This is a genomic window from Clostridium aromativorans (genome assembly GCF_020908015.1).
Lineage (GTDB): Bacteria > Bacillota > Clostridia > Clostridiales > Clostridiaceae > Clostridium_B > Clostridium_B aromativorans.
In genome coordinates, this window is record NZ_JAJJPB010000027.1 from 1 (window position 1) to 41228 (window position 41228).

39 protein-coding genes and 2 riboswitches are annotated in these 41228 nt (G+C 32.2%); of the genes, 23 read left to right on the forward strand and 16 right to left on the reverse strand.

Going from position 1 to position 41228, the window contains the following annotated elements:
• From LN736_RS15580 to LN736_RS15590, 3 genes are all read left to right on the forward strand, one after another.
• A partial coding sequence (locus LN736_RS15580) for a CoA transferase (protein WP_229981937.1) occupies positions 1 to 291 on the forward strand: 291 nt, incomplete at its 5' end.
• A 56-nt stretch (positions 292 to 347) separates the two neighbouring features.
• Positions 348 to 1964, forward strand: coding sequence for a sigma-54 interaction domain-containing protein (locus tag LN736_RS15585; protein WP_162920278.1), 1617 nt, complete (start codon positions 348 to 350; stop codon positions 1962 to 1964).
• 161 nt (positions 1965 to 2125) lie between these two features.
• Positions 2126 to 2899, forward strand: a complete 774-nt coding sequence (locus LN736_RS15590; protein ID WP_119972295.1) for an SDR family NAD(P)-dependent oxidoreductase — start codon at positions 2126 to 2128, stop codon at positions 2897 to 2899.
• A 331-nt stretch (positions 2900 to 3230) separates the two neighbouring features.
• Here the strand turns inward: LN736_RS15590 and LN736_RS15595 are convergent, their stop codons facing one another.
• Positions 3231 to 4175, reverse strand: a complete 945-nt coding sequence (locus tag LN736_RS15595) for a permease prefix domain 1-containing protein (protein ID WP_229981938.1) — start codon at positions 4173 to 4175, stop codon at positions 3231 to 3233.
• Positions 4176 to 4181: 6 nt separating this feature from the next.
• Positions 4182 to 4502: a PadR family transcriptional regulator gene (locus LN736_RS15600; RefSeq protein WP_119972289.1), complete on the reverse strand. Its 321-nt coding sequence runs from the start codon at positions 4500 to 4502 to the stop codon at positions 4182 to 4184.
• Between the two features lie 590 nt (positions 4503 to 5092).
• Between LN736_RS15600 and LN736_RS15605 the strand changes: the two genes are divergently transcribed.
• From LN736_RS15605 to LN736_RS15625, 5 genes are all read left to right on the forward strand, one after another.
• Positions 5093 to 5581 carry a prolyl-tRNA synthetase associated domain-containing protein gene (locus LN736_RS15605; protein WP_229981939.1) on the forward strand — a complete coding sequence of 163 codons (489 nt, stop codon included), beginning with the start codon at positions 5093 to 5095 and terminating at the stop codon, positions 5579 to 5581.
• 265 nt (positions 5582 to 5846) lie between these two features.
• Positions 5847 to 6596 carry a hypothetical protein gene (locus LN736_RS15610; protein ID WP_229981940.1) on the forward strand — a complete coding sequence of 250 codons (750 nt, stop codon included), beginning with the start codon at positions 5847 to 5849 and terminating at the stop codon, positions 6594 to 6596.
• Positions 6589 to 7110: a QueT transporter family protein gene (locus LN736_RS15615; RefSeq protein ID WP_229981941.1), complete on the forward strand. Its 522-nt coding sequence runs from the start codon at positions 6589 to 6591 to the stop codon at positions 7108 to 7110. Before LN736_RS15610 ends, LN736_RS15615 begins: the two co-directional genes overlap by 8 nt.
• A gap of 121 nt (positions 7111 to 7231) precedes the next feature.
• The gene (locus LN736_RS15620) at positions 7232 to 7930 is read left to right on the forward strand and encodes an arginase (protein ID WP_150358393.1); all 699 of its coding nucleotides are present in this window, start codon (positions 7232 to 7234) and stop codon (positions 7928 to 7930) included.
• Between the two features lie 27 nt (positions 7931 to 7957).
• Complete coding sequence (locus LN736_RS15625; protein ID WP_179977648.1) at positions 7958 to 8728, forward strand: alpha/beta hydrolase family protein; 771 nt, start codon at positions 7958 to 7960, stop codon at positions 8726 to 8728.
• Positions 8729 to 8796: 68 nt separating this feature from the next.
• Here the strand turns inward: LN736_RS15625 and LN736_RS15630 are convergent, their stop codons facing one another.
• The 5 genes from LN736_RS15630 to LN736_RS15655 form a co-directional block, all read right to left on the reverse strand.
• On the reverse strand, positions 8797 to 9921 hold the full coding sequence (locus tag LN736_RS15630; protein WP_150358550.1) for a DegT/DnrJ/EryC1/StrS family aminotransferase: 1125 nt from the start codon (positions 9919 to 9921) through the stop codon (positions 8797 to 8799).
• A gap of 6 nt (positions 9922 to 9927) precedes the next feature.
• A complete protein-coding gene (locus LN736_RS15635) occupies positions 9928 to 11103 on the reverse strand; it encodes a DegT/DnrJ/EryC1/StrS family aminotransferase (RefSeq protein WP_150358551.1) in 1176 nt (391 codons plus the stop codon).
• A gap of 81 nt (positions 11104 to 11184) precedes the next feature.
• Entirely contained in the window at positions 11185 to 12390 is a 1206-nt protein-coding gene (locus LN736_RS15640) for a MerR family transcriptional regulator (protein ID WP_179977647.1), read from the reverse strand.
• 338 nt (positions 12391 to 12728) lie between these two features.
• A complete protein-coding gene (locus LN736_RS15650) occupies positions 12729 to 14129 on the reverse strand; it encodes a hypothetical protein (protein WP_150358553.1) in 1401 nt (466 codons plus the stop codon).
• On the reverse strand, positions 14126 to 14689 hold the full coding sequence (locus LN736_RS15655) for a sigma-70 family RNA polymerase sigma factor (RefSeq protein WP_150358554.1): 564 nt from the start codon (positions 14687 to 14689) through the stop codon (positions 14126 to 14128). Before LN736_RS15655 ends, LN736_RS15650 begins: the two co-directional genes overlap by 4 nt.
• 238 nt (positions 14690 to 14927) lie before the next feature.
• On the opposite strand from LN736_RS15655, the gene LN736_RS15660 reads away from it, so the two are divergent.
• The 9 genes from LN736_RS15660 (at position 14928) to asnB (ending at position 26702) form a co-directional block, all read left to right on the forward strand.
• A complete protein-coding gene (locus LN736_RS15660) occupies positions 14928 to 16562 on the forward strand; it encodes a PucR family transcriptional regulator (RefSeq protein ID WP_179977646.1) in 1635 nt (544 codons plus the stop codon).
• 183 nt (positions 16563 to 16745) lie between these two features.
• Complete coding sequence (locus LN736_RS15665; RefSeq protein WP_150358556.1) at positions 16746 to 18329, forward strand: OPT/YSL family transporter; 1584 nt, start codon at positions 16746 to 16748, stop codon at positions 18327 to 18329.
• 32 nt (positions 18330 to 18361) lie between these two features.
• The gene (locus tag LN736_RS15670) at positions 18362 to 19423 is read left to right on the forward strand and encodes a DUF917 domain-containing protein (RefSeq protein ID WP_229981942.1); all 1062 of its coding nucleotides are present in this window, start codon (positions 18362 to 18364) and stop codon (positions 19421 to 19423) included.
• Between the two features lie 35 nt (positions 19424 to 19458).
• The gene (locus LN736_RS15675) at positions 19459 to 20391 is read left to right on the forward strand and encodes a DUF1177 domain-containing protein (RefSeq protein WP_150358235.1); all 933 of its coding nucleotides are present in this window, start codon (positions 19459 to 19461) and stop codon (positions 20389 to 20391) included.
• Between the two features lie 17 nt (positions 20392 to 20408).
• A complete protein-coding gene (locus LN736_RS15680; protein WP_150358236.1) occupies positions 20409 to 21080 on the forward strand; it encodes an AroM family protein in 672 nt (223 codons plus the stop codon).
• An 18-nt stretch (positions 21081 to 21098) separates the two neighbouring features.
• Positions 21099 to 22040: an aminopeptidase gene (locus LN736_RS15685; RefSeq protein ID WP_229981943.1), complete on the forward strand. Its 942-nt coding sequence runs from the start codon at positions 21099 to 21101 to the stop codon at positions 22038 to 22040.
• 26 nt (positions 22041 to 22066) lie between these two features.
• A complete protein-coding gene (locus LN736_RS15690) occupies positions 22067 to 22729 on the forward strand; it encodes an aspartate/glutamate racemase family protein (protein ID WP_229981944.1) in 663 nt (220 codons plus the stop codon).
• A 337-nt stretch (positions 22730 to 23066) separates the two neighbouring features.
• Positions 23067 to 24722 carry a glutamine--tRNA ligase/YqeY domain fusion protein gene (locus tag LN736_RS15695; protein ID WP_150358238.1) on the forward strand — a complete coding sequence of 552 codons (1656 nt, stop codon included), beginning with the start codon at positions 23067 to 23069 and terminating at the stop codon, positions 24720 to 24722.
• A gap of 138 nt (positions 24723 to 24860) precedes the next feature.
• Entirely contained in the window at positions 24861 to 26702 is a 1842-nt protein-coding gene (gene asnB / locus LN736_RS15700; RefSeq protein ID WP_229981945.1) for an asparagine synthase (glutamine-hydrolyzing), read from the forward strand.
• Positions 26703 to 26740: 38 nt separating this feature from the next.
• Here the strand turns inward: asnB and LN736_RS15705 are convergent, their stop codons facing one another.
• From LN736_RS15705 to LN736_RS15720, 4 genes are all read right to left on the reverse strand, one after another.
• Positions 26741 to 27556 carry a sensor histidine kinase gene (locus LN736_RS15705; RefSeq protein WP_229981946.1) on the reverse strand — a complete coding sequence of 272 codons (816 nt, stop codon included), beginning with the start codon at positions 27554 to 27556 and terminating at the stop codon, positions 26741 to 26743.
• Between the two features lie 108 nt (positions 27557 to 27664).
• Positions 27665 to 28459, reverse strand: a complete 795-nt coding sequence (locus tag LN736_RS15710) for an ABC transporter permease (protein ID WP_229981947.1) — start codon at positions 28457 to 28459, stop codon at positions 27665 to 27667.
• On the reverse strand, positions 28459 to 29376 hold the full coding sequence (locus LN736_RS15715; protein ID WP_229981948.1) for an ATP-binding cassette domain-containing protein: 918 nt from the start codon (positions 29374 to 29376) through the stop codon (positions 28459 to 28461). Before LN736_RS15715 ends, LN736_RS15710 begins: the two co-directional genes overlap by 1 nt.
• Before the next feature lie 87 nt (positions 29377 to 29463).
• A complete protein-coding gene (locus LN736_RS15720; RefSeq protein WP_150358242.1) occupies positions 29464 to 30153 on the reverse strand; it encodes a response regulator transcription factor in 690 nt (229 codons plus the stop codon).
• A gap of 174 nt (positions 30154 to 30327) precedes the next feature.
• Here LN736_RS15720 and LN736_RS15725 point away from each other — a divergent pair, with 174 nt between their 5' ends.
• Positions 30328 to 30927, forward strand: coding sequence for a nitroreductase family protein (locus LN736_RS15725; RefSeq protein ID WP_150358243.1), 600 nt, complete (start codon positions 30328 to 30330; stop codon positions 30925 to 30927).
• 67 nt (positions 30928 to 30994) lie between these two features.
• On the opposite strand, the gene larE is transcribed toward LN736_RS15725, so the two are convergent.
• Entirely contained in the window at positions 30995 to 31813 is an 819-nt protein-coding gene (larE, locus tag LN736_RS15730) for an ATP-dependent sacrificial sulfur transferase LarE (RefSeq protein WP_150358244.1), read from the reverse strand.
• A 162-nt stretch (positions 31814 to 31975) separates the two neighbouring features.
• Here larE and LN736_RS15735 point away from each other — a divergent pair, with 162 nt between their 5' ends.
• Complete coding sequence (locus LN736_RS15735; RefSeq protein WP_229981949.1) at positions 31976 to 33361, forward strand: ATP-binding protein; 1386 nt, start codon at positions 31976 to 31978, stop codon at positions 33359 to 33361.
• A gap of 159 nt (positions 33362 to 33520) precedes the next feature.
• Here the strand turns inward: LN736_RS15735 and LN736_RS15740 are convergent, their stop codons facing one another.
• Together LN736_RS15740 and LN736_RS15745 are read right to left on the reverse strand one after the other, a co-directional pair.
• Complete coding sequence (locus LN736_RS15740; protein WP_150358246.1) at positions 33521 to 34435, reverse strand: DUF2156 domain-containing protein; 915 nt, start codon at positions 34433 to 34435, stop codon at positions 33521 to 33523.
• Between the two features lie 52 nt (positions 34436 to 34487).
• Complete coding sequence (locus LN736_RS15745; RefSeq protein ID WP_268253928.1) at positions 34488 to 35117, reverse strand: GNAT family N-acetyltransferase; 630 nt, start codon at positions 35115 to 35117, stop codon at positions 34488 to 34490.
• 211 nt (positions 35118 to 35328) lie between these two features.
• Between LN736_RS15745 and LN736_RS15750 the strand changes: the two genes are divergently transcribed.
• Positions 35329 to 36339, forward strand: coding sequence for an asparaginase (locus LN736_RS15750; RefSeq protein ID WP_150358803.1), 1011 nt, complete (start codon positions 35329 to 35331; stop codon positions 36337 to 36339).
• Positions 36340 to 36511: 172 nt separating this feature from the next.
• Here the strand turns inward: LN736_RS15750 and LN736_RS15755 are convergent, their stop codons facing one another.
• Together LN736_RS15755 and LN736_RS15760 are read right to left on the reverse strand one after the other, a co-directional pair.
• Complete coding sequence (locus tag LN736_RS15755; protein WP_150358802.1) at positions 36512 to 37339, reverse strand: methyl-accepting chemotaxis protein; 828 nt, start codon at positions 37337 to 37339, stop codon at positions 36512 to 36514.
• A 642-nt stretch (positions 37340 to 37981) separates the two neighbouring features.
• Positions 37982 to 38659 (reverse strand): Crp/Fnr family transcriptional regulator, encoded by a 678-nt coding sequence (locus LN736_RS15760; RefSeq protein ID WP_150358800.1) that lies wholly within the window; start codon positions 38657 to 38659, stop codon positions 37982 to 37984.
• Between the two features lie 110 nt (positions 38660 to 38769).
• Between LN736_RS15760 and LN736_RS15765 the strand changes: the two genes are divergently transcribed.
• From LN736_RS15765 to LN736_RS15775, 3 genes are all read left to right on the forward strand, one after another.
• Positions 38770 to 39495: an ATP-binding protein gene (locus LN736_RS15765; protein WP_179977635.1), complete on the forward strand. Its 726-nt coding sequence runs from the start codon at positions 38770 to 38772 to the stop codon at positions 39493 to 39495.
• A gap of 269 nt (positions 39496 to 39764) precedes the next feature.
• Positions 39765 to 39865, forward strand: a riboswitch (glycine riboswitch).
• A gap of 2 nt (positions 39866 to 39867) precedes the next feature.
• Positions 39868 to 39924: riboswitch (glycine riboswitch) on the forward strand.
• Between the two features lie 72 nt (positions 39925 to 39996).
• Positions 39997 to 40371 (forward strand): GrdX family protein, encoded by a 375-nt coding sequence (locus LN736_RS15770; protein WP_150358798.1) that lies wholly within the window; start codon positions 39997 to 39999, stop codon positions 40369 to 40371.
• 107 nt (positions 40372 to 40478) lie between these two features.
• Positions 40479 to 41228: NAD(P)/FAD-dependent oxidoreductase (locus LN736_RS15775; RefSeq protein ID WP_229981950.1), on the forward strand; the 750-nt coding region annotated here is incomplete at its 3' end.

Genomic DNA, 41228 nt, shown 5'->3' on the forward strand with positions numbered 1-41228 from the left:
AAAAAGAGAAAATATATAGAAGAGCTTTTTGATAGTGCAGGACTTCCCTGTGGACCTGTACTTGATATGAGAGAAGCTATTGAGCAGCCCCAGATAAAGGCGAGAAATATGATGGTTGAAATTGAACATCCAACTATGGGTAAAACAAAATTTCAAGGAGTAACAATTAAGCTGTCAGGAACCCCTGGAAACGTTGATTTTCCAGCTCCGTTACTAGGACAGCACAATAAAGAAATATTTAATTTAAGTGAAGACGAATATGAAAATATGAAGAAAAAAGGTATATTTTAATTTGGAATGTTAAATTGTTTTTGAAATTATATATATTTGCGAAGGAGTGATATTTGTTGGTATTGAATATTTATTCTTCAGGACTGATCATAACAGATTTAAATGGAGTAATTCGAGATTTTAATACTTTAGCTGAAAGCATTTTAAAGAATTCGCAGCTTAAAGGAAAAAACATTAAAGATTATCTTGGAATTATAGATCAAGGAAAATTATATGTAACTGAATGTTCAGACTGTAAGGTTTATATTATTAGATTGGATGGAAAAACAAATGGATTTCTTGAATATGTACTGGAAAACTCCTTTGATGAAATTTTTGTCACGGATGGAAAAGGAATTGCAATTTATTGCAATAGGGCTTTTGAAGAACACTATGGTGTTGATAGAAAAGATATATTAGGGAAAGATGCAAGTTTTCTTGAAAAGCAAGGATTAGTTGACAGGGTTATGGTCCACAGAGTCATTGAATCAAAGGAGACTATAAGTTTTGAACAGCATACTGCAACTGAAAAGACCATATTAAATACTCTTAAGCCCATATTAAATGAAAACCATGAGGTTATATATGTAGTTGAAAATTGCAGGGATATAAGTGAAGCCACCCAACTTAAAAATTCAATTCAGTCAATAAACCGTAAAGTTAGAAAATTTAAAAAGAAGAATGAATATTTCAATACCACAAACTCAGTAAATTCAATGGAATTTAGAAGCGAAAAAATAAAAGAGCTGCTGGTTAGTATAGATAAACTATCTATTAGAGATGTAAATTTGCTGCTGCTTGGAGAATCAGGCACAGGAAAAACATTCCTGGCAAATAGGATACATGACTTAAGCTTAAGGAAGAATAGGCCTTTCGTGACTATAAATTGTACTACCATACCGGAGGAATTAATAGAATCAGAACTATTTGGGTATGAAAAAGGAAGTTTTACAGGGGCGTCTTCAAGTGGGAAAGAAGGTCTTGTAGAACAGGCTAATTCAGGTACACTTTTTTTAGATGAAATTGGAGAACTTCCTTTTACAGTACAGGCAAAATTGCTGCAGCTGGTTCAAGAAAAAACATATATTCCTGTAGGAGCAATCCATCCAAAAAAAATAGATATCAGAATAATTGCAGCTACAAATAAGGATTTGCTCCAATTAGTAAAGAAAGGGAGGTTCAGGGAAGATCTGTATTACAGATTGGCTCTTGGAGTAGTGAGAATTCCACCTCTTAGGGAGAGAAGAGAAGACATAGATGTGCTTCTTAACTACTATTTAAATTTATTTAATAATAAATATGATACTAGAATCAAATTATCTGAGTATTCTAAAGCAGTGCTAAGTAATTATTACTGGCCCGGAAATATAAGGGAACTTGAGCATTTTTTGGAGATATCAGTAATAGGCGCGCCTTTTCCTGATTATATAATTTCTAAAAAAGATTTAGAAAATTTATCTGGTAATGTTATAGAATTGCCTAAAATTGATGGGGAGAATACAAAGATAGATATTATAGAACAAACTGATTCTATGCTATATGAAGTATATGATTTGAATGAAACTATGGACAATTATAAAGCGGAAATTATAAAAAAAGCAAGAAAAATATATAAGAGTTCTTATAAAGTAGCTAGATATTTAAATATCTCACAAAGTACCGCTTCTAGATTAATATTAAAATATTGCAAATAAACTCCAACTAAGCTTAAGTTGGAGTTTTTTTAATACAAATAGATAAGAGGAGTATAATAATATATAAAGTCATAGAAAAGTGTTTATAGGGTTTATAAATGAAAGCTTAAGTTATACGTAAGCCTGGAATTACAAACCCATAAATCATGAGGAGGATTAAAATGGGAATTGCTATAGTAACTGGTGCTTCAAGTGGGCTTGGTAAAGAGTTTGTTTGTCAGATTGCTTCTAAAGAAGAAAATATCAGTGAAATTTGGGTTATTGCTAGAAGAGAAGAACGTCTTAAAGAATTGGCTGACAGAGTTAGTATTCCAATTCAGATTTTATCTCTTGATCTTACTAAAAAAGAAAGTATTGATTATTTAATTGAATGTTTGGAAACTCGAAAACCGCAGGTAGATATGCTGGTAAATTCAGCAGGTTTCGGTAAAATAGGGAGTTATAAGGATATAAGCCGCCAGGACAGTGATAATATGATAGATTTAAATTGTCGTGCTGCTGTTGATGTCACTATAGCGGTATTACCATACATGAAAAAGAAAAGCCGTATTATGGAAATCTGTTCTACAGCTGCCTTCCAGCCTTTTCAATATTTAAACATATATGCAGCTACCAAGGCATTTCTTTACAGGTACAGCAGAGCACTCAGAATAGAATTGCTTCCGAGAGGTATACATGTAACAGCAGTTTGTCCTTACTGGATTAAGGATACTGAATTTATTCCTAAGGCAAAACATAGTGAGGGTGAAGGAAAGATAAGAAATTTCATATTTTCAAGTAAAGTAAAAAGTGTGGCAGCTATGGCACTTAATGACAGTAGAATAGGACTTCCGGTATCAACTCCAGGACCAGTATGTTTCATTCATAGAATAGCAGCTAAATTTATTCCACATGAGATCATGATATGGATATGGGAATTGATAAGAAGATTATAAACTACTAGTATCAATTCTAGTGTCCAATTTGGAGTACATCCTAAATACTTGTATGAATATTTGCTTTGGAATCCATGGGCTCAGATTTCTTGCAAAAAGAACAAATATAAGAAATAAGACCACTCGAAAAAATGAATGGTCTTTATTTTCACCTAATAAATCTAAAATTTCACCTTCATCTATACTCAGGTTTACATTTTTTATTATTTGATTTCCTCCAATACTTTTTTTGAGATTTTTAATTTCTAATATGCTTATTTACAGTGCACTTCGTAATATTTATACTTAAAAACATTTATATTTTAATAATATTTACAATAAGTTAGTCAAATTAAAATATGCTTTTAATACCTTTTTTATAAATTAACATAAAAAGCTTGATTAGTAAAAATAATAAGAAGATTAAACCAATATTAGGAATTAATATATTTTCATTAACAACCAAATATAATATATTTTTATGAAATTGTATGATTTTTGAGTTTGTTAAATTCATTAATATTCCTTTTAGTATTAAATTACTATTTGGAAGCATGTAAAAACTTATTAATAATACTATTGATAAGAAAAAAAACAAAACGGAAGTAAGTTTAGTTTCATATATGTTCCTAATTTTAGAAAAAATAATCTTATTAGATAATTTTGTAAATATTATTGAAGATATAGTAAATGTAACAAATGGCATAAATGAAATAAATATATGAATAATTAAATACGAAAATAATGACCATAAAAGTGATCTATTAAATGGACTACCAAATAATACTACCGCAATAAATAAAATAAAAGTTGAAAGTAATTTTATGATTATAAATGAAGATATATTACATATGATAATGCTTTTTATAGCACTTTTAGTATTATTTATTTTTATGTTTATATATAAAAAAGAAAAAATAGTTAGTATAAAAGGAATTACTATTGAGAAATATTTAGAATTTATATTTTTACTTATAATGCATGCAAAAAAGAATACAAGAATTAAATAAAGTAAAATCATATTACAAATAAGCTTAATCATATTCTTAAAGTTAAATTTATAATATTTATTTTTAGAAGGAAGATTTGATTTCAGATTATTACCTATCAAATTAGAATTACCAAAATTTTTAATTGACAATTTAATGGCTTCCTCTTCGTTATAGCCTTTTTCTAAATATTCATCTTTTAGTAATGAAAGATGTGATAGGATTTCATCTTTTAATTCTAAACTATCATTCTCATTAATACCTCTTTTATCAATAATGTCTTCTACAAATTGTTTAAAATCCAACATGATTAGTTAATCCTCCATACAATTATTTATTAATTTGGTTATTTTGTTCCACTCATTTAGACTCTCTTGTAGAATTTTTTTACCTAATGGTGTGATTGAATAATATTTTCGCTTATAAGTTGAATTGTTATTCTGCCAATAGGATTTAATTAGATTTTTACCCTCTAATCTTTTTAAAGCAGGATATAATGTCCCTTCACCCATAGAGTAAGTCATATTACTTTTTTCTTTAATAATTTTTGAAATTTTATATCCATATAAATCCTTTTTGTTTATTAAAATAAGAATAAGTATATCGATACTTCCTTTCATAATTTGTTTATTCATAATTAAAGTACCTCGTATTACGATGATATCATAACACAATATTACCATTTGAATAATTAAATGTCAATCAATATAATATAAGGAAGATTAATATAAACGAATATTTTATAAAAAATCTAAATTTACAATAATTATTGTAGTATAAAGGAAATCATCAACAGCTAATCAAAGATTCGTAACTATATAAAAGACCATATAAGAAACAATAGGATGATTACATCAGAAGTGTTACTAATAAAATTAATACTATTACCTGTATTTATTCTTATTGAGTAATTTGTTTTGTGATTAGTATGAATTTTGCTGCTGGTTATTAATGAAAAGCTACTGGCTAGAAATAATAAATATAATTAAAGAAGGTCTTTTTTTATAAGTGTCGAATATGTATATAAAATGGATATCTAATCAAGGTATTGTAAAACCTATAAATAGGTATAGGGTTATAAATGAAAGCTTACGTATAACCTAAGCTTGGAATTACAAACCCTATATTTTATACGGAAATATATACATAAAATTTGAATATAAGATGACAAATTTACATTATCGATTAATTTAAATATAATTTTAAATAATAGGAGGAAATATTAATGAGTGAGCAAGAAAAAGTTTTTGAGAAATTAAATGAATTAAATATTAAATATGAAGTTACAAACCATCCGGCTGTTTTTACAATAGAGGAAATGGATGATTTGGGGATTACTGACAAAGGAGATGTATGTAAAAATTTATTTCTTAGAGATGAAAAAGGTAAAAGACATTTTCTTGTAGTTTTAGATAAAGATAAGAAAGCTGATTTAAAAAGTCTTCAAAAGCAATTGGGTTCCACAAGGCTTAGTTTTGCATCAGCTGAAAGACTTGATAAATATTTGAAGCTTAAGAAAGGGGAAGTAACACCACTTGGAGTAATAAATGATATAAATGCCTCCGTAGAAGTAGTATTTGATAAGATTCTTATAGGTAAAGATAAGCTTGGAGTTCATCCTAATGATAATACTGCAACGGTTTGGATTTCTTTTGAAGACTTGAAAAAGCTAATAGAGCAAAATCAAAATAATATTAAATATGTAACTATTTAAATTAGATAGTGTAAAATGAGTTACTACGTGGTTCTATAATATATAAAATTACATAAATGACAGTTCGGAACCATCCTGTCTATAAACAAAACTATGGATTGATGCTATTGACAGTTCAATTACAATAGTCTATTTGTGATATATAAGGTGGGGAAATTTCTTCACCTTTTTATATTGTCTCTGTTATTTTAGATATAGATTGTGTGAGGGTGGCATTTAACGTTTCTTATACTTTTAAATTTTTAAACAGGCTAGGAGAGATAATATGAGTGCTTTACCGAAATTGGAAAGATATGGACAAATTACTGAGAGGCTTCCCAGGGAAATTGTGCTTTTAAGGGGAAGCGGGTGTTTTTGGGGAAAGTGTATTTTCTGCGATTACCATCTGGATCAGGACAGCAGTGCCTTTAGAAATTATAAGCTGAATTCTGAAGTGCTCAGGAGAGTTACGGGAAAATATGGAGTACTTCAGGTAATTAATTCCGGAAGTACGAGTGAACTGGATGTCTGTACTGTGTTTGAGCTCATCAGGTTGTGCAGGGAGAAGAACATAAAACAGGTTATTTTTGAGGGACATGTGAAATATGAGGAGAATATAGAGCTTTTTAAAGAACGGTTTTCTCCTGTTGAGCTGAAGTTCATAGTAGGTGCGGAGACCTTTGATGTGGATTACAGGGAAAATGTACTCCACAAGGGAATTGGACCGAGAAAAGCATGTGATTTCAAAAATTTTGACTGGGTGAATCTTCTCTTTGGAATGAGGGGACAGACACTTGAAGCTCTTAAAAAAGATGTAAAGCTTGCACTTGAATACTTTGAAAGGGTAACGGTGAATGTATTTTGTGAAAACAGCACTGAGGTAAAGAGAGACAATAAGCTTGTAGATGAATTTTATAACAGTGAACTGTTCAGAACCTTACAGACAACCTATTATAGTAGAGTAGAGGTGCTGGATGATATAGATGCCAGATGTAATGCAGATCTGGACGGAGTTGGAGGTAAGATAAATGAGTAGAACTGGTAAACTGGTAAAATTGGCTGTAGTGGCTGCAATATATATAGTGGTAACTATTGCATTGGGGCAGCTTTCCTATTGGGGTCCCATAGGGTTTAGAATCAGTGAAGTGCTTAACTTTCTTGCCTTTATAGATCCTTTTTATATAATATCTCTTACTTTAGGATGTGCAATATCGAATTTTTACAGCTTCAGTATAGTGGACGTTTTCGTGGGCAGCTTTGCAACTTTTGTTGCCACCTATGCTATGTGGAAAACCAAGAATATGGCGGTTTCGATTATATGGCCTGTTTTAGGAAGTGCGGCTATAGCGGAGGAACTTCATGTATTGTACAAGGTGCCTTTTTTCTATACATTTTTTACCCAGGCGGTGGGAGAACTGGCAGTTATGATTTTGGGATATTTTTTATTCAAAAAGATATTTAAAAATTCCGCATTCTTGGATAGAATAAAGATAAAGCTTGATAATAAAAAATTGGAGAGCATAAAATTACAAAACATAAAAAAGGGCTAGTTATTCAAATGTCAGAGTTCAATATCAAATCTTGTTGGTTTTCGAACTTATCCGAAAATCCTCATTAATTGTGCATTGTGAACTGTGAATTGTGAGCTGAATAAAAGGGGGAACCTGTATTATGGGGAAGAATCTTCTGAGTATTGATTGGGATTATTTCATTCCTATAAAGAGGAAATGGTGTGGTTCCTATATTGAAAACAGAAGAAATAATATTAATATATGGTATAAGAGATATTTTGAAGATATGAAAAATGGAGAAAATGTAGAAAAATCAGTTAGAACGGGTAGAGAACTCATAGGATTTTGGAATAGAATCAAGAGATACTTTATTATAAAAAAGGAGATGAAGATGTATGTATCTGATTCCCATAAAATTTCCTATTATATAGCAAAAGACAACAAATGTGATAAAGTGATAAATTTTGATGCTCATTCAGATCTAGGATATGGAGGACTGAAGTCCCTTAATTTTGAACTGAATTGCGGTAATTGGCTCGGAAAATTATTAAAAAATAAAATAGTTCAGAAGGTAAGCATAATTTACAGTCCATATACCTACGAGAGCAAGAAGGAATTTAAGGAAATAAACGAAAAATTTCATGTAAGTTATCATGAAACGGAGGACTTTAAGGACAAAATAGCTGTGGACTATATTCACATATGCAGATCGGGAAGCTGGACACCTCCTTGGTTGGATGCAGAATTTTATGGATTCATAAAGAGTTTGAATAGACCCTATAAGATATTTAAATGCCCAAAAAGAGAATGGGATCCAAAAGGACTTACTCTTTCCGATAAAATATATATAACACTCTAATATTCTATTTTTAGGGGGATTGATAATGTGGTTGAAAATTTTGAAGTAAAGAACAAGGCCGGGAAAGTCCTGAGGGGGATTATAAATAGACCTGAAATAGAGTATAAAATGCCGTGCATAATTTTCTGCCATGGATTTATGGGGAACAAGCTGGGCCATGATTTTATGTTTGTGAAAATAGCCAGGATTTTAGAAAGTATGGGAGTAGTTTCTGTAAGATTTGATTTTGCCGGTAGTGGTGAGAGTGATGGTGATTTTTTGGATTTGACGATATCTGGAGAGATTGAAGACTGCAGTTCAGTTATTGATTATGTAAATTCAATTTATTATGTAGACAAAAATAAAATAAATATCTTGGGATTCAGTATGGGCGGTGCAGTTGCAGCAGTAATTGCCTGTAATTATTCAAATTTAATTAAAAATACTGTTCTTATAAGTCCTGCATTCAATATGTATGATGTATTTATAAATGAAGTGAGAGGGAGCAAACTGGAAAAATTTCTGCACACTGGATATATAGAATTTGAAAATAACCGGCTTTATAAGAGTGCTGTAGAAGATGCATTTAACTATAATTTTTTTGATTATTTGAAAGGAATAATGGGAAAGGTACTAATAGTTCAGGGAACGGAGGATCAATCAGTGCCGCCTCTTTATTCCAAGCGGATTAAAGAAATGCTGGAAGATAAAGCTTTTTTAAAGTTTGTTTCCGGAGCTGATCACTGCTATTCAAGTGTGGCCTATTTTAAGCAGCTGGCAGACAACATAGTGGATTTTACAAAAAAATATATAATATAAATTATTTATATATTTTGGACTTCCCATTTCAGAGAAATCAGAAATGGGAAGTCCCAGTAAATAATGGCCTATTTTTTATAAAATCTCTTTATGGTAGAGCATACAAAGTCCACTTCATTTTCTGTTATCTCAGGATATATTGGAAGTGCCAGTATTTCCTTTGATACTTTTTCAGCTACCGGAAAATCACCTTCTTTATATTTTAAATAATTAAAGCATTTTTGAAGGTGAAGTGGGATTGGATAATATATGCTCGTGCCTATATTATTTTGTTTTAAATATGCAGCCAGTTTATCACGACTTTGTGCCAATATGTTAAATACATAATATACGGGTCTTTGTTCTCCTTTTACACTAGGTATTTTTATATAGTCACAGTTATCAAGTCTCTCTTTATACCAAGTTGAGACTTTTTCCCTTTTTTCAATAGCTTCATCTACATATTTTAATTTAACTGACAGTACAGCGGCCTGTATTGTATCAAGTCTTGAATTATAACCCAAATAGTCATAGTGATATTTCTTGGAAGCTCCATGAACCCGGAACATCTTTGCCATTTCAGCCAGTTTGGCGTCATTTGTAACTATCATTCCTCCATCACCGTATCCACCTAAAGTTTTAGTTGGGAAAAAAGAAAATATACCCATGTCACCTATGGTACCCGAATGTCTATATACATCATTGTTCTTGCCCTTCCATTTCATACCAAAGGCTTCTGCAGCATCTTCAAGTACGACTAAATTGTTCTTAGAAGCCAGATCGGTTACCTTATCCATATCCGACATCTGAGAAAATAGATGTATGGGAAGTATACCCACAGTGTTGGGGCTTATTTTTTCTTCAATTTTATTGGCATCTATATTAAATGTGTCTTCATCTATATCTACAAAGACAGGTTTTGCACCGCCTTTAGCTATACAGGAAGTAGAAGCAAGAAAAGTAAAGGGAGAAGTTATTACTTCCTTTCCATTTTTGAATCCCAGTATGTCTGAAGATATAACCAATGCATCCGTTCCTGAAGCTACGGAAACTGCATATTTAGCACCGGTGTATTTTTTTATGGCATCTTCAAAATCAGTAACTTCTCTGCCCATTATGAAATTTCCGCTGTTTAATACAGAATGTATTGCTCTGTTGAATTCATCCTTTTTTTCAGTATATTCTCTTGTAGGTGTAAAAAATTTAACTTCCATATATATTTACCTCACTTTCTCTACTACTTTAATGAGTTCCTGTGCTACATATTCAGCATCTTCTGGTAAAAGTGTTGAATAGAGGGGAAGAGTTATTTCATTTGCATATTGTGAATAGGTATTTGGATAATTGTCTATAGAATATCCAAGATTTCTATAAGCTGTGAACATTGGCAGAGGTGTAAAATGTACATTTGTAGCAATGCCTTTTTCTGCAAGAATCTGTATTACACTATTTCTATTTTCTTCAGTAAAATCTCTCAGTCTAAGTGGATATAGATGATAGGATGTAACCTTATCATCATTTTTTTCAAAAGGAATGATTGCCCAATCTTTATCTTTCAATGCATTGGTATAAATATCGAATATGTTTTTACGCTTTTTTAAAATATTTTCGTATCTGGAAAGCTGAACGAGACCTATTGAAGCGTTTATATCAGCCATATTGCATTTTGATCCGACAAACAACACATCATATTGCCATGCTCCTGCTTTGGTCTTTGAAAGAGCGTCCTTGGATTGACCGTTTAAAGACATCAGTTTAAGTTCCCTGAGAAGATCTTTTTTGCCAAACAGATGATTGTCATTAAAAGTTACTGCTCCACCTTCGGCAGTGGTAAGGTTTTTTACTGCATGAAAGGAAAAAACATGGGCATCTACCTGGTCTCCAACTTTTTTCCCTTTGTAGGATGCACCAAAAGCATGAGCAGAATCGGATACCAGGAGTATATCTTCACGTCCCTTATCCTTTAAAACCTGTTTTATGGCATCATAATCCACTGGTACTCCTGCAAAGTCTACAGAATATATGGCCTTTGTATTTGGTTTTATAGCGTCATACAATTTTTCAGGGTCAATTAAAAAATCGTCTTTTTTTACATCTACAAAGGTGGGAAGTATCCCGCAGTGAATAGCTGCACTGGCGGTTGAAGTATAAGTATAGGGAGTGGTTATTACGTCATCACCTTTTTTTATATCAAATACCTTGAGTAGAATTTCAAGGCCTGCAGTGGCATTTGCCAGTGCGAGAGCATGATTTGAACCACAGTATTCAGATATCTTTTTTTCAAATTCAGCAGTTTTAGGTCCCGTAGTTATCCATCCGGATTTTAAAACATCTACTACTGCGTCTATTTCAGCTTGTGTAATATCTGGAGGAGAAAAGGGAATTTTTTTATTCATAAATATCAAGTCCTTTCTACTTTTAATTTTTAGTCTGATAGTTAACATTGCTAACACGTAGTGGGTGAACTCCACATGAATTTAAGGCTCACTTGATTTAATACCTTGAAAAAAACCAGTGTCCTTTGTTATATAAATATATCCATTTTTGTCTATCTCAGACTGTAAAAAGTTTTTGAGATTGTGGAGTTCGGTTTCATCAAGTATATTTTTTGTATTACCTGGCATTGAAAATATATAATCTGCAAGAGGGCCGGAGGAAGTTACCTTCAGGTTGTCCTTGTATCTTTTTAAAGTTACATTTTTAAACCATTTTGAAACTTCTGCAAGACCATTTTCAAGTTGAAATTTTTCTGTAAGATTCCAACTGTCTGTAGTTATTTCCTGTGAATTAAATCTTTTGACAATATCCCTCATTTCTTTCATATGATTTTTACCAACTGTAGAGGCATAAAAATATCCATTGGGTTTTAAAACCCTGTAAATCTCTGAAAAAGCCTTGCCTATATCGGTTACGTGGTAAAGCATATGGTTGGCGATTACTACGTCAAAACTGTTTTTACTATAGGGGATGTCCTGTGCATCTACTAATTTAAATTTAAATCTCTTTGAATTCAAATTTTTTTTTGCATCTTCCAGCATACCCGCAGAAAAATCAGTGAGAGTTATATCCCATGCTTTTGGAATTTTACACAAATTTTTTGCCCATAATTCGCCGTTGCCACAGCCAAGTTCCAATACAGTGGCTTTATCCGGTAGATTTAATTGTTCGAAAAACCAGTTCATCCAACCCTGTTTGTTAGTGCTGAAAAGTTCATGTATTCTAATTCTGGCATTTAAATTGGAGGCATTTTCATATTGTTCTATCCATTTTTGATCTATATTTATTACATTTATTATGTTTATGAATTTATTCCAATTCAATTCTTTATTTTGGTCCAGCATACAGACAGCCTCGTCTATGGATTTTATTACAGTCTTAATGTGATATATTTTTTCTTTCATTATCTCTTTTTGTATTTCCAAAGATTTTTTTAAATCGTTGTGATTTATATCGTAATTCATTATCCTGGAAATATCTTCGAGAGAAAGCCCTATAAACTTAAGAGTCATTATCTTTTGCAGTTTGCTAAAATCCTCAAAACTGTACAATCTATGTCCATATTCATTATAAGAACATGGTTTTAAAAGGCCAATTTTATCATAATATCTTAAAGTTCTCAAAGTGACACCAGATTTTTTGGCAAATTGACCTATACTAACTAAGTCAGATTTTGGAACAGACACAGTAAATCACCTCTACTTAAACTATTGTACCACATTACGTAAGGTAAGGTGCAATACCCTATTTTATGATTGTATTTGGATATCAATTTCAAGTTATGGATATATTAAAAGTCCAAGATATGACGGTATTTTCACATATACATGATTTAAATATATAGCTGCATGCTACTGTGACAAAATATTTGCTATGGATAACGTAGTCTATGTGCCATAGACAAAGTTAGGCCGTATCGAGATTTTTGCAAATCAAATCTGGATACGGCTGCTATTTTTAATTAACGTTACTTTTTTATATAGGCATTTTCTGGATGAATGTCATATAGAAATAAAATAGAAAATTATTTAATTGTTGACGGCAGATTTATTTCAAAAGGACCAATTGAAGAAAAAGATCCGTTGATTTCATTTAATTGTAAATTATCGCCTATATCTTTTTCCTTTTGAAGAATATGTTTAATTGTACTATTATGTGATCTACAGTGATTGTTTCCATTTTGTCCTATGGTAACACTTCCCAAGTACATATCCCAAGTTTGCAATTTTGAACTGCTGTCATTTATATAACTGTAAATTAGTTCTACAGTGTTATCTGATAGGCGTTCAATACTGACGATTTTATACTTGATTCCCTTATATTCACCAGTTTTATTTAAAATGCTTTTTCCTGATTTGGGAACATCCAAGTCTATCTTAAAATCATTATTTTTACCCATGTAATCATTTTGAACATGATATACTACCTTTGGAACAGTTAATTTTAGCTTTTTACCGGTAAGCTTGCTCAAATCAAATAAAGATTCATTTCCCTGGTCTAAATAGTTGGTATTGTTATGTCCGTATACTGCGTTATTATATTCATCAGAAATTATAATGAGGGAATCCTGTATGGAATTATTATTTATTAATTTTGTACTAGTTGGTTCCTTGAATCCCCATTGCTTGCCTTCTTCAAAGGTTCCACAATTAACTTTATCTATTCTTTTAGATTTAAAATCTGGTAAGGTATCTGTAAAATAGTAATCTACTTTTAAAATATTTCCCTCCTTTTTTAATGAAGTCACATTTAATGTAGTTATTCCATTAGTTGCAGTATATAAGATTTTTGATTCAGGAGCTTCTTTAAAATCAGAATTTTTTAGCTTGAAAGCTGCTTTAGTAAATTTCCTATCATTATCTAGAATACTTAAAGTATAATTATTGGAGTTTTTTACTTTGCCATTGTACTCTAGCCTATATGAGCCTATATGATTATCTGGCATCATGGCAAGATTATCACTCCTGTGAAGTTCATAGGAATTGCCCTGTTTGTCTCTAATAATGTAATAAGAGGGTTTAAGTTCTTCTGGTTCAATGGTTAAAGTAACTACGATTTTGTTTTTGTCTACATACATATTAGCTAAAGTTATATTACCCTGTTTAAGACTGTTTTTAAGAATTTTCGGGGTATCTGAAGAGATCTTTACTTCTCCAATGCCGGATATAACAGTGAATTTTTCTATCATGTTAGCTAAGACATCTTTCTGGGATATAATTATAGGACTAGCTATCAAGAGGATAATAGCTGCCGCAACAAAATTTCTTTTAACTTTGGATTCTTTAGGATTTACTTTGTCAATAATATTTTTGCAGATTCTTTTCTTTTCAATTTTATTAAGTTCTATATTGCTAAATTCATTTTCCCTTATATTAACATCATTTAAAAGCATTAATACATCATCTTTATTTAAATTTAATTTCATTTTGATACCTCCATTTCACCTGAAATATTTAATTTTTTTATGAGTGAGTTTTTAGTGCGCCATAATCTATTGTAAACAGCACCTTTTGATAAATTAAAATTTTTACATAGACTTTCCATATCTTGATCTAAAATATATTTTCGTATAAATAGTTCTCTGTCCAATTTATGCTCATATTGTAAAAGCTTTATTAATTCTTCTTTTTTTTCCTTTGATATATACTCGCTTTCAATATCAGTCTTGGAGATTAAGGTTTGTTCTTCTATTTGAAGGTTATTCTGCTTATATAAGGTTCTTTTATAATCTATAGCCTTATATTTACTTACAGCTAAAAGCCAATTTTTAAATGAAGATTTTTTAGAATTATATAAGTGGCTTTTATTCCATATTAAAAGATATATATCATTAATACATTCTTTTGCATTTTCATAATTATCATTTCCAAGTACATCTAGTACAATTTTAAAAACTAAATTGCAGTAAGTATTAATTATGTATTCCAGGGCTGCAGGATTTTTTTTCTTAAGTTCTAATAAAAAGTTTTTATCATTGATTTTCATCTTTAACTCCTTCCGTCTTATTATCTCACTAATTAATACGAATAATATGGTTAGTATTTCACTTGATGTTGGAAAAAAATATTACTTTTCATGCGTTTATACTGAAGAAATGAAATATTATTTATAAAATGATGTGTTTTTGTGCTTTGTGTTGTATAATACTTAGATAAATCCAAGTATAAAAAAAGTTAAACATTAGATGAAAAGTGGGAGATCTGTTGTGAAGAGGTGAGAAAAAATGGACATAAATTCAAAGAACTCTAATAAATTAGATTTAAAAAACAGTTTACTTGTAAGAGAAGTTTTAAGTATACCTGCCTTTGAATCCGGCAGAGTTATAGCTGGAAAAAATGGACTTGACAATGAGTGCAGGAATATAACGATAATTGAGACTCCAGATGGAATAGAATGGCTGGAAGGTGATGAATTTTTACTGAGTGCTGGATATGCATTTAAAGATAAAAAAGATGAATTGGACAATGCTGTATACAGGGCATATAAAAAAGGGGCTGCTGCACTTGCAATTAAGGAGAAAAGATATATAGATGTTATACCGCAAAAGATGATAGATCAATCAAATGAATACAATATTCCACTTATAGTATTACCTTGTAATTTTATATATACTAAAGCTTTAAGCAGTTTCTATAATTCACTTTTATATAAAAAAAACAAGCATATATATGAATCAAAAAAAATGCATGATAGATTGCTTAGACTTATGTTAGAAGATAAAAATGCTGAAGATACGATTAAAGCATTATCGGAACTTACTGGTTTAAGTATAATAATTTTGGATTCTGTTTTTAATTTAGTATACAAAAATATAGTTGAAAAACTTTTCGATACGGTCAATGACATGGTCAAAAGTAAAGTAAAAGAATTTGCTGCAAATAAAATGCATGACCATGCTAAAATAAAATGCTATGGTTATGATGTCTATATATATAGATTGTCTTATAATAATAAACTTTTAGGGTATATGTATGTTATTAATAGATTATCTAAAAATAGTATTTATATGGATGTAATTGAAAATGGGAAAAGAATGCTTGAATTGAAACTGGCAAAGGAAAAGAACAAGCCCTTGAATATAGTTAATGTAAATATGATGATAACAAATATGATTTTAAACAGCAGAAATTTACCAGATAAATTTTATTCTAATATAAAAAATGACTATGGATGGAATGATAAGAGTAGATTTATTGGAATTTGTATAAATGTAAATCGTGGTTTAAAAAACGATTCAAAAATCTTAGGCAATCAATTAAATGAAGAAATATGTAATTTGATTGCAAGGATTTTTAATGGTCATGGTTTTTTTATTACGGAAGAAAATAGCAGGATAATTTTGTTTTTTTGTCTGGAGGATGTTGTATCTCTGGATTATGTAGTAAAAAAAATAAACAACTACATAAATAATTATAATAATAGTATGAGAGTGTTTTTCTCAGTATCAAGATCGTATGACGATATAGTAGATATACCGAAGATGTACAATGAATGCTATATAGCATCGTTGTTTAATACCAAAAAGAATATAGTACTATATTATGACTCTTTGGATACAATAAAATTACTTTATCCATTAAAAGAGAATATGCAAACTTTTGAATACTGTAGTAAAACACTAGGTGGAATTAAGGAATATGACAGTAAAAATAAAAGTGAACTACTTAGAACATTGGAATGCTTTTTTAAATACAACATGAAAAAAAAGCTGGTGGCTAATAAATTACATATACATCCTGAAACTTTAAGATATAGATTGAATAAGATAGAAGATTTAACCGGATATTCACTTCACAGTTCAGAGGGAATATTTGCACTTCAAATTGGAATTAAGCTCTATCGCATGATAAAAGACTAAAATTTTTAAATTAATAAATATATAAAATAAAAAATCAAAACATATTAATAAAATCCACATATTTATGACAATGCGTAAATATGTGGATTTTATTTTATGAAATTACAGTATGTTATATTTTCTGAAAAATGATTATAATTCTAATATATTGTTCATAGATAAAGAGGAAAGGGGAAAGACTACATGACAAATAATTTAGAAAACCATCCATCCGTATTTGAACCTGTTGCATTTATAGTAAATGTACTTTGCGCTATACTTGGTGCAGTAATAGGGATGCAGCTAGTAACTACACTTGGAGTAACGCCAAATACTTCTATAATAGGTGCACTTATTGCCATGCTTATAGCAAGAATTCCTTTAAATGTACTTAGAAAATTTAGATCAATACACAGGCAAAATATTGTACAGACATCGATATCATCAGCTACATTTGGGGCTGCTAATAGCTTGATGATACCTATAGGCATTCCGTTTCTGATTGGAAGAAGTGATCTTGTAATTCCACTTCTGATAGGTGTTAGTTTTGCCATGATTGTGGATTCTGCCATTTTGTATAATGTATTTGATTCTGAAGTGTTTCCAGCGTCAGGTGCATGGCCGCCGGGAGTTGCCACTGCAGAATCTATACTTGCAGGTGACAAAGGTGGTAAAAGAGCAGGCATACTTGGTATTGGAACTATAGTTGGGGTAATTGGATCTTTCCTGCACATACCGATGTCGGCTTTTGGTATATCATTTATAGGAAATATATGGGCATTATCTATGTTTGGAATAGGTCTTCTAATAAATCAGTATTCCAAGCCCTTATTTAATATAGATGTAAATGCGCTTTACATACCACATGGAATTATGATAGGTGCAGGATTTATAGCCATATGCCAAATTTTCAAGATTATATTTGTTAAACAGAAAGAAGTGAAGAATAAATCAGAAAATGTAAGCTATACTCGTTCGGCTTCAAGAGTTAAAAAGTCTTTACTGTTTGGGTATATAGCCTATGCGTTGATTGCTTCTGGAATTGCTATAACTTGTGGACTTGCTTCTAAAATGACTACAAAAATGATAATAGGGTTTGTGATTTATGCTGCTGCAGCTGCTTTTGTTCACGAACTTTTAGTAGGAATTGCAGCAATGCATTCAGGGTGGTTTCCTGCATTTGCCATAGCATTTATTACACTTATAATCGGCATGCTTATAGGATTTCCGCCCATAGGTCTGGCACTGCTTGCTGGATTTAGTGCTGCAACGGGGCCTGCTTTTGCAGATATGGGATATGATTTAAAGTCCGGCTATGTACTCCGTGGAAATGGAAATAATTCAAAATTTGAGCTGTTAGGAAGAAAGCATCAGTATATAGCTGCTATTGTAGCATTTGTAATAGCTATGATAATTGTATTCCTGGCTCATAACAGTTTTTTTTCCAAGGATCTTGTGCCTCCAATAGATAAGGTGTATATATCCACAATTAAGGCTGGTGCGTCAGCTGAGGTCGCAAAACAACTTCTTATCTGGATGATTCCTGGGATAATACTTCAATTTATAGGTGGATCCAGCAGACAACTTGGTGTTTTGTTTGCTACAGGGCTTCTTATAACATCTAAGAACGCCTGTTGGGCCGTGCTTGTTGGTATATTGATAAGGGTGATATTTATAAAACTAAAGGGAAAAGAATCGGAGACACCTCTCAGTATCTTTGCAGGGGGCGTAATAGCAGGAGATGCTTTGTTTAGTTTCTTTAGTCCTATTGTTAAACTGAGAAAATGAAAATTTTTAATTTTTTTAAAAGGAGAATTTTTATGGGGAAAATAAAAATTGATAATGAAGTTTTAAATTATGCCGTTTTCGGCGGGAATATACTTGGAGGTGGTGGCGGCGGCTCCCGGAAGGTTGGAATGGAGCTTGGAAAAGCGGCTCTTGGATATGGAAACATTCAAATGCTTGATATAGATGACATTCCAGAAGATAGACTCATAATTACATGTTCTGCAGTAGGGGCTCCTGCAGCTAATTTACAGCGTATGTCACCGGAAGATGCCATAGACGCTATAAAAATATTTGAACAGAATGTGGATAAGAAAATAGGAGGAATAATAACAAATGAAAATGGCGGAGGTTCCTCCATAAACGGATGGATACAGTCTGCAGCATTGGATCTGCCGCTTGTAGATGCTCCTTGTAATGGGAGAGCCCATCCTACAGGTGTCATGGGAAGTATGGGACTCAACAATATTAAGGATTATGTTTCCTGCCAGACAGCAGTTGGCGGTAATCCTGAAATAAACAAACATATTGAGATATTTGTTAAGGGTTCTATAGAAAACACTTCCAATATGGTAAGGAAAGCCTCTGTATGTGCAGGTGGACTTGTTGCAGTTGTAAGGAATCCCGTTACTGTGAAGTATGTAAAGAAAAATGCTGCTTTGCATGGTGTGAAACATGCGATTGAACTTGGAAAAGTGTTTTTGAAAGCTTTAGGAAAAAATCCATGTACTGCACCTGAAAAAACGGCAGAGTATTTAAATGGTGAGATAATTGCAGATGGCAGAGTTGACAGAATAGATTTGAAAACAAGTGGTGGATTTGATACAGGCAAGGTGCGAGTAGGAAGTTTTGAAATAACATTTTGGAATGAATACATGACTCTTGAGAAAAATGGAGAGAGGCTGGCGTCTTTTCCCGATCTGATAATGACTTTTGACAGTAATACGGGTTTGCCAGTGACGAGTGCGGAAATAAAAAAAGATCAAAATGTCAAGATATTGAAAACTTCCAGGGAAAATCTGAGGCTTGGAAGCGGAATGAGAGATGTAAATTTAATTACCCAGGCTGGGGAAATTGTAAATAAAAAAATTTTATAATTATTTAAATATATATGTAAAGAAGGATGAAATCAATGGTATTAAAACAAATTATAGAAATAAATGACATTATAGACAGAGCTGATGCCAGTGGAAATATGGTGAAAGAATACCTGGAATCATATGGAGGAAAAGATATACAGGTTAAAAAAGTAAAGGGAAACAAAGGCTCAACTGATTTTGTCAAGGTAAAAATCCCTGGATTAAAGGGAAAATCAAAAGGAAAGGATGCCCCTACAATAGGCATACTTGGAAGACTGGGAGGAATAGGGGCAAGGCCTGAAATTACTGGAATGGTTTCAGATGCAGATGGTGCTGTGACTGCTATGGCGGCAGCTGCCAGAATTTTGGATATGCAAAATAAAGGTGATTATCTTGATGGTGATGTGATTTTATGTACTCATATTTGTCCTGATGCCCCTACACAGCCGCATGAACCGGTGCCATTCATGGATTCCCCTGTGGAGATGTCTGTAATTAATAAAATGGAAGTTGATGACGAAATGGATGCAATATTATCTGTAGATACGACCAAGGGAAACAGTATAATAAATACAAGGGGTTTTGCCGTTTCGCCTACTGTGAAGGATGGCTATATATTGAAGGTGAGCAGTGATATTTTAAATATAATGCAGATCACTACAGGAAGGCTTCCCTATGTTTTTGCATTGTCACTGCAGGATATTACACCCTATGGAAATGGACTTTACCATATGAACAGCATACTTCAGCCTGCCACTGCAACAAGTGCACCTGTAGTTGGTGTTGCAATAACTACGGAGTCATCTGTACCTGGTTGTGCAACTGGAGCAATTCATTTTGGTGATGTAGAAGAAACAGCCAGGTTTGTAATTGAAGTTGCCAAAGCTTATGGCAAGGGACAGTGCAGCTTTTTTGATGAAAGTGAATTAAACATTATGGAAAGTAAATATGGATTTATGAAACATTTTCAAACTTTGGGAAAATAGGGAAGGAGCACATTGTTTTGAAAAAGAAAATAGGTGCTATAACTATAGGACAATCCCCCAGGAACGATGTTATTCCGGAGATAAAGGCTGTAGTCGGGAATAACATAGAGATACTGGAAGCTGGAGCCCTTGACGGACTTACCAAGGATGAAATAGACAGATTTATTATAGAAAAAGACGATTATATACTTGTGTCCAAACTTAGAGATGGCAGTTCCGTAAAATTTGCGGAGAGAAATATATTGAAGAGATTACAGAAATGCATATATGAACTAGAAGACAACGGAGCAGAAATTATTGTGTTTATATGTACGGGATGCTTCCCTGATGTATTCAAATCCAGCAAGCTTCTTATATACCCCCAGAAAATACTGCATTCTGTGGTACCTAAGATTTCAAATAATAAGATAGGTGTTTTTACTCCAGTTAAGGATCAAATAAAGCAGTGTTATGAAAAGTGGTCGGAAAGCGGAAAACATATCGAGGTGGTGTCCGCATCACCCTATAGTGACATTGATAAAATTAGAGAAGCTGCATTTTCCATGAAGGAAAAGGATGTGGATATAATTGTCATGGATTGTATAGGATATAACATGAAAATGAAAGTTATGGTGAGGGAGATAACAGGAAAACCTGTTATATTGCCCAGAACTTTGGTTGGCAGAATTGTAGCGGAAATGTTTGATTGATTGTGGGAGGATGGTATTTTGAATTTAAAAAAAGGTAGTAAAATAGTTCTTGATAATTGCCTTGGAATTAAAAGAGATGAAGATGTTCTCATTGTAACAGATGAAATTGAACTAAATATAGGTAAGGCTCTCTATGAAGAAACAAAAAATATAGGAGCAGAAGCAGTGCTGGCAATTATGAAGGAAAGAGATGTAAGTGGAGAGGAGCCGCCTAGAAATATTGCAGAAGCCATGAGAAATTCCGATGTGGTAATATGTGTTACGGATAAATCTCTGACTCATACAAATGCAAAGATAAATGCAGTTAAAAATGGTGCAAGGGTTGCCACCATGCCTGGAATAAGTGAAAGAATGTTTTCACAAGGTCCTATAATGGCAGATTATACTGAAGTGGAAAAACTTACGTTAAAAATAACAAAATTATTGACAAAAGCAAAAACTGCCAGGATATGTAAAGACGGCTACACTCTTACCATGAGCCTCGAAAATAGAGATGGAATACCTAGTACGGGGGTTTATAGAAAGAGTGGAATGTCTGGAAACCTTCCTTCTGGAGAGGCCTATATAGCTCCAGTAGAAGGAACTGCAGAAGGTGAAATTGTCATTGATGGGAGTATGGTTGGAGCTGGAAAACTATCAGAGCTGCTTTACTTGAAAATAAGTAATGGAAAACTTGAAAAAATGAAGGGAAAGGACTCGGATAAATTTAAATTCCTGTTTGATAATGAAAGAAATTCAAATGTAGGAGAGCTTGGAATAGGTACAAATCCTATGGCGAAGGTAACTGGGATAATACTTGAAGATGAAAAAGTATATGGTACAGTTCACATTGCTTTTGGAACCAATATTTCTTTTGGAGGTACTATAAAAGCAGATTGTCATATAGATGGTGTAATTTTGAATCCGGATCTCTATTTGGATGACAATTTGATAATAAGTAAAGGAAAATTTGTAATCTGATTTTAATATAGGGGAGGGCTTAAACTGTGGATAGTAAAATTAAAATAGGTATAATAAGAGTACTTACCTTGAAGGATAAGTATGCTCTTGAAAATCATGCTAGAATTATAGATGAAGATGGCAAGTTTGGAGAAAGCATTGAATTTGTGAGCAGATGTATAAAAGATCAACCGTTTGGAATACATGATGATGAAACTCTAAATACAGCTGTTCCTAAAATAGTAGAACTTGCAAAGCAGATGGAGAAGGAAAATTCGGATGGAATAGTTATCAGCTGCAGTGCCGATCCGGGATTAAAAGAAGTTGAGAAAGAAGTTAAAATACCTGTAATAAGTGCAGGCCGGGAGTGTTCAGAAAAAGCACTTAAACTTGGGAAAAAGATAATTGCAATTGGAATAACTGCGGAAGCTACTGAACATCTTAAAGAATTACTTGGAAATAATCTTTTTGATTATTATAATCCTGAGAATATAAACAGCACTTTAGATTTAAATTCTAAAAGAGGAAGAAAATCTGTGGTAGATTCTGCAAAAAAAGCTTATAGATGCGGCAGTGATTGTATAATGATATGCTGTACGGGAATGTCTAATATAAAGATTGCAGAAGAAATAAGGAGCAGCGTGGATATTAAAGTTGCTGATCCACTTGAGGCAATTGCATCAAAGATAAAAAAAGTATATGATCTTTAAGTCGAGTAAAAAAAGGATTTCAAAGGTGTTCTTTAGTATAAAGTCGTTGTGTATAAAGAGGAGCTGCTGCTAATTATGAGCGGCTCCTCTTTTAGTGCACCATGTATGGTGGACTAAATTTCTCAGATTATATGATATCTTGTATAATAATTGCATAAAATATAACACAACAAGTTGCAATGCGGGATAAATAAAGGCTTATTATTGAATATACATGAGATGTATGGTAATATCAAGTAAAGTATTATAAAATTTTAAATGTATATAAAATGGAAAATTCGATAAGAATAGGAATTTTTGTAAAATATCAATAAGTTTTAGAAAAGGAAGGGTACGTATGGAAGATAACAACAGCTCATCAAATTTTATTAGGAATATAATTGAAGAAGATTTAAAGTCAGGTAAATATAAGGAAGTAATAACTAGATTTCCTCCTGAGCCAAATGGATATTTGCATATAGGTCATGCCAAGTCCATAGTTCTAAATTTTGGTTTAGCAGATGAATTTAATGGAAGAACCAATTTGAGATTTGATGATACTAATCCTTCAAAAGAGGATACGGAATATGTGAAATCAATAAAAGAAGATGTAAAATGGCTGGGATACAATTGGGAGGAACTGCATTTTGCATCCAGTTATTTTGATCAAATGTATGAATATGCCATTTTTCTGATAAAAAAGGGGAAGGCCTATGTATGTGATTTGACTTCAGATGAAATAAGGCAATACAGGGGAACACTGACAAAACCAGGAAAGGAAAGTCCTTATAGAAACAGAACAGTGGAGGAGAATCTTGAATTATTTGAGAAAATGAAAAATGGGGAATTTAAAGATGGCGAGAGGGTCCTGAGAGCTAAAATTGATATGTTGTCTCCCAATATAAATATGAGAGATCCTGTATTATATCGTATAGTTCATGCATCACATCACAATACCGGGGACAAATGGTGCATATACCCTATGTATGATTTTGCACACCCTCTAGAAGATGCCATTGAAGGAATTACCCATTCCATATGTACCCTTGAATTTGAAGATCATCGTCCTCTTTATGAATGGATAATAAGGGAATGCGAAACGAAAAGTAAACCTAAACAGATAGAATTTGCCAGGTTGAATATGACAAATACTGTCATGAGTAAAAGAAAACTTAAAAAACTTGTAGATGAAAATTTTGTGGATGGGTGGGATGATCCACGTATGCCAACTATTGCGGGTCTCAGAAGAAGGGGCTTTACTTCAGGATCCATTCGCAGATTTTGCAGGGAAATTGGAGTGGCAAAGGCCAGCAGTGTAGTTGATTCACAAATGTTAGACTATTTTTTAAGGGATGAACTTGAAAAAAAAGCACTCAGAACTATGGCTGTTTTAAATCCTTTGAAGGTTATAATAACTAATTATCCTGAAGGCAAAAGTGAAAATTTTGAAATTGAAAATAATCCAGATGATCCTTCTGCAGGGGTTAGAAAAGTTCCTTTCTCCAGGGAACTGTATATTGAACAGGAAGATTTTATGGAAGATCCACCTAAAAAATACTACAGATTATTTCCTGGAAATGAAGTCAGATTGAAAGGTGCCTATTTTGTAAAGTGCAGTGAAGTGATAAAGGATAAAGATGGCAGCATAACTGAACTCCACTGTACCTATGATCCCAGGTCAAAGGGAGGAAACAGCCCTGATGGTAGAAAAGTAAGAGGAACAATTCATTGGGTAAATGCAGATACTGCGATTTCAGCGGAGATAAGGCTGTATGAACCCCTGATTTTGAATAATTCAGAAGAGGAAAATGACTCATTTTTAGACAATGTAAATCCTAATTCACTTGAAATTGTAAAAGGATTTTTGGAACCTGATATGAAAAATGCAAAGCCCGGGGAAAAATTTCAATTTTTTAGGCATGGGTACTTTAATGTAGATCCTAAATGTACTAGAGATGGTAAATTGGTATTTAACAGGATAGTATCTCTTAAAAGCTCTTTTAGAATCAAGTAGTTTTTGTTATTAGAGGAAAGTTGGCTATAATGTTTAAAATAGATATATGTATAAATTTATAGATTTATGCACATATCTATTTTTAAATCATAAATTATAAGTAGCTTTAAACTAATAATTTATTCGGAGGGGACTTCTATGTGTGGAATTGCAGGATGGATTAACTTAAAGAGAGATATCTCCAAAAATAGAGATGTGATTTTAAATATGGCCAATACGTTAAAAAACAGGGGACCTGACAGTGAAGGATATTATTATTCAAAAAACGCCCTGTTAGGACACAGAAGATTGATAGTTGTAGATCCTACTGGCGGCGTTCAGCCCATGTTAAAAAAAGTAAATGACAAAAAATATATAATTGTGTATAATGGAGAGCTTTATAATACGGAGGATTTGAGAAAACTGCTTGTAGAACAAGGGTATTCTTTTGATTCCTATTCTGACACAGAGGTACTTATAACAAGCTATATCCACTGGGGGATAGATTGTTTAAAATATATAAATGGTATATATGCTTTTGCCATATGGGATGAAAAGGAAAAAAGTTTGTTTATGGCAAGAGATCCACTTGGAGTAAAACCACTGTTTTATACCATAAAAGATGATTCATTTATATTTGGTTCAGAAATAAAAGCTATTTTAGCTCATCCTTTTATTGAACCCGTAGTTGACAGGGAGGGGTTAACTGAAATATTTGCTCTGGGTCCTGCAAGATCCCTGGGTGGAGGAATATTTAAGAATATACATGAGATACCTCCAGCTAATTATCTTATATATGACAGAGACGGACTAAAATTGAAGGAATATTGGAAGCTGCAGTGTAAAGCCCATGAAGAAGACGTGGAGGCTACAGCGGAACACGTGAGGACACTTTTAGTGGATGCCATAAAGAGGCAGTTGGTAGCAGATGTTCCTGTCTGCACTTTTCTTTCAGGAGGACTTGATTCCAGCGCCATATCTGCTGTGGCAGCATCGGAATTTAAAAAACAGGGAAAGGTGCTAAATACCTATTCTATTGATTATGAAGACAATGACAAATATTTTAAAGCAAATGCTTTTGAGCCAACTTCAGATAAAGTATGGGCGTTGAAAATGTCCGAATATATAGAGAGTAATCATCATGGAGTTATAAATACCAGCAGGGATTTGGCAGAGACGCTGTATAATTCCGTGATGGCGGGTGATCTTCCCGGAATGGCGGATATAGATTCCTCTTTATATCTTTTTTGCAGAAAAATAAGAGAGAACAATACAGTGGCGTTGTCCGGCGAATGTGCCGATGAAATTTTTGGCGGATATCCCTGGTACAGAAGAGAAGAAGATATAAATGCTAATACTTTTCCCTGGTCGAAATCTGTGAGTGCGAGGAAAAAGATTTTGTCACAGGATTTGAAATCACTTAAGCTGGATGAATATCTGAACGCACAGTATGAAGACAGTATAAAACAAGTGCCTCATTTGGATGGAGAATCGAAAATTGACCGACGTATGAGAGAACTTTTTTATCTCAATATCAAGTGGTTTATGATCACTTTGTTGAACAGAAAAGACAGAATGAGTATGTCCAATAGTCTTGAGGTGAGAGTTCCCTTTGCAGATTACAGGCTAGTGGAATATGCTTTTAATATACCTTCTGATATAAAATTTTATAAAGGAAGGGAGAAGGGACTTCTCAGGGAGGCATTGAAGGGAATTTTGCCGGAAGATATTATTACCAGGAAAAAGAGTCCTTATCCAAAAACTCATAACCCGGAATATACAAAGAGAGTTCAGAAGTGGATGAAATTAATAATAAATGACAAGAGTTCACCTATACTTCCGCTGATAGATGAAAAAGAAGTCAGGACATTGATAGAAACTGGAGGAGATTCTTTTAAGGAGCCCTGGTTCGGACAGCTGATGAGAGGTCCTCAGCTGCTGGCATATCTGATTCAGGTAAATGTGTGGCTCAAATCCTATAATATAAGGATAGAATTTTAAAAAGATTACTGGTTGAATGCCAGTAATCTCTTTTTACATCAGCTTTTTGAAAGCTTCCAAACACAGGATATGCAGAGCATGTCTTTATTTAATCTTGCATGGATATTCCCTCCCATTTTATTCATGAGGCTTTTGGCTATGTACAGTCCCAGGCCAGTACTTCTTGAGCTTCTTGAATTGTCAGCTTTATAAAATCTGTTGAATATAAGTTCCACATTATCTTTATTGATTTTATCAACTCTGTTGGTTATATTAAGTGCAGCTAAATTTTCATCTTTGGATAAATTTATATAAACACAATTTTGGGAGTGCTTTACTACATTATTTAATAGATTGTCGAGGACTCTTCTTATAGCAGAACTGTCTCCCATGACAGATATGTTTTTCTGGCATATTTTTATATGTGGCGTAATGGCATTTGAGGTAAAATTGTAATAGAAGTCAGCCAGTGATTCATATAAAATGCTGTTTATGTTCACCGGCTGCAGTTCTAATTTGTATTCGGGAGATTCTACAATGGAAATCTGGAAAAAGTCACTTACCAGAACTTCCAGTGAGTTTGATTTCCTAAGTACTATTTCAAGATACTCTCTTTGCCTTTGCTCAAGTGTTTTTGAAGAAAGCAGCATTTGAACATAGCCTTTTATGGAAGTAAGTGGTGTACGGAGATCATGCGATATATCTGCTATGGATTTTTTGAGTTCCTCCTGGGAGTTTCTCTGGAAAGATTTTGCTTTTTCACTTATATCTATATGTTCATTTATGGTGAAGGCAAGATCTTCAAAATCTTTATCCAGAAGAGGTATATCCAGTTTTTTATGAACTCTGTTGTCATTGTAATTTCTGAGCTGCACTGTAATATTTCTTATCTGCAATTTTATAAAGAACAGGTATACTAATAAAAATAAGATGCAAAATATTAATACATATATTATCCAGATTGTATACAGCACCTTCTTTCTCTATTTGATATCCTGATTTTTAAATGTTATAATTCCAAGCCCCAGGGATACTAAAATAATAATAGTGCAAATTGATATTACATTGCAAATATCCGATGGAGAGGAATTCAAACTTCCAAGTTTCATAAGCATGATGATGGGAGTGTATATGTCAAATTTTAAGTTGATTAAAAATCCACCTGCATTTACAAATAAAAGTATCATTCCCAGGGCAATAATTATGGATTTACTTTTTATTATAGTTGCAAGACAGGTATAGGCGCTGGCCAAAGTTATAAGAATCAAGTATGTAAGCAGGGTATATTTAAAAATTTTTACTGCAGTGTAAGCGGAAATGGATTTTACCCAGCCTAAAATAAGCGCCGCTGCCAGTGGCAGAAACAACAATAAAATGAGAAGTATAAAAATTGATAGATAGATTATTATGATTTTGGATAGATATATTTTAGATCTGCTGTGTCCATAGGACAAGGTGTTTTTTACCGTGCCATAGCTGTATTCGTTTATAATATAGGAGCCTACGAGAAATAATGATAATATTATAAGTATTACGCTGAATCCAAAAGAGGATTTAAAAAATTCTAGAGCAGTGGGAGTGAATATATTGTGAAATTTATTTATGAAAAATCCAAAGGTTTCATGGCCGTGTATAAAGGAAAATATCACAATTATGTCCAAGTGGGAGTAAAATAGTTTTAAGACGAGGAAGGTCAAAAACAGCGTAATTATCGTCGATATTTTAAAAACTGTATTGTATTTTAATTTATATAGTTCAAATTTTAATAGATTGTACATTACTTGAGCCCTCCTACTAAATTTATAAAATAGTTCTCCAGATTTTCACCTGTAGCTAATATCTGTTCAATGGTGATATTTTCTTTTGAAAGAATAGAGGACACCTTTCCGGGATTGTCTATATAATCGTATAGAGCTATGGTTTTATCAGGAAGTACAGTGAAATTGGTTGTATTGAGTTTTCTTTCTAGGATTACTGCAGTTTTTTGGATATTATCTACTTTTATATTCAAGCTTCTTCTGCATTTTTTGTTCAAAGCTTTAAGGGTCAGCTCCTCCACAAGCTTTCCTCTGTGAATTATTCCAAAACAGCTGGCAAGCTGATATAATTCTCCCAGAATATGACTGGAAATAATAATGGTCATATTTTTGTCTTTATTTAATTTTTTCAGCTTTTCCCTCATCTGTACAATACCAATAGGATCAAGACCATTTACGGGTTCGTCAAGTATCAGGAGTTCAGGATTTCCAATCAAGGCTATGGCAAGGCCGAGTTTTTGTTTCATGCCCATTGAAAAGTTTTTAAGTTTCTTTTTACCACAGTTTGAGAGATCTACAAATTCCAAAACTTTTTTGGTACATTTTTTACCAGGTATGCCCTTTTGTATTCTGCAGGCCTCCAGGTTTTCATAGGCGGACATATTGGGATAAAATGCAGGGGACTCAATCAGAGCTCCAATTCTCTTTCTTATATTGCTGATTTTATTTTCAGAATCAAATCCAAATAGATTTATTTTCCCTGAAGTGGGTTTTGAAAGCCCTGTAAGCATCCGCAAGGTTGTACTTTTACCAGCTCCATTTTCTCCTATGAATCCATAGATTTTACCTCTTTTAATATTTAAGTTTAAATTGTTAACCACTAAATTATTTTTGTATTTTTTACTGAGATCAGTGGTTTTTACTACATAATCGGTCATAACTATGCTCCCTTCTCTATAGAATATATCAATTGTAAAATTTTATGGATAATCAAGGGTAAAGGAAAGGTAAATTAAGTGTAAAGATTATACCTGAAGCTTGTATCCAATGCTCCATACAGTTTGTATGTATTCATGGAGAGGTTTTGCACTGTGAATTTTATTCCTTAAATTGCTTATATGGACCTTTATTGTATTGTCATCACACAGATAATTTTCTCCCCAGACCGTTTCAAATATATTTGTTTTTGTAAATACTTTTCTGGGGTATGATATTAAAAGCTCCAAAATGTCAAATTCTCGTGTAGTCAGGTTTATGGGAACTTGATTTACAAACACTTCTCTTGTATCTTTATTTAAAGAAATTTCTCCGTAAGTTAATATAGAATTGTCTTCTTTAGAAAATTTTTTATATCTCCTGAGATTGGCGTCAATTCTAGCAGAGACTTCATCTATGTCAAAGGGTTTTGTTATATAATCATCTGCGCCTGTTCTAAGTGCCTGAATTTTAGTTTCTGTGTCCCCTTTGGCCGAAATTATGATTACAGGCATTTCTCTAGCTGTTCTTATTTTCTCCAGAATTTTTTCACCAGCTAATCCAGGAAGCATTAAATCTAGAATTACCATATCCCAATTTTCATCTTTTAAATTCAGCAGGGCTTCTGTTCCGGAATATGCGGACACTGTATTGTATCCTGAATTTTGCAGCATATGACAGAGAAGTTTATTAATATCAGCATCATCCTCTACCACTAATATTTTTATAGGGTTTCCCATGGTAATCACCTTTCTGAAAATTATATTTACAAATTACATTATAGTAGAATAAATATATTTTTTAAATCAATTATGCAAATAAAGAAAAATTTTACTTATATGTATTGAATTTTTAGACAGATAGTGTATAATTTATATCAACAGATAATAATTATTAAATTGGAGGTATATAATATGAGTAAGAATTTTTATGAGGCAGTTAAAGATAGAAGAACCATATATGGTATAGATAAGAAAAAAATTGTGCCTGAGGATAGAATAATAGAAGTAGTTCAAGAAGCGGTAAAAAATTCACCCTCTGCTTTTAATTCACAGAGTGCAAGAGTAGTGGTGCTATTTGGAGAAAATCATGATAAATTGTGGGATATTACGGAAGCTGAGCTTAGAAAGATAGTTCCTGATGAGAATTTCTCAAAGACAGGAGAAAAGATCAATTCTTTTAGAAAAGGTTATGGGTCTGTTTTATTCTTTGAAGATCAAGACGTCATATCAGAACTTCAAAAGAATTTCCCACTTTATAAGGATAATTTCCCTATTTGGTCCCAGCAGGGTTCTGGAATTCTTCAGTTTATAATATGGACTTCTTTGGAGATAGAAGGTCTGGGTGTTTCACTTCAACACTATAATCCACTTATTGACGAAGAGGTGAAGAAAACATATGGGATACCTAATAATTGGAAATTAATTGCACAGCTTCCTTTTGGAAAACCAGTTTCAGGAGCCGGAGAAAAAGAAATTAAGCCATTAAAGGATAGAATAAAGGTGTTTAAGTAAACTAAAAAGTGACTGCTTCAAAAAATTCTGAGGCAGTCACTTTTACTTTTACAATAGATTTCAACAGTTATTTAAGTTGTGCAGCTCTTTTTAGTACTGCATTCATACTTCCCGTTTTATAGCCTAAAATGTCCAGAGTAACATAAGTGAATCCTAGTTCTTTTAATCTATTTCCAACTTTGTCCATTGTATCCAAATTGAAAAATTTAGTTCTCTCTTCTGGAGCAACTTCAATTCTTGCAATTTCACCGTGATGTCTTACTCTAACTTGCCTAAAACCTAAATCCAGTAGAAATTGTTCTGCATCTTCCACCATTTTTAACTTCTTGCTGTTGATTTCGTTTCCATAGGGAAACCTAGAAGATAAACATGCAAAAGAAGGTTTATTCCATGTTGGTAAACCCATTTCTTTAGAATATATTCTAATATCTTGTTTGGTCAATTTGGCTTCTTTTAATGGACTTATAACTCCAAGCTCCCTGGCTGCTTTCATTCCTGGCCTGTAATCACCTATGTCATCAAAATTAGAACCATCTAAAATATATTTTATACCATTTTCATCTGCAACCTTTTTAAGTTTTGAATACAGTTCCTTTTTACAATAATAACATCTATTCACTGGATTTTGTGAATATCCCTTAATATCAAGTTCTTCTGATTCTATAATTATGTGTCTTACTCCTATGGATTTTGCATATTTTTTGGCTTCATTTAATTCTCTTTTAGGATAGGTAGAGGAAGTTGCAGTTACGGCAATAACTTTATCCTTGAGGACGTCCTGTGCAACTTTCAATAAAAATGTGCTGTCAACTCCACCGGAGAATGCTATTAATACACTTTCAAGTGATTTAAGTTTTTCTTCTAATATTGTTAATTTTGTACTCATAATCAACCTCTACTTTATTATGATTTTTATTTATATTTATTATAACATAATTTTTCATTTTTTGAGCTTATAAATTGCAAATTTTAATTTATATACGTGTGGTTTTGATGGCCAATGTGTTAAAATGAAAGATAAATAATGTTTTATAGGAGGGGGCTATTTATGAAAAGCATAAATTACGAAGCAGATTTCGACATAAAATATGAAAAATTAACTTTGGATTCCATTTCTATTTATAGAAATTTGCTTAAAGATAATGTAATAGACAGCTTAAAAAAACTTGTAGAATATATTGATAAGGGGAAAATCAATATGGAATCTACGGCCAATTTATACAATGAATTTTTCTTTAATCTAGTAGAAAGTGGATATTTTTCTTTAAAGGATTATATTATTGACAAGATAATTTTTAGTGAAAATTTTTTTTCACTTGAAGCTGAGAAGGGAAATTTTAAAGGGAATAGAAACATAATCAAGAATGCAGCAGCTGAGGATCTTGAAAAACTTCAAAACACTGCTGAGTTAACTTCTTCTGATATAAAGAGACAATTGCTGAAGCATTTTGATAAAGATGTGTATAAAGAAATGATTTTAAAATTTCCTCAATGGGAGGCGGAAGATGAATTTAAAGAAGAAAATTATCCTGAACACATAAAATCAATAGAAAAAAGTTTTCACTGTAGTAGCAAGTGGAGCAAGTGTATTGATGATCTTGAAAAGTTTCACAATGTTTATGGATGCGGCATGTTTGCAAAATATAGGGTTTTTGTATGGGAACATATTAATGGAATGGGACATTTCAGAGGAATTGAAGATCCAGATTCTATTGAACTTTCAGATCTTATTGGCTATGAAAAAGAGCATCAGATTGTAGAGGAAAATACAGTACAGTTTTTAAGTGGATTCCCTGCCAATAACGTGCTGATTCATGGGGATAGAGGTACTGGCAAATCCTCAACGGTTAAGGCCATCCTTAATAAATATTATAATAAAGGGCTGCGTATGGTTGAACTTCCTAAAGCATATCTGGAGGACTTTCCGGAGATAATAAGAAGATTAAAAAACAAACCTCAGAAATTTATTATATTTATAGATGATTTAGCTTTTTCAGACAATGAAGAGAACTATACTGCACTTAAATCAATGCTGGAGGGTGGATTTGAAAATAGATCTTCAAATATATTGATATATGCTACCTCCAATAGGAGACATCTTGTAAAAGAATATTTTAGTGACAGAAAGGGAGCGGCATCTTTTGATATTGATGATGAAGTTCATGGAGAGGATAGTGTACAGGAGAAACTCTCATTGGCAGATAGATTTGGAATAAATGTGCTATTTACGTCTCCAGATAAAACTGGTTATTTGCAGATTGTAGACGGTATTGCCCAAAAAAGAAAATTAGGCTTTGATAGAGAAAAACTTCATAGAGAAGCACTTAAATGGGAACGCTGGTATAATGGACGATCTGCAAGAACTGCAAGACAATTTGTAGATTGGATGGAAGGATGTCAAAAAAATTTGATAGTAAATAAAGATTTGAAATAACACCGAGATTAAGGGACAAGGAATAGGGTTCAAAATTATCAAACTTTATCTGAACTTAAGAATAACTTGATTTGGAAATCTGCTATATTTGAACCCTAAACTTTGTCCTTTTATATAAAGATCAGATTAAATTTTAAGTTCATAAGCATAGTTATGCACTCAGCTGTAAATAATAGCGCCAGAAAAATTCACACAATATTTTTCTGACATTTTTACGGGATGATATGATTTTTTGGCTTTTCTGAGACCGGGAATGCCTAAATCCTGTTCTCTGTTAATGTATTTAACATTGGATAGATAATTTTCCACAAAAGTTTTGTTGACAAAAGTGTATACTCCCCTTACGGAAGAGGAGCCCTTTTCTATGTGTATAATTCCCATATTGTCATTCAGACGTTCACCTATTGTAAAGGCAGCTATATTGTCAGCAACATATACTGCTATAGCATTTAAATTTAGAAAATCCATATTTTCCACAATTTCTTTGATACCTTTTAGCTCATAAAATAAATGTCTGTCGCCTTTATTGTTTTTCTCATACCAATTTTCAGCGGCTTTTTTAATGTCGTCTTTTACACCTGGTTCAGAGAAGTCTTTAACTTTGTAATCATAGGTTTTCACAAAATAGTTGTAGTGATTTTTTTTAGAATGAAGTTTTTTACCTGATAAACTTATGAGTTTGCTGGAGTCATAAATATAATCAAAATTATCTATGTCGGCCCTTATCTGAATGTTGTCACCGTAAATTTTCTTCAATTCATCTAGAAATGGTTGCTCGAGATCTTTGAACAAGTAAGGCATAGAATGTTCTTCCTTGTATTTCAGCAGTTCTCTTACTATATTTTTTAAGTTTGATGCAGTGTATCCGAGAGGCTGCATAAAATAGTAATTTTCATTGAAATCTTTTTTCTTTATGATAAGTGCATTGTCATAAATGGTGTATTGAACATCACAGCCTTCTTTCCATATGATCAGGCTGGTAAAGGAATATTCGCAAGTATTGAAATTGTATTTATTTAAGTATTTGTCAAAGATTATTTTGTCATCTATAGTAATAGGTTTAAATGTAAGCATAAAATTTCTACAGTTTAATAGATGGTACACATTATAGTGTAATACTATTATTTTACTGATGATACCTCCTCTTATTTTTTATGGTTGATTCCCATTCAGATCTTAATATTCCATAAAGATACATGTCATATCTAGTTCCATCTCTATAGATAAATTGTCTGTAAGTTCCCTCTTTTTTAAAACCCAATTTTTCATAAAGCTTTATGGCGGGTTTATTATAGGATATAACAGTGAGCTGTATTCTGTGAAGATTTAATTCTTCAAAGCCAAATTCCATAGTTAGATATAAAGCTTCCATTCCTATTCCACAGCCTCTATAATTTTTTTCGCCGATTCCTATATATATTGTAGCAGCACCATTATTCCATAATATATTTTCAAAACCTGTGATTCCAATTATTTTTTTATCTTCTATGGAATTTATTGCAAACATAAATTTATCCTGGGATTCTCTTAAGTTATTTAGTGTAGAATTTAATTCTTGAGCACTTCTTGGGAAAGCAGGTATCATGTCAAAATTTCTTAGAAAATATATATCATTATACCATGTTTCTAAAGAAGCTAAGTGAAAATCTTTGAAAGAAGTAAGTGTTACTTTAGAGCCCTTCAGCAGATCTTTAATCAAAATGTATGTCACCTCTTGTAAAAAGTTAGAATTAAAAGATAATGGCTTTTTATACATAACTATTATATCCTAATCCATAAATTATGTAAAATTCCATCAAAAATAAATTGATTGGTATTGATCTTTTATATATTATAATATATTTTTGCTTACTATAATATAGAATTAATGAGAACTTTGATAATATGTGAAAGTTTTTTTGGATTAGAAGAAAAATAGAATTAGAGTAGAATACTTAATTATAATTTAAGTTAGTGGAGGAATTTTTATGTCAGAAATAGTTGTTAAAGTTACAAGAGGATCTTTGGTTGAAAGTGTTCACAGAGCAGATATAGCAGTAGTGGACAGTAAAGGGAATCTTGTCTGTAGTTTGGGAAATTCACATAAAGTAACTTATATGCGTTCTGCAGCAAAGCCAATACAGACTTTAGAAGTTATATTGTCGGGAGCAGCAGAGAAATTTTCTTTTACAGATGAAGAAATATCCATAATGTGTGGTTCACATTATGGAGAAGAATTTCATATAAAGACTGTAGAAAAAATATTAAAAAAATTAGGACTTAAAATAGATAATTTATTATGCGGTTCTACGTTATCGTTGAATAAAGAGTATTCTAAAAAACTTTTATGGGATCATATAAAATTAAACCCCACTTATACGGATTGTTCAGGAAAACATGCTGGGATACTCTCCGTATGTGTTTTAGAGGGATATAGCCTGGAGGATTATAATTTACCTGAGCACCCTGTTCAAAAGGAGATTAAAAGAATAATATCTAGAGTTTGCTCCATAGAAGAGGAAAGCATCATTATAGGAACAGATGGATGTACTGTACCTGTTTTTGGAATGCCACTGTATAATATGGCACTGGGTTATTCCAGAATTGCCAGTGGTAATGGACTCCCTCAAAGTTATAAAAAGGCGGCAAATAGAGTATTTAGGGCAATGAATAATGCTCCCGAGATGGTAGCAGGCACTGATGGGTTTTGCACTGATCTCATAAAAAATACTAATGATAAAATTATTGGAAAGTTTGGAGCAGAAGGTGTGTATTGTATTGGAATTAAAGATATGAATCTAGGAGTAGCGATTAAGATAGAAGATGGCAATACCAGAGCATTATGGCCTACGGTTATTAAATGCCTGGAAGATTTGAATGTCTTGGATCGAAATGAAAAAAATCTGCTGAGCAAATATAAAAGTCAGCAAAATTTAAATAACGTAGGGAAAAAAATAGGGGATATATTTCCAGATTTCAGTTTGAAGAAAAACATCTAAAGTATATATGGCATGAAGATTATATGTATTTATAATGGCACTTACTTTGCCTAGAATGTTAAAAGATAAAGTAAAGTGCTGATTTTACTGAAAATAAGTTCTAAGGTTCAGGAAATATAATATTGTTCTAAATCCTAGAGCTTATTTTCATATAAAATTATGCAGCAAAAAACTATTCTGATAATTCTTTTAGCTTGTCTGTTAACGTGCTCAGGCTATTTATTGAGGCATCCAGCTCCTGTATTTGAGACAGTTGATTTTTAAAGGTATCAGTTGTAGATGAAATTCCCTTTGATATATTGCTTACAGATTTCTGTATTTCAGTCAGGGTTGAGTTTATCTCATTTATGGAGGTACTGCTTGAATTGGATAATTTTCTTATTTCATTTGCCACTACTGAAAATCCTTTTCCCTGTTCTCCAGCCCTTGAAGCTTCTATAGCTGCATTTAAACCAAGAAGATTGGTCTGAGAAGCTATATTTTTTATAAAATTTAACACTTCATCTGTATTTTCTGATTTATTTAAAGCATCTTTTACTTCATCTAGTATATCTTTATTGGATTTTACGGTGTTTTCTATTCCAGAGGATAATATGCTTGAAGCATGTGAGATATTTTCTATAGATTCTGATAGGATTTTAGACACTTCCTTGAATTCATAGTGTCTTTTTAAACTTTTTACAAGAACTATGCTGCCTATTATCTTTTCATTTTCCCTTACGGGTATTCCTATGGCTTTTATTTCAATTCCGAAAGTTTCTTTTGGAATTATAGAGGAATAGACTTTTCTGGCTTTGATGCATTCATAGGCTGCCCCCTTTGGCCTAAGAGGATCTCCAGCTTTTGCGTTCATGTTTATGTTTTTACTATTTACTACTTTTATAAAGTGAGTAGTATTTGACATGGTAAAAGCTATTTCATCATCAAAAAAATACTGCATGTAGGGCATTAAAGTTTCAAAAGCCTGCTGAAGTTTATTCTCAATTTCGATTTTTTCCATAATAGGTTCCCCCAATTTTAATAATATTGTCTATAACTATACAATAGCACAAATGGAAGGATTTTTTAATTATTTTAGAAAATAAAAGTCACATTTGCTAAGTTAATTAATATTATAAAAGTATAGAACACATGATGAAAAAAAAGAGTACCTAATAATATAATTATTAAAGATGATAAGGAGGGATCTTTATGTCACGTAGAAGTTGTGGTAGCCGAGGAAGCGGAAAGGAAATATTGGTTATAATAATAATTTTAATATTGTGTTGTGGCATTGACTGTGGTGATTTTGGAAGAAAGTGCTAGGTAGAAGCTGTCAAGTTGCACAAAAGTAAAATATATTTAGTAAATAATGTTTAATACTTTGCTGAATATAATTCTTTTGGTTTTAAGAATTTTGGTTAATTAATAAAAAGAAAGGACAAAAGATAAGAAATTAAGATAACTTAAAATTATATATTATAATTTAAGGATAATAAGGAGGGGTCTTTATGTCACACAGATGTTGTGATCGTGGACGCGGAAGCAGTTCAATAATAATAATAATAATATTATTGTTATTATGTGGTGGATGTGGAAGAGGAATATGCTAGAATAGTAAATAAAAGGGAAACAATTTTTCGTTTCCCTTTTTTATTAATTGTTAAAACAATAGATTTTCCAGAGTATCTACATTTTTTATAAGTATAGAGTTTCTGTTGAAATCTATTAGATTGTCTTTTTTCATATTTACAAGTTCTCTTGAAAGTGACGGCCTTGGGATTCCAAGTTGCTCAGCCATTTCTTTTCTAGTACAACTTAAAGTTATTTTTGGACTCTTTTGGTGGTAATATTCGTCTAAAATATAAGATGCTATTTTTTGGCGAATGGTTTCATAGGATATATTTTTGAGCTTTTTATTCAGCATTAGTATTTTATTAGATAAAAGGGACATGAAATTATTTAGAAATACAGGGAACAGATTACATAATTTCAATATGTCCTCTTTTGATATAAACATTACAGATGCACTTCTTGATGCTGTTATAGTTGCAGGGTAGGTGCTTCTATTGGAAAATATTATAACTTCTCCAAATATGTCACTTTCTCTTAAACTGCCTATAGTAATGACTTTTCCCGAAGAAAATATCTTTTGTACTTCCAGAGTTCCACTTGTAATTATCCCTATTTTTGAGCAAGTTGATTCTTCAATAGCTATGATTTCTCCCTTTGAATAGGAAACAAGAGTATAGCTAAATTTTCCTAAAAAGCTTTTGATTTCATTTTCTGAAAAATTTTTCATCAGTATGCAGTTACTCAATGCACCATATATGTCTTTCATAATTTTCTTCAACCTCAATATTGATTATAATTTATAATGGTAACATAAGATACGGATTATATGATTTCATTTTATTATAATAAAGGCATAAAAACAAGGGAGGAATTTAAATGAAGAGGAAAATTGTTAATATAGATAGAGAAAAATGTAATGGATGCGGCTTATGTGTAAATGCATGTCATGAGGGTGCCATAGAATTGGTGAACGGGAAAGCACAGCTTATAGGCGATGAATACTGTGATGGGCTCGGAGATTGTCTTCCAGAGTGTCCTGTAGATGCAATAAACATAATTGAAAGGGAAAGTAAAGATTATGATGAAAAATTAGTTGTGGAGAAGAAAAAAGAAAAACTGAATCTTAAAGTTGACCTGCCCTGTGGATGCCCTGGAACGGCAGCAAGAATTATAAACAGGGTTCCAAAATCAAAAATACATGTAAGTACGAGTGGAGAAAATATAGGAAATATATCGAAACTTAGACAATGGCCAGTTCAATTGAAACTTATAAATCCTAAAGCAGCTTATTTAAAAAATGCAGAACTTTTGGTGGCAGCTGATTGTACAGCTTATGCTTATGGGAATTTTCATGAAGATTTCATTAAAGATCATATTGTGCTGATAGGATGTCCAAAATTGGATGATATAAATTACTATGAAGAAAAATTTACGGAAATCATAAAAAATAATGATTTAAAAAGTATAACTGTAGTGAGAATGGAAGTGCCCTGCTGCAGTGGTATTGTAAATGCGGTTAAGAATTCAATGTTGAGATCTGGAATAATAGTTCCCTATAAAGAGGTTATAATATCCACTGAGGGAAATATTGTAGAGAGATAATGATATTAAAGTACATTGTTAATATTAATACAATAATATTATAGATTGTATAAAAAAATGGAATATAGAATCTTATTGGAATATATAGAAAAGTATTCAGAGGTAATATATAATTAAAGTAAATAAAAAATAATTATAAGTTGGATGAATTTTTCGGGAGATTAAGTAGAAATTTAAGCAATACGCAAAATGATTTTGCATATTGGCTGCTTTTCTTGAGATATAAAGAAAGGTTTCATAGAAATTTTCTTTGAAGACTACTTAACTGTAGAAATTGTTCTATAGTATCCTTAAGTGGATAGCCGAAGGAGTAAGTATTATTTCTCTTAAATAATGTGAATCTCTCAGGCCAAAGGACCGAAAAAGGACGAAACTCTGGAAAGCTTTTGGCACCGAAGGAGTAAATCTCTCAGGTAAAAAGGACAGGGTAAAAGAGAACTCTTTTACCCTGTCCTTAATTTTATATGCATTTAACTGAAAATTTTGAAAGGAAAAAATAATATGATAGAACCTATAATAGTAGTTACTAATAATCCTATGTGTAGAGAGAAGCTGGCAGATAAATATAAAATAGATTTTATAAATGGCACTACTGTAGATGTATTGGAAAGAGTTAGAGATTATATACATGGGAAACATATATTATTGACCCATCCGCTTGTAAGTGGCATAAAGCCTAATGAAATTCCATATAGAACTATCATAATAACTAAAAGAGTTGGAAATACTGTGGATATTAAGTCCTTGAACTATATAGAAAGGGGGATTCTCACTACTGAAAAATTTTTAAAAAATCATGGTATTTCACATTGGAGTAAAAAGATATTAGATGATTTTTCTTTGATAGATTATGATTTAGTAAAGTATAATCTCTAATAAATTTATAGGGGTAAGAGTATAATTATAGCTGTTGTAAGACTAAAATAAGTGGGTGCTTTAATAGAAAAAATTGTTTGTATTTTAACAATGTCAGGAGGTATAAAATGGAACATATATATGATTGCATAATAATTGGAGGAGGGCCAGCAGGTCTATCGGCAGGTCTCTATGCAGCGAGATCTAAAATGGACACTTTGCTGATAGAGAGGGCAAAATATGGAGGACAGATAACTACAACGGATGAACTCGAGAATTATCCAGGTTCCATTGAGAATTGTACGGGAACGAGTTTAAGCGAGAGAATGAAAAATCAAGCTTTGAACTTTGGTGTAAAATTTGCTAAAGATGAGATATTAGATGTTGACATTGAGGGTGTAATTAAAGTTTTAAAGAGTAAAAAAGATGTCTATAGAGCTAGGACAATAATAATTGCCACAGGTGCAAATCCAAGGCTGTCAGGTTTTAAAAATGAGAAAGAATTGAGAGGAAGAGGAATTTCCTATTGTGCAACCTGTGATGCGGATTTCTTTACAGACCTGGATGTAGCAGTAGTGGGAGGTGGAGATTCAGCCATTACAGAAGCTATTTACCTTACAAAATTTGCAGAGAGCGTTACAGTCATACACAGGAGAGATGCCCTTAGGGCGACAAAATCTCTGCAGGACAGGGCTTTTCACAATCCTAAAATAAAATTTATATGGAATTCCATTGTGGAAGAAGCTGTAGGGGATGAAATATTGGAAGGATTACTTATAAAGAACAAGATTACAGGTGAAACCAGGAATTTGAAAGTAGACGGATGCTTTGTATTTGTAGGATATGAACCTATATCACAGCTGTTTCAGGGGAAGGTA

Coding starts and splice junctions, on each gene's coding strand:
- LN736_RS15715 (WP_229981948.1), bottom strand. CDS start 29,376: ATGACCGATTATGTAGTAAAAACCACTGATCTCAGTAAAAAATACAAA.
- LN736_RS15605 (WP_229981939.1), top strand. CDS start 5,093: ATGAGTGAGCAAGAAAAAGTTTTTGAGAAATTAAATGAATTAAATATT.
- LN736_RS15770 (WP_150358798.1), top strand. CDS start 39,997: ATGATAGAACCTATAATAGTAGTTACTAATAATCCTATGTGTAGAGAG.
- LN736_RS15600 (WP_119972289.1), bottom strand. CDS start 4,502: ATGAATAAACAAATTATGAAAGGAAGTATCGATATACTTATTCTTATT.
- LN736_RS15650 (WP_150358553.1), bottom strand. CDS start 14,129: ATGAAATTAAATTTAAATAAAGATGATGTATTAATGCTTTTAAATGAT.
- LN736_RS15745 (WP_268253928.1), bottom strand. CDS start 35,117: ATGTATAAAAAGCCATTATCTTTTAATTCTAACTTTTTACAAGAGGTG.
- LN736_RS15635 (WP_150358551.1), bottom strand. CDS start 11,103: ATGAATAAAAAAATTCCCTTTTCTCCTCCAGATATTACACAAGCTGAA.
- LN736_RS15655 (WP_150358554.1), bottom strand. CDS start 14,689: ATGAAAATCAATGATAAAAACTTTTTATTAGAACTTAAGAAAAAAAAT.
- LN736_RS15675 (WP_150358235.1), top strand. CDS start 19,459: ATGGTATTAAAACAAATTATAGAAATAAATGACATTATAGACAGAGCT.
- LN736_RS15665 (WP_150358556.1), top strand. CDS start 16,746: ATGACAAATAATTTAGAAAACCATCCATCCGTATTTGAACCTGTTGCA.
- LN736_RS15720 (WP_150358242.1), bottom strand. CDS start 30,153: ATGGGAAACCCTATAAAAATATTAGTGGTAGAGGATGATGCTGATATT.
- LN736_RS15590 (WP_119972295.1), top strand. CDS start 2,126: ATGGGAATTGCTATAGTAACTGGTGCTTCAAGTGGGCTTGGTAAAGAG.
- LN736_RS15610 (WP_229981940.1), top strand. CDS start 5,847: ATGAGTGCTTTACCGAAATTGGAAAGATATGGACAAATTACTGAGAGG.
- LN736_RS15620 (WP_150358393.1), top strand. CDS start 7,232: ATGGGGAAGAATCTTCTGAGTATTGATTGGGATTATTTCATTCCTATA.
- LN736_RS15760 (WP_150358800.1), bottom strand. CDS start 38,659: ATGAAAGACATATATGGTGCATTGAGTAACTGCATACTGATGAAAAAT.
- LN736_RS15695 (WP_150358238.1), top strand. CDS start 23,067: ATGGAAGATAACAACAGCTCATCAAATTTTATTAGGAATATAATTGAA.
- larE (WP_150358244.1), bottom strand. CDS start 31,813: ATGAGTACAAAATTAACAATATTAGAAGAAAAACTTAAATCACTTGAA.
- LN736_RS15725 (WP_150358243.1), top strand. CDS start 30,328: ATGAGTAAGAATTTTTATGAGGCAGTTAAAGATAGAAGAACCATATAT.
- LN736_RS15750 (WP_150358803.1), top strand. CDS start 35,329: ATGTCAGAAATAGTTGTTAAAGTTACAAGAGGATCTTTGGTTGAAAGT.
- LN736_RS15615 (WP_229981941.1), top strand. CDS start 6,589: ATGAGTAGAACTGGTAAACTGGTAAAATTGGCTGTAGTGGCTGCAATA.
- LN736_RS15595 (WP_229981938.1), bottom strand. CDS start 4,175: ATGTTGGATTTTAAACAATTTGTAGAAGACATTATTGATAAAAGAGGT.
- LN736_RS15755 (WP_150358802.1), bottom strand. CDS start 37,339: ATGGAAAAAATCGAAATTGAGAATAAACTTCAGCAGGCTTTTGAAACT.
- LN736_RS15630 (WP_150358550.1), bottom strand. CDS start 9,921: ATGGAAGTTAAATTTTTTACACCTACAAGAGAATATACTGAAAAAAAG.
- LN736_RS15710 (WP_229981947.1), bottom strand. CDS start 28,459: ATGTACAATCTATTAAAATTTGAACTATATAAATTAAAATACAATACA.
- LN736_RS15735 (WP_229981949.1), top strand. CDS start 31,976: ATGAAAAGCATAAATTACGAAGCAGATTTCGACATAAAATATGAAAAA.
- LN736_RS15765 (WP_179977635.1), top strand. CDS start 38,770: ATGAAGAGGAAAATTGTTAATATAGATAGAGAAAAATGTAATGGATGC.
- LN736_RS15660 (WP_179977646.1), top strand. CDS start 14,928: ATGGACATAAATTCAAAGAACTCTAATAAATTAGATTTAAAAAACAGT.
- LN736_RS15670 (WP_229981942.1), top strand. CDS start 18,362: ATGGGGAAAATAAAAATTGATAATGAAGTTTTAAATTATGCCGTTTTC.
- asnB (WP_229981945.1), top strand. CDS start 24,861: ATGTGTGGAATTGCAGGATGGATTAACTTAAAGAGAGATATCTCCAAA.
- LN736_RS15740 (WP_150358246.1), bottom strand. CDS start 34,435: ATGCTTACATTTAAACCTATTACTATAGATGACAAAATAATCTTTGAC.